Source organism: Micromonospora sp. NPDC005197, assembly GCF_040608295.1.
Classification (GTDB): Bacteria; Actinomycetota; Actinomycetes; order Mycobacteriales; family Micromonosporaceae; genus Micromonospora.
This window is the reverse complement of record NZ_JBEXHY010000050.1, coordinates 1-40473: the sequence shown is the minus strand read 5'-3', so window position 1 is coordinate 40473 and position 40473 is coordinate 1. Positions and strand designations below refer to the sequence as shown.

The following is a 40473-nucleotide window of genomic DNA, read 5'->3' as shown; positions in this document are numbered from 1 at the left end:
CCGCCGATCGCCTGGCCCTCTCCCTGCATCCCACCTACCCGTCAACCGTGAGCCCGCACCGGGGATCCGTCATTCGCCGGATCCGCACGGTGCATCGGGATCAGCCGCGCTGTCAACGCCATGCCTGGCACCATAGCCTGCGTCCCCGGTGCTGGCTAAGGTCTGACCGGCGGGTGATCGGACAGTTGCGACGGAGGCTCCATGGCACCGACGGCGGACCTCGCGGTGATCGGCGGCTCCGGCCTCTACGCCCTCCTCGACGGCACCCCTCATGAGCTGGCCACCCCTTACGGTCCACCCTCGGACGCGGTGACCATCGCGGAGGTGGCCGGGCGGCGGGTCGCGTTCCTGCCCCGGCACGGTTCCGACCACCGGTACCCGCCGCACCGGATCCCGTACCGGGCCAACATGTGGGCGCTGCGGTCCCTCGGCGTACGCCAGGTTTTGGCGCCGTGCGCGGTCGGTGGGCTGCGTCCGGAGCTGGGGCCGGGCACGTTCGTGGTGCCGGACCAGCTCATCGACCGCACCAGCGGGCGGGTGCAGACCTACTACGACGAGGGCGCGGTGCACGTGCCGTTCGCCGACCCGTACTGCCCGCGGGGCCGCCACGCCCTGCTCGCCGCGGCGGCCGGCCGGGACGTCACGGCTGTGGACGGCGGGACGGTGGTGGTGGTCGAGGGCCCGCGGTTTTCCACCCGTGCCGAGTCCCGCTGGTTCGCGTCGATCGGCGGCACTGTCGTGAACATGACTGGCCACCCGGAGGCGGTGCTCGCCCGGGAGATGGCGCTCTGCTACTCCTCCATCGCGTTGATCACCGACCTGGACGCCGGGGTGCAGGCGGGCGAGTCGGTGACCCAGGACGAGGTGTTCCGGGTCTTCGCGGCCAACACCGAGCGCCTGCGGGACGTGCTGCTGGACGCGGTGGCCGCGCTGCCCGCCGAGCAGGACTGCGCGTGCGGCCGGGCGCTGGACGGCATCAAACTGCCCTTCGCGCTGCCCTGACCTGCGCCGCACGCGGCCCGGTGGGCGAGCCGGACCCCCGACGGCCGGGAAACGCCCGAAAGATCCGTCACATCCCGATAGATTCGGCTGATCGGGAGGGCGGCCACGGTCGGCCCCTGCGCGCGACACGGAGGCAGGTGACGATGGCAACGGTCCGGGACGCGACGTACGACGTGCTCCGCACCCTCGGCATGACCACCGTCTTCGGCAACCCCGGCTCCACCGAGGAACCGTTCCTGCGGGACTTTCCGGCCGACTTCCGCTACGTCCACGCGCTGCAGGAGGCCACTGCGGTGGCGATGGCCGACGGGTACGCCCAGGCGGCCGGCAGGCCCGCGCACGTCAACCTGCACACCGCCCCGGGAATGGGCAACGGCATGGGCAACCTGGTCACCGCCTGGCACAACAAGACGCCCCTGATCGTCACCGCCGGCCAGCAGACCCGGGAGATGCTGCTGCTGGAGCCCCGGCTGACCAGCCGACGGGCGGTCGAGCTGCCCGAGCCGTACGTCAAGTGGAGCTACGAGCCGGTCCGCGCGCAGGACATTCCGGCGGCGCTGCTGCGGGCGTACGCGACAGCCGTGCAACCGCCCGTCGGGCCGGTCTTCCTCTCCCTGCCCATGGACGACTGGGCCCGGCCCGCCGAGGCGCCTCCCGCGTCGCGCACGGTGGCGACCCGCTTCGGGCCGGATCCGCAGCGGTTGGAGACGTTCGCGCGGGTGTTGGCCGACAGCCGCGACCCGGTGCTGGTGTTCGGGCCCGGCGTGGACCGCTCCGGCAGTTGGCCGGCGGCCGTCGCCCTGGCCGAGCGGCTGGCCGCACCGGTCTGGTCGGCCCCCGCACCGGAACGGGCCGTGTTCCCGGAAGATCACCCGCAGTTCCGCGGGGTCCTGCCGTTCGCCATCGGGCCGCTGGCCGAAGCGTTGCGGGGGCACGACACCGTGCTCGTCGTCGGCGCCCCGGTGTTCCGCTACTACCCGCACGTCCCGGGCGACCACCTGCCCGAGGGCGCCCGCCTGCTGCACGTGACGGACGACCCGGACGAGGCCGCCCGAGCCCCGGTCGGGGACAGCCTGCTCGGCGACCCCGGACTGACTCTCGCCGCGCTGCTCGACCTGGTTCCGGCCGCCAACCGACAGCCGCCGACGCCGCGGGCCGCTCCGGCGCCGCCGGAGGTCACCGTGCCGCTGAGCGCCGACGCGATGTTCGCCGCGCTGGCCGCGCACTGGCCGGCCGACGGCGTGCTGGTCCAGGAGTCACCGTCCAACCTGTCCGCACTGCGCCGCCACCTGCGCATCACCCGGCCGGCGTCGTACTTCACGATGGCCAGCGGTGGGCTCGGCTACGGCCTGCCGGCCGCGGTCGGGGTGGCGCTGGCCGAGCGGGACACCGGGCGTCGCCGGCCGGTGGTGGCGGTGATCGGCGACGGCTCGTTCCACTACTCGGTGCAGGCGCTGTGGACCGCCGCGCGCCTGGCACTGCCCGTGGTGGTCCTCGTCCCGGTCAATCAGCAGTACGCGATCCTCAAGGCGTTCGCCGAGTTCAAGGACACTCCCGGGGTGCCCGGCCTGGACCTGCCGGGGCTGGACATCACCGCCATCGCGGCCGGCTACGGCTGCGCCACCGAGGTGGTGCAGACCCCTGACCAGCTCGGTGCCGCCCTCGCCACCGGGCTGCGCGCCGAGGGACCCACGGTGCTGCCGGTGCCGATCAGCACCGACGTTCCCACGATCCTCTGACCGAGCCCGCGCGGGCGGTCAGCGGCAGAGGCCCGGCGGCCGTCACCGGGCGGCGATCGTCAGCGGTGCGCCGGTGAAGACGTCCAGCACCGGCCGCGCCCCCAGCGGGGCGGCCAGGGTGACGGTGACCGGCTCCAGCTTGAGCACGTCGGTGCAGACTCCGGTGGACCGGGTGACCGCGCCGCCGACCACGACCACGTCCGGCCGTTCCGACACCACCGGGGTGATGTCGGTGTCGCAGGCACCGACGCCGAGCCGGACGGTCAACCGTGCGCCGTCCACCGCCACCATGTCCTGGGCGGCCACCAGACCCTCCGGCAGTGGCTGGGTCGGCGTGGGCGCCGGGGGGACGGGCGTGACGGCCGTCGGCGCGACGGCGAGCTGGGCCACCGGGGTGGCCAGCTCCTCCACCGTGAACAGCCAGGCCGGGACCTGCGCCTCACCTCGACTCGTGCGGACCGGCACGGCACCGAGGGTCACCCCGGTGACGGTCAGCGGAAGGCAGGCTGTCTCCGTCGTGCTGGTCGCCCAGCCGTCCGGCCCGGGCTCGACGGTGGGACCGCCGGGAGTCGGCAGCCCGGGCCGCTTAGGCCGCCCCGGGCAGGGCAGCGGGTCACCCCGGTCGAGCTGCCGGTACGCCTCGGCCGCGCTGACCAGCGGCAGGGTCAACCGCCCGTCCGGGAACCGGATCTCGGCACCGACGCGGGTGGGCGGGATGGCGACCTGGGCGCGGTACCAGCCGGACCGGAAGGCCGTCTCGGTGTCCGGCGTGAAGCGCGGGTCGCCGGTGAGCACCGTCGGCCCCTGCAGGGGGACGTAGCCGTCACGCCAGCCGGGACCGGGCCGCCACGCCGCGGCGACCGCGCTGGCCCGCTGGTCGAATGCGCGATGCGCCGTCGTGGTGGGCGCGGCGGCGGGCTCCGCGCCGGTCGCGGCGCAGCCCACCATGGACAACAGCGGCAGTACGAGCAGCAGAACCGGTCGACGCATGCCAGGTTCGACGGGACCGCCGCCGGGCGGGTTCCCGCCCCGGCTCAGGTCTCGCCGCCCAGATCCGTCTGGTACGCCTGCCAGAGCAGATTGGCACCACGCCGCCGATGCCGGGCCAGCGTCCGCAGCAGGTGCCCCGCCCGGCGGCGCAGCTCGTCGGGGCCGGCCTCGGACCGCTCGGCGACCCGCTGCACGGCCAGGATCGCGGCGACGATCGCGGTGTGCTCCCGGGTCAGCAGCCGGATCCCGTGGTCGAGGCGCGGTGAGTGGATGAGCAGCTCCCGATAGAGGCCGGCCGGCCCTTCGGTGACCCGTACGTGCTCGGCGAAGCCCTGCCCGACCGGACGCAGGCGGAGCAGCACGATCTCGCGCCAGCGCGGCTCGGTCGTGGCGACCGCGACGGCACGGGCCAGGGCGTGCAGGTCGCCGGCGAGCCCGGCGGGCCCCGGTTCACCGGGGAGCCCGGCCGGATGCGTGCGGGCGGCGGACGGCGGGGCGGTGACTGACGGCTGCTGGACTCCACCGGTGACCATGGCACCTCCCGCGCGGGGCTGCTATCCCATACCGTGATGGTGAACCCGCCCGTTCGCCCTGTCCAGAGGCGTTTCCTGCTCATCCGTCCCACTGGTAACACCGGCCCCACCGGGACGTCGGACACCGCCGTCAGCGGGCCGCTCAGGCGTCCGCCAGACGCCGCAGATCGGCGGCGACGGCGCGGGCCTCGTCACTGGGCTCCGCACCGGGTCGACCTGCCGCGAACGCGTCGGCGAGCGCGCGCAGCTCGGACGGCGGCAGGACGGGCAGACCCATCCCCCGCAGCGGGATGGTGACCCGATGCCCACTGGCCCGATCGGTGACGACGATTCCCGGCGACCGACCCGCACGAGCCGACGGGTCGGCCCCCACCTCCCCACGGGAACGGGAGTCGACGCGGGCGATGGCGAGATCGACGGTACGACTGCGGATGGCGCCCCGCACCCGCACCCGGCTGCCGTCCAGCCAGGCGGCCGTACGCAGCACCCGCAGCACCAGGTAGACGCCGAGCAGGACGAACGGCAGCCCGCACAGCCCGAGGAACGGTCCGGGCCCTCCCGAGCCGCTCGCGGACTCCCGCAGCGCGGGCGGCAGCATTCCCGGCGGCAGATCGCGGGCCTCCTCGTAGGAAGCGAACCCGTCTCCCGGGCCGGTGAGGCGGCGCACCAGCCCGCCGGCGAGCAGGGGCACCAGCACGAACGCCGCACCGATCGCCGCGACGAGGACCCCCGTCACCACCGCGACCGTGCGCTGGCCGGCTGACGCGCCGACAGACAGGCGCAGCTGCTGGTTCGTCACAGCGGCAGCGTAGGCGGCGCCGACCCGCCCGCAGTGCCCGGCGTCGGTGTCGCGGGGCGGCGGGCAGCCCAGCGCGGCAGGCAGCCCAGCGCGGCAGGCAGCCCAGCGCGGCGGCCCAGCGCGCGGTGATCCACTCCAGGTCGCCGATGTGGCGGTGTCCCGGACGTCTGGACACCCGCAGGTCGGCGATGTGGAGTGGATCAACCGCCTCGGCTTCCGAGGTCGCCCGGCGGATACGACGATGCGCCCCGGCCGGTGGGCCGGGGCGCATCCTTTCGAGGTGGTGGAGGTGCCGGGAATCGAACCCGGGTCCTTCGCCGGTTTGTCAGGGCTTCTCCGAGCGCAGCTCGCTGTGCCTCTACTCGGCCCCACCGCTCACGCGAGCAAGTTGGTGTGACGGGCCCAGTCGCTGATTGATCTCGCCGCACGGACCCCGCGACCGGGTCCGATTGGCCAGCCTTCTAGCTGATGCCGGCTACTGGGACGAAGGCGTTCCCAGGCCGACAGACTTAGCTACTCGCCTCAGGCGGCGAGAGCGAAGTCAGCGCGATTGTTCTTGGCGCTTATAAGTTTCCGACGACCGATTCTCGAGACGACGTCGGCTTCCTCGGCTCGCTTCCCCTGTCGCTGCGTACGAAGTCGAAACCAGTCACCCCCTCGACAGGCCGCCTTTGCGGCGGCACTGACAAGACTAACGCCTGCCGCAACGGGTTTCATCCCGAGCCCCGGGTCGGCGCGCCGACCCGGACAAAAGGGATGAATCAGTCGCCCATTCCCTTGCCACGTCGACCGGACACCCGGGCGATCTCCCGGTCCGCGTCGCGCTTGGCGAGGTCCTGGCGCTTGTCGTACGACTTCTTGCCCTTGGCCAGGGCGATCTCGACCTTGGCCCAGCCGTCGGAGAAGTAGACCTGCAACGGGACGATGGTCAGACCACCCTCGCGGGTCTTGCCGACGAGCTTGTCGATCTCGCCCCGGTTGAGCAGCAGCTTGCGCGTACGCCGGGGCTCGTGGTTGGTCCAGGTGCCCTGGGTGTACTCCGGGATGTGCATCGCGTGCAGGTACAACTCGCCGTCGCGCTCCTGGGCGAACGCGTCGACCAGCGACGCCCGCCCGGCCCGCAGCGACTTGACCTCGGTGCCGGTCAGCGCCATGCCCGCCTCGTACGTGTCGAGGATCGCGTAGTCGTGGCGGGCCTTCTTGTTGGAGGCGACCACCTTGCGCCCCTTTTCCCGTGGCATCGGCGCCACCCCCTCTCCCGGAAACGTCCGTCGCCGGGCTCACCCCGGCCGGACAACCGATCATGCTACCCGAATGACAAGGACCCTCCCGCGCCGTTTATTCCGGCCGCGGGAGGGTCCCCGAGTGACGACGGGACGACCCGTACGCTGCCTAGACCCGCAGGTAGAAGCGCAGGGTGATCCAGGCGGTGGCGGCGCTGACGAGGCCACCGACGCCGGCCATCAGCGGGAAGATGAACAGGATGTCACCCCAGCTGATCGGCGACAGCAGGCCCTGCAACGCCTTGAGCGACCCGTCGAAGAGCAGATACTTCGCCGCGACCAGGGCCACCAGGCCGAGCAGTGAGCCGATCAGGCCGGCCACCACGGCCTCCAGCACGAACGGCGCCTGGATGAACCAGTTGGACGCGCCGACCAGCTTCATGACCGCCACCTCACGCCGCTTGCTGTACGCGGCGACCTGGATGGTGTTGGCCACCAGGAGCAGTGCGGCGATGGCCATCACGATCGCGGCGGCCAGGGCGATGTTCTGGATCGCGGTGAGGACGTCGAAGATCTTGTCCAGCAGTCGACTCTGGTCGACGATCTCGTCGACACCCTCGGTGTCCTTGTACTGGTCGTAGATGTTCTTGTACTGCTCCGGGTTGTTCAGCTTGAGCCGGAACGACTCCGGCAGCTGGTCCGGCTTGACCGCGTTCACCAGGTCCGGCGCGTCCTGGTACATCTCCTGGAACTTCTTGTACGCCTCGTCCTTGTTGACGTAGATGACGTCCTTGACCAGGGGGTCGGCCTTCAGCTTGGCGTCCAGGTCGGTGCGCTGCTGCTCGCTCACCTCCTGACTCAGGAAGATCGAGACCTCGATGTTCTTGTAGTAGAGGTCCTTCATGTCGTCAACCTGGCGGTACATGAGACCGCTGGCGCCGAGCATGGTCAGCGAGACCGCCATCGTGATGATCATCGCGATGGTCATGGTCACGTTGCGCCACAGTCCGACCAGTACCTCGGACAGGACGTATTTCACGCGCATCGGGATTTCCTCCGGGTCTCCGGCATGAGGTGTTCGTCGTCAGGCTGCGCAGGGGCGGAGCGCCGGCTCACCCGTAGACGCCGCGGGCCTGGTCACGCACGATGCGACCGCTCTCGATCTCGATGACGCGGCGGCGCATCTGGTTCACGATGTTGGAGTCGTGGGTGACCATCACGACGGTCGTGCCGGTGCGGTTGATCCGGTCCAGCAGGCGCATGATCTCGATCGAGGTGTCCGGGTCCAGGTTTCCGGTGGGCTCGTCCGCCAGCAGGATCAGCGGACGGTTCACGAACGCCCGGGCGACGGCGACCCGCTGCTGCTCACCACCGGAGAGCTCGTGCGGATAGCGGTGCTCCTTGCCACCGAGCCCGACCAACTCCAGCACCTCCGGCACGACCCGGCGGGCAACCGCCTTGGTCTTGCCGATCACCTCAAGGGCGAACGCCACGTTCTCGTACGCGGTGCGGTTCGGCAGCAGCCGGAAGTCCTGGAAGACGCAGCCGATCGAACGCCGGAAGTGGGGTCGCTTCCAGGAGCGCATCGACGTGACGTCCTTGCTGTTGACGAGGACCCGCCCCTTGTTGGGGGTGACCTCGTGCAGCAGCATCTTGATGATTGTGGACTTGCCGGAGCCGGATGGACCGATGAAGAAGACGAACTCGCCCTTCTCGATCGAGACGGACACGTTGTCGAGCGAAGGCCGGGACGCCTTCGGGTACGTCTTCGTCACTTGCTCAAGCTGAATCACGGGTGGTGAGTCTACGCGGTGTAACAACTGAGCCAAGCCCCACGCCCCGCAGAAGCGGCGCGCGTCGTCGAATCAGGCCCTCACCTGGAGATCGACGAAGCGCTCCGCCCGCGAGTCGTCACGCACCGTCGCCGGCGAGCTGCCGCTGCTTACGCCAACGGATGCCGGCCTCGATGAAACCGTCCAACTCGCCGTCGAAGACCGCGCTCGGATTGCCGGTCTCCTGCTCGGTTCGGAGATCCTTCACCATCTGATACGGGTGCAGGACGTAGGAGCGCATCTGGTCGCCCCACGAACCGGCCGCGTTCTCCTTCAGGCCCTCCAGCTTGGCCTGCTCCTCCTGGCGCTTGCGCTCCAGCAGCCGGGCCTGGAGCACCCGCAGCGCGGAGGCCTTGTTCTGCAGCTGGGACTTCTCGTTCTGGCAGGTCACCACGATGCCGGTCGGGATGTGCGTGAGCCGGACCGCCGAGTCGGTGGTGTTGACGCTCTGCCCACCCGGCCCCGAGGAACGGTAGACGTCGACGCGTACCTCGTTCTCCGGGATGTCGATGTGGTCGGTCTGCTCGGTCACCGGCAGCACCTCCACGCCCGCGAAGCTGGTCTGCCGGCGACCCTGGTTGTCGAACGGGCTGATCCGGACCAGCCGGTGGGTGCCCGATTCGACGCTGAGCGTGCCGTACGCGTAGGGCACCTTGACCGCGAAGGTGGCCGACTTCAGGCCCGCCTCCTCGGCGTACGAGGTCTCGTAGACCTCGGTCGGGTAGCCGTGCCGCTCGGCCCAGCGCAGGTACATCCGCAGCAGCATCTCGGCGAAGTCCGCCGCGTCCACGCCGCCGGCGCCGGCCCGGATGGCGACCAGCGCCTCCCGGGAGTCGTACTCGCCGGAGAGCAGGGTGCGGACCTCCATCTCCTGGATGGATTTGGTCAGGCCGGTGATCTCCGTCTCGACCTCGGTCAGCACACCCGGGTCGGACTCGGCCTCGGCCAACTCCAGCAGCACCCGGGCGTCGTCGAGCTGGGAGCGCAGACTGCCCAGCTTGCTGATCTCGCCGTTGACGTACGACAGCTGCGAGGTCACCTGCTGCGCCTTGGCCTGGTCGTCCCACAGATCGGGGGCGGACGCCTCCTGCTCCAGGCGGGCCTTGTCCTCGTGCAGCCGGTCCAGATTGAGGACGGCCTCGATGTTGCGCAGGGTCGCGTCGAGTTCCTTGAGCTGTTCGGCGTAATCGGCAGCGGTCACGACAGACAAGCGTACTGTGCCGGGAGCAGCACAGCTCGTTCCGTGTCGGCGAACCCGCCGGAGATCACCCGACGGGGGCGGACTTCAGCCACGACAGGGCCGCCCGGTGGTAGGCGACGGCGAACTCCAGCGCGCTGGCGTCGTACGTCTCGCCGTCCCGTTTGGCGTTCTTGACCTGTTCGCGTACCTGAGCGAGGGCCTCGGTGTGGTATTCGTTGGCCGAGGCGTACAGGCTCTTGAGCTGGCTGGACGAGTGCAGGTTGCCGAAGGCCATCCGGAGCGCGATCGGGTTGCGGATGGTGTCCCGCCCCGGGTTCTCCGCCAGCCAGCGGGAAAATGTCCGTTTCCCGCTTGCGGTGAGCGCGTACGGCTGGCTCATTCGTGGGCCCGGCTTGCCGAGCCGCACGTACCCCCGCTCGGCCAGCACCGGCAACTCGCGGTAGACCTGACTGCGGGTCATCGACCAGTAGGGCGCCAGTCGGCGCTCTGCGGCAGCCATCAACTGGCCGCCTGTCATGGGACCCTCGTGGAGCAGCCCGAGCAGGGCCGCCGCCGTGGGGTTGACTCCGGATTCCGCCATGGCCGTTACGCTGCCACTTTGCGCTGCCGGCGTCCAGGATTTGGCAGTTTGCCACCCGACAGGACTTCCTATGTGCACTGTCGGCGGCAGACTGTCCGTTGAGGACTATCGATGGATTGCGGCCCCTCGGCCGACCGCTGGCGGCGCTGCGCACGCCGCCAGCGGGTCGCCGCAGGTCAGCCCATGTGGGGGTACGTGTGGTCGGTCGGCGGCACGAAGGTCTCCTTGATCGTCCGCGGCGAAACCCAGCGAACCAGGTTGAGCCAGGAGCCCGCCTTGTCGTTGGTGCCGCTGGCCCGCGCGCCGCCGAACGGCTGCTGCCCGACCACCGCGCCGGTCGGCTTGTCGTTGATGTAGAAGTTGCCGGCCGCGTAGCGCATGCGCTCGCCGACCGAATCGATCACCCGGCGGTCGGTGGCGAACACCGACCCCGTCAGCGCGTACGGGGCGATCGACTCGGCCTGCGTGACCACCTCGTCGAAGCGCGCGTCGTCGAACACGTGCACGCCCAGGATCGGCCCGAAGTACTCGGTGGTGAACGTCTCGTGGGCGGCGTCGGAGCACTCGAAGAGCGTCGGCCGGACGAAGTATCCGACCGAGTCGTCGGCCGTGCCGCCGGCGAGCACCCGGCAGGTGTCGTCACCGGCGATCAACTCCAGCGCCGCGGTGTGCCGGGCGAACGCCTTGTCGTCGATCACCGCGCCGCCGAAGTTGCTGAAGTCGGTGACGTCGCCGTAGGTCAGCGAGTCGGCGGTGGCGGCCAGGCGGTCCCGCAGGCCACCCTCCCAGAGCGAACGCGGCACGTACGCCCGCGAGGCCGCCGAGCACTTCTGGCCCTGGTACTCGTACGCGCCGCGGATCAGCGCGGTGTGCAGGGCGTCCACGTCGGCGCTGGTGTGCGCGACCACGAAGTCCTTGCCACCGGTCTCGCCCACCAGCCGCGGGTAGCCCCGGTAGCGGGAGATGTTGTCGCCGACGGTCCGCCACAACTGCTGGAAGACCTTGGTCGAGCCGGTGAAGTGGATGCCGGCCAGATCCGGGTCGGCGAGCACCACGTCGGAGACCTCCTCGCCCCGACCGGTGACCATGTTGATCACGCCGGGCGGCAGGCCGGCGGCCTCGAACAGCCGCATGGTGAAGTGCGCGGCGAACTGCTGGGTGGGGCCCGGCTTCCAGATCACCGTGTTGCCCAGCAGCGCCGGCGCCGACGGCAGGTTGCCGGCGATGGCCGTGAAGTTGAACGGGGTGACCGCGTAGACGAAGCCCTCCAGCGGGCGGTGGTCGAAGCGGTTCCAGACGCCCGGCGAGGACGCGGGCTGCTCCTCGAGCAGGCGGCGGGCGAAGTGCACGTTGAACCGGAGGAAGTCGATGAACTCGCAGGCGGCGTCGATCTCCGCCTGGATCGCGGTCTTCGACTGGCCGAGCATGGTGGCGGCGTTGAGGGTGTCCCGCCAGGGGCCGGCGAGCAGCTCGGCGGCGCGCAGGAAGATCGCGGCGCGCTCCTCGAACGGCAGCGCCCGCCACATCGGGGCGGCATCCTTGGCTGCCTTGATCGCGGCGCGGGCATCGTCGTGGGTGGCGTGTGCGGTCACGCCGAGCACGTGGGCGTGCTTGTGCGGCTGCACCACGTTGATCGGGTCGCCGGCCGCCATCCGCTGCTCGCCGCCGATGGTCATCGGCAGGTCGATGCGCTCGGCGGCCAGCTCGGTCAGCCGCCGCTGGAGCCGGTCCCGGTCTCCGCTGCCCGGCTCGTAGTTGCGAACCGGCTCGTTGCGCGGCTCGGGTACGGAGAACACGGCATCCATCAAGGCTCCTGGCGATCTCGACAGCGGTGGCGAAACCGGACCCGCGGGCACCGACCGGACGGCCGGACACCGGACGCCGCGCGGGAGGGCCGAGCAGCGGCGGGACCTCCCGCGATTGTTTCACGCGAAGGTGCTGGCACTGCTGCCGCCGTCACCCGATCGCGAAGGACCGACTGGGCCTGCTCCCCTTACCGCTCGCGGTGGCGGGGCTGGGGCGACCGTCCCCGGCTCCGGGCGGTCAGGCTTGATCCCTCCGCCGGGGACGCTCGCCCCAGCCCCGACGTTGGTCGCGGTCCGCGCCTCCGTCGCGGTTCCTTCGGGGGTACGCCTCGACGCGCCGACCGTCTTGCGGAGCTGCAGCCGTCCCCGGGGCAGTTTGATGCCACTCGACTTCTCCGTGATGGCTCGGCTGTGTTGGCTGGGCGTAGCCGTGGGGTGTGGCTCGTTCGGTGGGGGTCGCGGCGGTCCGCGTACCCTGAATGGTCGGTGACCTGGCGCCTCGAAGGGGAGACGATGACCAAGCAGCCCGGCCGCGTCCCAGCCGCGGAGTCGGACCAGCCGGCGGTCGACGCGGCCTCCCCCGGCGGCCGACCGGTGTTCGCGCCCGGCGCGGCCGTGCTCGCGCTGCTGGCGCTCGGCTGGCTGGCCGCCATGCTCTGGTCGACCCGGGAGGCCATCACCTCGGCGGCGGCCGGCATCACCGCGATCAGCCTCTCCGCGTTCGCCCTGCCCGGTGTGATCTCGGCCGCGCTGGTGGCCGGGGCCGCCACCGCCCTGGCCGGCGGCAACCTGCTGACCCGGCGGTACGGCGACGGGGCGACCCTGCGCTTCGTCGGTGCGATCGGCGCGGGCATGGTGGTCGGGCTGATCGCCGCGCTGGCGATCAACCTCACCTACTTCGACACCTCGACCACCAACGTGATCGCCGGGACGACGGCGGCCGCCGCGATCATCGGCGGGGCGATCGCCGGCGCGCGAACGGCCCCGGCGGTCGGTGCGGTGGTGACCGCCGCGCTGGGCGCGCTGGTCTTCGTGGTGGCGTTCAGTCGTGCCCGGGACCCGCTGTTCGACCTGTTCGGCGCGGGCGACAGCCAGCAGTCGCTTGTCGACGCGGCCAAGTGGGTGTCGCGCACCGAGTCGCTCATCGCCGGTCTGCTGGCCGGGCTGCTCGCCTTCGGCTACCTCACCTGGGCGCGGCGGCGAGCCCTGCGGCGCGATCCGCAGACGCCCGCGCTGCGCTGGCCGGCCTACCTGCTCGCCGGCGCCGGGCCGGGCCTGCTCCTGCTGCTCGCCGAGGTGATCATCCGGATCGGCGGCCGGTCGCTGCTGGACCTGGCCAGCGCGCTCAGCGAGGCGGACGCGGTGGCGCAGACGTCGCTGGGCACCTCGCGGGTGGACAACGGCATCTGGATGCTCTTCGTGGGGGCGCTGACCGCGCTCATCGCGTTCGGCCGCACGCTCGGCCCGGCGCACACCGACGACGACCCGGCCGTGGCCGACGGTCCCGGCACCACGCCGCCGACAGCCAGGAACGAGACCGACACCGACGAGGACGAGGACGAGGACGAGGCGGACACGACCGCTCACGACGCCGTCGACGCCGACCCGGCCCGGTGACCGCTACCGGCTCGCCTGTTCGCTGCCGGCCTGCTGAGCGCTGGCCGGTCGCCTGAGCGCGGGCGGCCCGCTGTTTGCTGCTGGCTCAGTCGGTGGCGCGGAGCAGCAGGTCCAGCTCGGTCACGTCGTACCATTCCAGCTCGTGATCCTCGGCCCCGTCGACGGTGAACTGGGCGTCCGGGTCGCCGGCAGCGGCCTCGGCCACCACGTCGGCCGCGGCGGCGACCTCCTCGACGGCGTCCGCGCCGTCCACGTGGATCGCCGCGACGGCCCCCACCGGCACGGTGTCGGCCAACGTCACCAAGCTGGACCCCAGCTCACCATCGCCACGGCCGAGCGCGGCGGACGGCAGGTCGACCGAGACGACCACGCGGCGGCGGGGCGCGGCCGGATCGGCCCTGAGCAGGTGCAGCGCGTCCTGGGCAGCCCGGGTGAACGCGACGTACTCCAACTCCTCCTCGTCACCCTCGGCGTACCACTCGCGCAGCGCGGGCGTCACCGCGTGCGCCCGGTCGGCGGTCAGCCCCTGCTCGCGCAGGCGGGTCAGCATGGGTACGGTCGCCGGCACGTACACCCGGACAAGCTCGTCGGTCACCGGTCGTCTCCCCGCTCGGTCCTGTGCCGGCGGCAGCCGGCACGGGCGCAGATCATGCCGCACGCCGTGACCGTCATACACCCCGCCTCCGGCCGGTGGAAGTTTCCCGCCGGTGTGTCCGGCGCCGGTTGGCCCGCCGCCGGGCCGGGGATGCTGGGCGGTGAGCCCTACCGATGGCAAACTGATGCAAACGACGTCAACCCCGGGAGTTTTCGTGGAGCCGAGGTTCCTGCTGCTCTCCGACGTGGCCGCCGAGCTGAACGTGTCGGACTCGCAGGTCTACCACATGGTCCGCAGCGGGGAACTGCCGGCGATCAAGATCGGCGGACGCGGTCAGTGGCGGGTCGAGCGTGCCCGGCTGGAGGAGTACATCGCGCAGAAGTACGCCGAAACCGCCGACTGGGTACGCGGTAACCCCCTCATCGACCGCGACCCGGAGTAGGTCCGGGCAGCACCGCCCGACACGCGTGCCACCTGCGGGCCCCGACCCGCGTGATCCACTCCGTATCGCCGAAATGGGGCTGTCCGGCCCGCCGGGATACCGCGATGTCGGCGAACCCGAGTGGATCATGCCCGTGGGCGACGCGTCCGTCGCCGCAGGCATTGACCGAGGCCGTTCTGTCGCGCAGAATCGAGTCAGTCGGAGGCAAACGAAGGCAAACGCAAGATCAAAGGGAGCAGCGATGAGCGAGCGGCGACCCGGTCCCTCCCGGCCACCTGTGCGCCTGCGCCCCGTCCCGCCCATCGATCCGCCGTACCCGGACGAGACGTACTGGCCGGGGCCGACCCACGGCCAGCTCGCCCTCGACCTGTTCGCCTCGACACGACCGGATCCGGTCCGGCCGGCGGAGCGTCGCGCGACCCCACGCCGTACGCCTTCGCGGCCGGCCAGCCACCCGGGTGCGCCACTCCCACCGGCGACCGCGCCCGAGGCGACCCGGGCCGCACACCGCTTCGTCGGCACCTGCCTGGAGGTGGTCAACGGCTACCGCTCGCCGGCCCAGGTACGCCCGCTGCTCGACCCGGGCCGGGCCGTCGAACTGCTCACCGAACTCGCCCGGGCGACCGGGCGGGCCGGGCCGGCTCGCCGTCGGGCAACCCGGCCGGCTCTGCGGCTGCTCCGGATGCGGGTGTGCGAGCCTCGGGAAGCCGCTGTGGAAGCGGCTGCCGTGGTGAGCGGCGCCGGTGGCCGGGCCTGGGCCATGGCGCTACGCCTGGAACACCGGCGAGGCCGCTGGCTGTGCACAGCCCTGCACGTCCTCTGACAACCCGCCGCTTGCTCTGCGTTGATCGACTCAACTTCCAGGAAGTCGCGGTATCAACCTGGCGCTGACACCCCGACTTCCAGGAAGCCGAGATGATCTCCCGCCACCCCGCCACCCCGCCACCCCGCCGCAGGCCACGAGCCGCGCGGCCACGGGCGACCCGGCCCCTCAGCCACGGCCACCCGGCCACGGGCGTCGGTGGCGGGATGCGGGGGTGGAGACGCCGATGGGCCCCGGCCTCGTCGGCCAGGGCCCATCGGGACGTGCGGTCGGTCAGTTGCCGCCGTTGGGGGCGCCGTGGCAGCGCTTGTACTTGCGGCCCGAGCCACACGGGCACGGCGCGTTGCGGGACGGGCCGTTGCCGGCGTCGGCCTGGTTGGGGACCGGACGTCGGGACCCGGCGGTCGGAAGCGTCGGGCCACGCAGCCCGGAGGCCGGCCGCTGCGGGGCCGACGGCGCGCTCCGCCCGGGGGCTGCCGGCGCACTCTGGACCGGCCGGCCCACACCGAGCGCCGGTGCCTGCTGCTGCTCCTGTTCGACGTTGACGGCGCCGGGGCTGGCTTCACCGTCGATGGTCGGAGCCGAATACTGCAGACCCTGCCGCTGCGGCGAGCGGTTGAGACCCTTGGCCCGGATCTCCACCGGCTTGTCGAGCAGCGTGACCTCTTCCGAGTCGGCGGCCGGCTCCGGCTCGTTGACCTGGACGTCCACGTTGTAGAGGAAGCCGACGGTCTCCTCCTTGATGCCCTCCATCATGGTGGCGAACATGTCGAAGCCCTCGCGCTGGTACTCCACCACCGGGTCGCGCTGGGCGTACGCCCGGAGGTTGATGCCCTCCTGGAGGTAGTCCATCTCGTAGAGGTGCTCGCGCCACTTGCGGTCGATCACCTGGAGCAGCACCATCCGCTCGAGCTGGCGCACTCCCTCGGTGCCGAGCTGCTCCTCGCGGCGGTCGTACGCGGCGTTCGCGTCCTCCTTGAGGCGGGCGACCAGGAAGTCGGCGTCCATGCCGGCCCGTGAACCGCCGGCCTCCTCCTCCAGCTCCTCGATCGTCACGCCGACCGGGTAGAGCTGCTTGAGGCTGGACCAGAGCTGCTCGAGGTCCCAGTCCTCGCCGTAGCCCTCGGAGGTGGCGCCCCGCACGTACGCCTCGACGGTGTCGTCGATCATGTTGCGGACCTGGTCGGAGAGGTCCTCACCGTTGAGCACCCGCAGCCGCTCGGCGTAGACGACCTGGCGCTGCTTGTTGAGCACCTCGTCGTACTTCAGAACGTTCTTGCGGATCTCGGCGTTCTGACCCTCGATCTGGGCCTGGGCGCTCTTGATCTGACGGGTGACCATCTTCGACTCGATGGGCACGTCCTCGGGGATGTTGAAGCGCTCCATCACCGCCTCGACCGCGCCGGCCCGGAAGCGTCGCATCAGCTCGTCCTGCAGGGACAGGTAGAAGCGGGACTCGCCCGGGTCGCCCTGCCGGCCGGCGCGACCGCGCAGCTGGTTGTCGATCCGCCGGGACTCGTGCCGCTCGGTGCCCAGCACGTACAGGCCACCGGCGGCGGCGACCTCGTCCGCCTCGGCGTCGCAGGCCTGCTTCCAGGTGGGCAGGACCTCCTCCATCGCCTTGGCGTAGTCCTCCTCGTTCTCCAGCGGGTCGAGACCGCGCTGGCGCAGCTCGTTCGCCGCGAGGAACTCGGGGTTGCCGCCGAGCAGGATGTCGGTGCCGCGGCCGGCCATGTTGGTGGCCACGGTGACCGCGCCCTTACGCCCGGCCTGGGCGACGATCTCGGCCTCCCGGGCGTGGAACTTGGCGTTCAGCACGTTGTGCGGGATGCCCCGGCGGCGCAGCAGCTGGGAGAGGATCTCCGAGTTTTCCACCGAGACGGTGCCGACCAGCACCGGCTGGCCCATCTGGTGCCGCTCGGCGATGTCCTCGATGACGGCGTTGAACTTGGCCTTCTCCGTCTTGTAGATGACGTCCGGCCGGTCCTCGCGAACCATCGGGCGGTGGGTCGGAATGCTCACGACGCCGACCTTGTAGACCTTGTTGAACTCGCTCGCCTCGGTCTGCGCCGTACCGGTCATCCCGGACAGCTTGTTGTAGAGGCGGAAGTAGTTCTGGAGGGTGATGGTGGCCAGGGTCTGGTTCTCCTGCTTGATCTCCACCCCCTCCTTGGCCTCGATCGCCTGGTGCATGCCCTCGTTGTAGCGACGGCCGTGCAGGATGCGCCCGGTGAACTCGTCGACGATCAGGACCTCACCGTCGCTGATGATGTAGTCCTTGTCGCGCTTGTAGAGCTCCTTGGCCTTGATGGCGTTGTTGAGGTAGCCGACCAGCGGGGTGTTCACCGACTCGTACAGGTTGTCGATGCCGAGCCGGTCCTCGACCTTGGCGACGCCGCGCTCGGTGACCGCGATGGTGCGCTTGGAGTGGTCGACCTCGTAGTCGCCCTCGCCGTCCGTGCCGGGCTGGAGCCGGGCCACGACGCCGGCGAACTCGCCGTACCAGCGGGCGGAGTGCTCGGCCGGGCCGGAGATGATCAGCGGGGTGCGCGCCTCGTCGATGAGGATGGAGTCGACCTCGTCGACCACCGCGAAGTTGTGCCCGCGCTGCACCAGCTCGTCCTTCGACCAGGCCATGTTGTCGCGCAGGTAGTCGAAGCCGAACTCGTTGTTGGTGCCGTACGTGATGTCGCACTCGTAGGCGGCCTTGTGCTCGCTGGCCGGCCGGTTGGGCAGCACCACGCCGACGGTCAGCCCGAGGAACTCGTGCACGCGACCCATCCAGGCCGCGTCGCGCTGGGCGAGGTAGTCGTTGACGGTGACCACGTGCACGCCGTCGCCGGAGAGCGCGTTGAGGTAGACGGCCATGACCGAGGTCAGCGTCTTGCCCTCACCGGTCTTCATCTCGGCGATGTTGCCGAAGTGCAGCGCGGCGCCGCCCATCACCTGGACGTCGTACGGCCGCTGGCCGAGCACCCGGGCGGCCGCCTCGCGGGCCACCGCGAACGCCTCCGGCAGCAGGTCGTCGAGGGTCTCACCGTCGGCGAGCCGCTCCCGGAACTGCTCGGTCATACCGCGCAGTTCCTCGTCGGTGAGGTTGACGTAGTCGTCCTCGATCGAGCTGACGGCGGCGGCGATGGCCTTGAGCCGGCGCACCATGCGGCCCTCGCCCGCATTAAGGACCTTTTCCAGAATCGACACGGATCAACGCTCCCCTAGACAGTCTCGAACCATCGTAGGCGCTCCATCGGCGCGATGGTCACTGGTGGCGGCGGTCCACCCCGCCGAACCCGACATAATTCGCGCACGGGGTCCGCCCGGGACGTAATCCGGTTACGCCTTCGGCGAACGTTCCGGCACGATGCACGGGTGGAGCCTGTGGAGATCGTCGAGGACGGCGTGCTGCTGCGACCCTGGCGGGAGGCGGACGCCGACGGCGTACACCGCGCCTGCCAGGATCGGGACATTCAGCGTTGGACCACCGTACCGCGCCCATACCTTCGCGAACACGCCCGCGGTTTCGTCACGGAGCTGAGCGCGCAAGCCTGGGCGGACGGCACCGGGGCGCCGTTCGCGGTCTGCGACGCGGCCACCGGCGACCTGCTCGGCTCGTGCGGGCTGATCTCCATCGACCGTGCCGGCACCGGTGAGATCGGCTACTGGACGGCCCCGTGGGCGCGCGGCCGGGGCGTGACCGTCCGGGCCACCCGGGCGGTCGCCCGCTGGTCCTTCGAGAAGCTGGGGCTGCGCCGGCTGCTCTGGCAGGCCGAGGTGGGTAACCACGCCTCCCGGCTGGTCGCGCTCCGGGCCGGGTTCCGGATCGACGGCCGGCTGCGGCAGGCGAACCCGGCGCCGGACGGCGGCTCGGACGGCTGGATCGGCTCGCTGCTGCCCGGCGAGGTGCCCGAACCCGGATCGACCGGGCCGGCCGGCCCCGGCACCCTGGTCGCCCGCCGGGCCGCCGTCTTCGGCCGCCCACAGCCGACCCTGTTCGCCACCTCGGCGGCCGCTGAGCTGCGGCTGCGACCGATGGAGGAACACGATCTGGACGCCGTGGTGCAGACCTGCCGGGACCCGGAGACGATCCGGTGGACCACCGTCCCGGACCCGTACGACCGCTCCGACGCGCAGGGGTACCGGGACTACGCCCAGGACGCCTGGGCCCGGGGGGACTCCGCCTGCTTCGTGATCGCCGACCCGGACGACCGGTACGTCGGCACTCTGGACCTGCGGCTCTCCCCCGCCGACCCGCTGCTCGCGGACGTGGGCTTCATGACCGCCCCGGCCGCCCGCGGGCGGGGTCACCTGCCGGCCGCCCTGATCGCGCTGAGCGCCTGGGGTTTCACCACGCTGGGACTGGCCCGGATCGAGTGGAAGGCGAACGTGGGCAACACCGCCTCCCGGCGGGCCGCCGAGAAGGCGGGCTTCACATTCGAGGGGACCGCCCGGGGCGGGGTCCAGCACCGGGGTGAGCGGGTCGACACCTGGGTGGCCGCGCTGCTCGCCGGGGATCTGGCATGACCGGGGCACCGCCAGTCGTCGAGGCGCACGGGGTGCGGCTTCGGCCGTTTCGGGCCAGAGACATCGCGGACCTGGTCGAGGGCTGCGCGGACCCGCTCAGCCAGCGGTTCGTGTCCAGCATGCCGGCCCCGTACACCGAGGTCGACGCCCACTGGTGGGTCGAGGCCGGCGCACCGGCGGTCTGGGCCGGCGGCGGCGCCGCGTACGCCATCGCGGACCCGGCCACCGACCGGCTGCTCGGCGGGGCCGGGTTGAGCAACCCGGTGCCCGGCCGGAGTCAGGCGGAGATCGGCTACTGGCTGCGGCCGGCGGCGCGGGGGCGCGGGGTGGCCACGGCCGCGACCCGCGCGTTGAGCGAGCACGCCTTCGGCGCCGGGACGCTCCGGCTGGAGCTGCTCACCGAGCTGGAGAACGCGGCGAGCCAGCGGGTCGCGCTGGCCGCCGGCTTCCGGTACGAGGGCCTGCGTCGGTCGGCCGGGCAGCGCCGGGACGGCGGCCGGCACGATCTGCTGACCTGGGTACGCCTCGCCGACGATCCCCCCGGCCCGACCCCCCGGCTGCTGCCCGACCTGCCCGACGGGGTGCTCACCGATCAGGTGGTGGCGCTGCGTCGCCTCGCGCCGGACGACGCGGAGATGATGTACGGGCTGCACAGCCGGCCGGAGGTGGTCGCCAACCAGGCCCCGCCGGTGCCACCGACGCCCGAGGCGATCGAGCGGCGCTGCCGGCTCGCGGAGAGCGCATGGCTGACCGGAGACATCGCCCGGCTGCTGATCGTCGACGTGGCCACCGGCGAGCCGGCGGGCAGCTGCGGCCTGTCGTACACCGAGGTGACCAGTGGTGAGGCGTCGATCGGCTACGCGCTGCTCCCGCGCTGGCGGGGGCACGGCCATGCCACCCGGGCGGTCCGGCTGCTCGCCGACTGGGCGTTTGGCCTGGCCGGTATCGCCCGGCTGACCGCCGGCACCGTGCCGGAGAACACCGCCTCGCATCGCGTGCTGGAGCGGGTCGGCTTCCAGCGCGAGGCCCTGCTACGCGGTCGCCTGCCCGGCCTGGCGGGTGCTCGCCTCGACGACCTGACGTTCGCCCTGCTGCCGGCCGACCTGCGCTGACGAGACACGGGGTTGTGGCGGTCGCCCACCACAACCCGGTGCTCGGCGCGGGTCAGGCCCGGCTCAGGTGTCGAGCGAGATGATGCCGTAGTCGTAGGCGTGGCGTCGGTAGACGACGCTGGGGCGGCCGGTCTCCTTGTCCTGGAACAGGTAGAAGTCGTGGCCGACCAGCTCCATCTGGAACAGGGCGTCGTCGATCGTCATCGGCTCCGCCGGGTGCACCTTCTCCCGGGCGATGTGCCACGGCTGGTCGTGCTCCTCCTCGACCCGCTCCGCCACGGCGGTGCCGGCGCGGGCGCCAGCGCCCGGCGCGGACAGCGGGGCGGCCACCAGATCCGTGACCGGCAGGTCGGCGGTGGCGGCGGCGACGGAGATCGGCGCGTGCCGACCACGGTGTACGCGGCGGCGGTCCGCCGCACGGCGTAGCCGGGTGTCGAGCTTCGCGATGGCGGCGTCGAGCGCGCTGTAGAAATCGTTCGTGCAGGCCTCGGCCCGAATCACGGGGCCCCGGGAAATGCAGGTGATCTCCACCCGCTGGCAGTGGTCGGCCTGGCGCGGATTGCGCTCGTGAAACAGCTCGACATCGACGCGGATAATCTTATGGTCGTAGCGTTCGACCTTTGCGAGTTTCTCGGCTACGTGTACCCGGTAATGGTCCGGCACTTCGACGTTGCGGCCCTTGACCACGATGTCCACGTGACCTCCCTTGTTCGGACGTCTTCGATCCGGTGGCCCGGCCGCGCGCCGTGGGGAGACCCGCTGGCGTCGACCGGTCAGTACGGCTACGCCTCCTCTCACCGCCGGGGGCGGGATGGAACGACCTCCTACCCCTGACAGCGAAACGCTAACTCCTGTTCGCCTGGCAGTCACCCCATGTTGCCAAGACCGCCCGGGATTTTTCGCACCTCATACACCAACGGGTGAAACGGAAACACGGTCGGTTACAACTGGTGCCTTTTCTCGGTCGCGGCGAGCACCGCAGCGACGCCCGGTGGCCGCCCGCTCGCCGTCAGCACCCGGGCCGCCGCGGCCAGGGTCACGCCGGTGGTGACGATGTCGTCCAGCAGCACCACGACGGGGGCGCCGCCCGCCCGGCGACGCCCAGCCGACGCGCCGGACCGGGGTCGGAACGCCGCCTCGGCCGCTGCGGCGCGGCCCGCGCTGTCCAGCGTCACCGAGTCCGGCCGGGGCAGCGCGCGCAGCGGACGGTGCACCCGCGCCGGCCAGCCGCCCCGGCGCAGCCGGCTCGCGCAGTGCCGGGCCAACCGGTCCAGGTGGTCGCCGTAGCGGGCGCGGGCCGCCGCGGCGGTGTCGGGCACGGGCACCAACTCCAGCGGGCGGACTCCGCCGACCGCCGCGACGACCACCTCGGCCAGCAGCGCGCCCAGCGGGCGGGCCAGACCGTGCCGGCCGTGCTCCTTGTACGCCAGCAGGGCCTCACGCAGCGGGCCGGCGTACGGGCCGAGGGCGACGCAGGGCGGCAGCCCCGCCGGGGCGGGAGTGGGGCGGACCGTCCGGGGACGCAGCAGGCCCAGCGCCGTCACGCAGGCGGGGCAGAAGCCGTGCCGCAGGACCGCGTGCCGCTCCCGGCAGCCGGCACAGTCCGCGGGCAGGACCAGGTCGGCGAGGTCCGCCCAGAGCCCTCGCACGGCGTCAGTAGAGGAAGAACGGGGCAGACGGGTTGCTCGGCCGGACCCCGGCCGGCGGCGCGGGGACGTCGCGCACACTCTCCGGCTCGATCCGTTCGAACGGGCTGCTGCGGTACGCCACCTTGTTCGCCTCGTACATGTACGCCCCGGTGGGCACGCGCACGCTGCGGTTGGTGGGGTACGCCGTCAGGTGGTTGACCTTGGCGCCCACGTCGGTGCGCAGCGGGGTCTCCAGCGCCCCGTCGACGCTGATCTCGTAGATCGCCGGCTGGCCGGCCGACCCGGCCACCACCAGCCGATCCTCGCCGATCCAGTCCACCGCGGTCAGACCGGTCAGCGAGGTGACCAGGGCCCGGGGCGGGCCGACGGACATCCCGCTCCCGGCGCCGTCCAGGTTGATCGCCGCGACGTAGAGCCGGCCGCCGGCGACCAACGCGACCCGCTGACCGTCCAGCGCGGCGGCGACCGCGGTGACCTGCGGCGAGGGCAGGTTCAGCGGCACCTCCGACATGCGGGCGGCCTCGTCGAAGCGGTAGAGGCGACCGTCGGCCACCACCAGCCCCTGCGCCGGGCGCGAGTCGACGGTACGCAGCCACACCGGGCGGCTGATCGAGGCGTACTCCGTGTCGCCGCGGTTGAGCGCGGCCACCGTGTCCGCGCCGGCGCCCACCGCGAGTCGCTGCCGGTCCTTGCCGCTGGTCACCACCATCGCGGCGAGGACCCGGTTGGCGCCCCGCGCGAGGCCGGCGGACACGATGTTGCGGTTGACCTCGGCCGCCAGGGGCACGACACCGCCGGGCTCGCCGACGAAGTCGAGCGGGCGGATCGCGCCCTCGTAGACGCCGAACCGCTGCGGGCCCTCCCGCACCGGGTAGAGCGGCTGGGCCAGCCGGCGCTCGTTGAGGTCCTGTACGGGCTGTGAGTTGTTGCGGATCTTCAGCTCCAGCTCGCCCGGCAGGTCACCCAGCGACCAGGCGAGCTGGGTGATCACCTGGTCGACCCGGTTCTGGTCGTCGCCGGACATGTCCAGGTTGACCTCCCAGCGGTTGTTCGCGCCGGTGGCGTTGTTGATCAGCTCGGTGCCGTCGGGCAGGCCGACGACGCCCGGCCGCAGCCAGTCGGACGGGCCGCCGACCAGCCAACGCACGACCTCGTTGACCCGGCGCTCGTCCGGCACAGCGAACGGCAGATACCGCTGGTCGGGCACCAGCCGGGTGCGGTCGGAGCTCCAGAAGTAGATCGACTCGTCCTGGTAGTACTGCTGCAGGGCGACGTCACTGAGCAGCAGCACGTTCGGCGGGTCGAGGACGTACTGGCCGGCGCGCTCGTCGTTGTCGGCGCCGCCGAGCGAGGCGCTGCGCAGCCGGAACTCGTACTCGGTCTCGGTCGCCACCGGCGGCGCCAGAGTGCCGTTGGTCCGCAGCACACCGATCTGCTGCACCGAGATCTTGACCGTGGTGGTCGAGTCGCTGTTGAAGGTGAAGACCGACTCCCGCAGCCGGACCACGGTCAGCGCGACCTCGCTGCCCTTCTTGTCCTGCAGGCGGAGCCTGTGCTCCGGGGCGATGAACGCCTTCACCCGCTCGTACGCCCGGTCCGGCTCGCCTGCGGCGGCGGACAGGAAGTTACGCACGAACGCCTCGTTGTCGCTGCCGCTGGCCGTACGCGACGGGGGTTCGCTGCTTCGGCCGTTGCTCGACCCGGCCTCGGTCGCCGTGCCGGCCTTGCCGTCCACCCGCACGTCGGACGACGCCGGGATGCCGCAGCCCGCGCTGAGCAGCAGCGCCGCGCCGAGGGCGCCCAGCAGTGGTCGAGCCCTCACGAGCGCACCTCCGCCCGCTGGCCGTCCCCCGCTGGCGCGGAGCCGATCGCCAGCGCTCCACCGGTGCCCGGCCCGATGGCCAGCGGGCCGCCGTCGCGGGGGCCGCCGAACGGCAGCGCCGCGTCGGCGGGCACCAGCCGCAGCGGCGACGTGGTGAGCCGGTCACCGGCGCGGGCCGGCAGGGTGAGCCGGAACTGGGCGCCCTGCCCGGGCGCTCCCCAGGCTTCCAGCCAACCACCGTGCAGGCGGGCGTCCTCCAGGCTGATCGACAGACCCAGCCCGGTGCCGCCGGTCTGCCGGGCCCGGGACGGGTCCGCCCGCCAGAACCGGTTGAACACCAGCTTCTCCTCACCCACCTTCAGCCCCACCCCGTGGTCGCGGACCGTGATCGCCACCGCGGTGTCGTCGATGCCGAGGGTGATCAGCACCGGCCGGGCCTCGCCGTGCTCGACGGCGTTGCCGACCAGGTTGCGCAGCACCCGCTCGACCCGGCGGGGGTCGACCTCGGCGATCGCCGGCGTGCTCGGCAGGTCCAGCTCGATCTCCACGCCCACCCGCTCGGCCAGGCCGGCCAACCGGTCGACCACCCGGTGCACCACCGGCACCAGGTCGGTCGGCTCGGCGTCCAGCATGGCGAAGCCCGCGTCGAACCGGCTGATCTCCAACAGGTCGGTGAGCAGCTCCTCGAAACGGTCCAGCTCGGCCTGGAGCAGTTCGGCGCTGCGGGCCACCGCCGGGTCGAACTCGTCGCGCTCGGCGAAGATCAGGTCGGCGGCCATCCGGACCGTGGTCAACGGGGTCCGCAGCTCGTGCGACACGTCGGAGGTGAACCGGCGCTGCAACCGGGACATCTCCTCCAGGCGCAGGATCTGCCGTTGCAGGTTGGTCGCCATCTGGTTGAACGAGGCGGCCAGCAGCGCGAGGTCGTCCTCGCCGTTGACCACCATCCGCTGGTCGAGAAGGCCGGCGGAGAGCCGCTGGGCGGTACGCGCGGCGACCCGGACCGGGTTGACCACCAGCCGGGTGACCAGGGCGGCGAGCAGACCCAGCAGGACCACCAGGGCGATGCCGGTGGCGACGACTGTGGCTCGGGCGTCCGCGGCGGTGGCGTCCTGGCGGGTCAGCGGCACCAGGTAGTAGAGCTCGATCTGCCCGAAGCGGGTCGGCACCGGCGAGCCGTAGACCAGGTACTTCGTCGGCTCGCCGGTGAGCCGACCGGTCTGGATCTGGCTGGCCACCTTACCGCTGGCGACCGCGGCTCGCAGCTCCTTGCTGAGCAGGGGCTGGACGTTGACCGCCGGCGCGGTGCGGGTCTGGATCACGGTCGGGTAGTCGGCGGCGGTGATGGCCACCACCACGCCACTGGTCTGCTGCGGGTCGCCGCCGGCCAGGTAGTTGACCGTGCCCTCGATGGTCTCCTGAAGCTGCGCCTCCTGCGGCTGACCGTAGAGGGAGACCTGCTTGGCCGCGTAGCCCGCGCCGCCCTTGACCCGCAACTGGACGTCGGTGCGGGCGTTGTCGAGCAGGATCGTCGTGATCTTGTCAGCGATCAGGTACGCGAAACCGCCCACCAGCAGGCTGGAGGCGACCAGCGTGATGGTCACCACCCGGACCTGGAGCGAGCGGCGCCAGGTCTGGTGCGCCCGGGCGACCAGCCGCGCGCCCCGGCCACTCAGCGCGCGCCACAGGTCCCGGCCGGCGTTGAGCCGGCGGGCTGCCGTGGTCTGGGGGTGCGGGGGCGGCGAGGTCGACACAGTGTGACCAGGCTATCCGGTGCCCGCCTTGTAGCCCACGCCCCGCACGGTGAGGATGATTTCCGGCCGCTCCGGATCTGGCTCGATCTTGGCGCGCAGCCGCTGCACGTGCACGTTGACCAGTCGGGTGTCGGCCGCGTGCCGATAGCCCCAGACCTGCTCCAGCAGCACCTCGCGGGTGAAGACCTGACGCGGCTTGCGAGCGAGCGCGACCAGCAGGTCGAACTCCAACGGCGTCAGCTTCACCTCCTCGTCGTTGCGGCTCACGGTGTGGGCCGGCACGTCGATGGTGATCTGGTTGCCGGGCGGGCCGATGGTCAGCATCTCCGGCGCCACGTCCTCGCCACGGCGCAACCGGGCCCGCATCCGGGCCACCAGCTCCTTGGGCTTGAACGGCTTGACCACGTAGTCGTCGGCACCGGACTCCAGGCCGAGGACGACGTCCACGGTGTCGCTCTTGGCAGTCAGCATGACGATCGGCACGCCGGATTCGGCACGGATCGACCGCGCCACGTCGATACCACTCATTCCGGGCAACATGAGGTCGAGCAGGACGATATCCGGCCGACTGTCACGAAAGGCGGCCAACGCCCGCTCGCCATCGGCCACGAACGAGGGCAGGAAACCCTCACTGCGCAGCACGATGCCGAGCATCTCGGCGAGTGCGGGGTCGTCGTCGACCACCAGTACCCGGGCTCTCATGGGATTAATATTGCATCCCCGTTCAGTTCGGTGGGACCGGCGTCAGCCGGCACGGATAGTGCCGCCGGCAAACCAGTCACCGCGACCCGCGGCGGCGGCGCCACGTGGTGCGAGGTCCAGCGCAGGGATCGGTTCCCGGGCCGGCTGCCACCATGATCCCCCCTCGGCGCCGTCCGGCGCCACCGTAGCCCCCGGCCGGCCGCGCTGTCGCCATCCGGACGACGGGTCGCCGCCGCGATCCGGTTAGGGCCTGTTTCATAAGGGCGGTCGAGCCGAGGCGGAGTCCGGGCGGCCGCCGCAGGCCGGCCAGTTCTTATGAAACAGGCCCTAGCGCTCAGCCGAAGAGCGCGCGGCCCCAGTGGTCCCCACCGTCGCGCACTCCGGGCGGGCAGGCGAACAGGCCGCTGGAGACGTGCCGCAGATATTCGTTCATCACGTCATGGCGGGCCAACTGGGTCTGGATCGGCACGAACTGCCGGCGCGGGTCCCGCTGGTAGGCGATGAAGAAGAGGCCGGCGTCGAGCCGGCCGAGACCGTCCGAGCCGTCGACGAAGTTGTAGCCCCGCCGCAGCAGGTGCGCGCCGTTGTTCCGGCTCGGGTGGGCCAGGGCGACGTGGGCGTGCTCGGCGATCAGCGGCTTGCCGTCGTCCCCGCGTGCCGCGAAGTCCGGCTCGTCGAATTCCTTGCTGCGCCCGAGCGGGGCGCCGCTGCCCTTGGTCCGACCGACGATCTCCTCCTGCTCGGCCAGGGAGGTCCGGTCCCAGGTCTCCACGAGCATCCGGATCTTGCGGGTGACCAGGTACGACCCGCCGGTCATCCAGTCCGGCCCGTCGCCCGGCTGCACCCACAGCTGGTCGCGGAGCAGGTTGGTCTCCTCGGCCTTGAGGTTGGCCGTGCCGTCCTTGAAGCCGAACAGGTTGCGGGCGGTCGCCTGGTCCCGGGACGTCGACGACGTACGGCCGAAGCCGAGCTGCGACCAGCGGACGCTGACCACCCCCATGCCGATCCGCGCCAGGTTGCGGATCGCGTGCACCGCCACCTGGGGGTCGTTGGCGCACGCCTGCACGCACAGGTCGCCACCGGAGATCGGGGCCTGCAACGCGTCACCGGGGAACCTGGGCAGCTCGGCCAGGGCGGCCGGGCGGCGGTCGGCGATGCTGAAGCGGTCCCGTCCGTCGGCGTCGCGGAACAGCGTCGGGCCGAAGCCGATGGTCAGGGTGAGCTGCGACGGCGGGAGGCCGAGCGCCTCACCGGTGTCGTCCGGCGGGGCCTCCGGCATGCCACCGACCGCGCCGAGCACCCCGGCGTCGCGGCCGGCCGTCATGCGCACGGCGGCGGCCGTCCACTCCTGGAGCATCTCGACCAGGCGGGCCCGGTCCTTGGCGATCACGTCGAAGGCGACGAAGTGCAGCCGATCCTGCGCCGGGGTGACGATGCCGGCCTGGTGCTCCCCGTGGAACGGGACCGCGCCCGCCGGGTGGTCGCTGGCCGCCGCCGGGCCACGGGAGTCGCCCACCAGCGCGCCCGCGCCGGCGGCCACCCCGGCGACTCCGGCCACCCCCGCGCCGGCGAGCGTGATGGCCCGTCGGCGCGTCAACCTGCTTGCGCTCATCGACTCGACTCTCCCTGCGTCCCGGTCACCGGGCGACGACTGCGGCGACCTTGCTGATCGGCTCGGCGAGCGCGTTGATGCCGTCGGAGAGCTCCTTGAGCTCAGCCTTGCTCAACGCGGTGTGCAGCTTCCACCCGTCGCCGTCGCGGTGCTTGCCGAGCTGCGCCTCGACGTTCGCGAACTCGGTGTCGAGCTGCTTGACCAGCTCCGGCGAGCGCTGCTCCAACGCGGGCCGGAGGGCGGACAGCGCCGCCTTGGAACCGTCCAGGTTGGCGGCGAAGTCCCACAGGTCGGTGTGCGAGTAGCGCTCCTCCTCGCCGGTGATCTTGCCGCTGGCGACCTCGTCGAGCAGCTCCTTCGCGCCGTTGGCGAGCTGGAGCGGGGAGAGCTTCTCGGCGTTGGCCTTCGCCACGACCTCCTTGACGTCGACCAGCAGCCGGTCCGCGATCGGGCCGTCCTTGCTGATGTCGCCGGACTGCCAGAGGTCCTTCTCGATCCGGTGGAAGCCGGTGAACTCCATGCCCTCCTCGATGACCTCCTCGCGGCCGTCGATCTTGGGGTCCAGGTCGCCGAAGATCTCGGCCACCGGCTCGATCCGCTCCCAGTAGGTGCGCGCGACCGGGTAGAGCGCCTTGGCCTTCGCCACGTCGCCAGCCTTCACCGCGGCGACGAACTCCTCGGTCTTCTCCAGCAACGCGCCGGTCTGGCTCTTGACGTAGCGCTGGTAGTTGTCGGTGGCCCCGGCCAGGGCGGCGTCGGCGGTCAGCGGCTGCGCCGACCCGCTGACCTTGAGCGCGCCCCGGATGCCCTTGCCGCTCATCCCCGGCTTGCAGGCCGTCTCGTACGTGCCCGCCGGCAGCTCGACGTGCAGCTCGCGGCTCAGCCCGGGGGCGATGTTCTCCACCTCGCCCATCACCCGGTCGCCGGAGGCGTACACGTAGAACTCGGTGACCTTCGCGCCCGAGTTGGTGATCTTGAAGGTGGCGGTTCCGGCGCCGAGGTCGGTCGTGCCGACCTCGCAGGCGGTGTCGGTGGCCTTGACCACGATCGCGCCGCCGGCCGCGCCCGCCTCATCCTTCTTGGAGTCGGAGCACGCGGCGACGCCGGCCGTCGCCAGCACGCCGGCAGCGGCCAGCGCGAAGAATCGGGTGGTACGCATCTGGGCTGTCTCTCCTCGTGGGGTCAGGCACGCTGCGGCGTTGATGCCGCGTCGGCCTCGGCCTCGGTGCCGGTGTCGGCCCCGCGCTCGGTGACGGTGGTGGTGCTCGTGGCGTCCGGAGACGTCGACTCGGCCGCCGACGCGGCGACGGCGGGCGCCGAGGCCGCGGGGGGTGCCGCCGCGGAGGGCGCGGCCGGCACCGCGGTGGCCGCGGCCGGTGCGGGGGTACGCCGGGTCGGGCGCAGGAAGAGCGCCAGGACCGGCACGGCGTACGCGATCCAGGCGATCGTCTCGAGCACGGTGGGCGCCGGGGTCACGTTGAACATCCCGGCCAGCAGCGCCGCGTACCAGGTGGTCGGGTCGAGCGTGCTGGTGATGTCGAAGGCCAGGTCGTTGAGGCCGGGCAGGACACCGGACTCCTGGAAGTCGTGCACGCCGTACTTGAGGATGCCGGCGGCGACCAGGATCAGCAGGGCACCGGTCCAGGTGAAGAACTTGCTGAGGTTGATCCGCAGGGCGCTGGCGTACAGCAGCACGCCGAGCACCACGGCGGTGAGGATGCCGCCGATCAGCGCGAGCAGCGGCCCGCTGTCGCCGGCCGCGCCCTGGGCGGCGGAGTAGAAGATCAGGGCGGTTTCGAGGCCCTCCCGGATCACCGCGAGGAAGGCCATCCCGGCGACGGCGAGCGACCCGACGGCCAGTGCCTCGGTGAGCTTGCCGCGCAGCTCGCCCGCGATGGTGCGGGCCGCCTTGCGCATCCAGAAAATCATCCAGGTGACGAACACCACGGCCGCGACGGAGGTGATGGCCTCGAACAGCTCGCGGTCCTCGGAGCGGGACAGCAGCGAGGTCGAGGTGTACTCGATGAGCCAGCCGAAGAGCACCGAGAGCGCCACGGCAAGGCCGACGCCCGCCCACACCTGCGGCAACCGGTCCCGGCGCTGCGACTTCACCAGGAAGGCGACCAGGATGCTGACCACCAGGGTCGCTTCCAGGCCCTCCCGCAGGCCGATCAGGTAGGTGGCGAACATTCTGGCTCCGTGTTCATTAGGCACGCCTCAGCTAACTTAGGGCAGCCATACCTTCCTCCAGTTCCGGGACCTCGTCAAGTCGTTCATGACAAGCTCACTCTCGCTGTGACCTGGTCTTCGGCGGCCGCCACGAACCGGTCACCGTCCGAGCGTGGGAGGATCCCTGCCGTGAAGGCTTTCCTGCCGTGGCTGGCGGTGCTCGCCGTGGTGCTGCTGCTCAGCGCGCTGCGCCTCCGGGCACTGGCCACCGTCGTGTCCCTGGGCTGGCTGGCCTGGTGCGCGTGGACGTGGTTCCGCCCCAGCCGCCGCGACTCCCGCTCCGGCTGACGTCCCGTCCCGCCCTGGCGGGAACGACGAACCGGGCCGGCTGCGAACAGCCGACCCGGTTCGAAGAGATGTCGATCAGTAGCGGTAGTGGTCCGGCTTGAACGGCCCCTCCTGCGAGACGCCCAGGTACGCGGCCTGCTCCTTGGTGAGCTTGCTCAGCTTGGCGCCGAGCGCGCCCAGGTGCAGGCGGGCCACCTTCTCGTCCAGGTGCTTGGGCAGCACGTAGACGCCGACCGGGTACTCCTCGGTCTTGGTGAACAGCTCGATCTGGGCGATCGTCTGGTTGGCGAACGAGTTCGACATCACGAAGCTCGGGTGCCCGGTCGCGTTGCCCAGGTTCAGCAGACGCCCCTCGGACAGCACGATGATGGCGTGCCCGTCGGCGAAGCGCCACAGGTCGACCTGCGGCTTGATGTTGATCCGCTCGACGTCCGAGCGCTTGGCCAGGCCGGCCATGTCGATCTCGTTGTCGAAGTGGCCGATGTTGCCGACGATGGCCTGGTGCTTCATCCGGGCCATGTGCTCGTTGGTGATGACGTCGAAGCAGCCGGTGGCGGTGATGAAGATGTCCGCCTGCTCGACCACGTCGTCCAGGGTCGCGACCTGGTAACCGTCCATCGCGGCCTGCAGGGCGCAGATCGGGTCGACCTCGGTCACCACGACCCGGGCGCCCTGGCCGCGCAGCGACTCGGCGCAGCCCTTGCCCACGTCGCCGTAGCCCATCACGACGGCCATCTTGCCGCCGATCAGCACGTCGGTGGCCCGGTTGAGGCCGTCGATCAGGGAGTGGCGGCAGCCGTACTTGTTGTCGAACTTGCTCTTGGTCACCGAGTCGTTGACGTTGATGGCCGGGAAGAGCAGCGTGCCCGCGCGGTGCATCTCGTAGAGGCGGTGCACGCCGGTGGTGGTCTCCTCGGTGACGCCCTTGATGCCGGCGGCGATCCGGGTCCAGCGCTGGCCGTCCTCGGCGAGCGAGCGGTGCAGCAGTTCGAGGATGACCCCGTACTCCTCGGAGTCGGCGGACTCGACCGGCGGCACGACGCCGGCCTTCTCGAACTCCGCGCCCTTGTGGACCAGCAGGGTGGCGTCGCCGCCGTCGTCGAGGATCATGTTCGGGCCCTGCCCGTCCGGCCAGACGAGCACCTGCTCGGTGCACCACCAGTACTCCGGAAGGGTCTCGCCCTTCCAGGCGTACACCGGGACGCCGGCGGGGGCCTCGGGGGTGCCGTTCGGGCCGACGACGATCGCGGCGGCGGCGTGGTCCTGGGTGGAGAAGATGTTGCAGGACGCCCAGCGGACCTGCGCGCCGAGGGCGACCAGCGTCTCGATCAGGACGGCGGTCTGGATGGTCATGTGCAGCGAACCGGTGATCCGGGCGCCAGTGAGCGGCTGCGCCTCGGCGAACTCCCGCCGGATCGCCATCAGGCCGGGCATCTCGTGCTCGGCGAGCTGGATCTCCTTGCGCCCGAACTCGGCGAGCGACAGATCCGCCACCTTGAAGTCGCCCTCGGCGAGCGTGCTCGGCCGGGCCTCGGACGGCGTACCGCTGGCGGCCGCCGGGAGGGTGCTGGTCATGAAAGCTCCTGTCGAACGATGTCTGCGCCGATCCTCCACCTTACGCGCGCTGGCGACGGGCGCCGGGGGACGGGCTGTGGACAGCGCACGGGGCGGTCGGTGGTGGACAGACCCGCTGCCCACTTCCGCCCGCCCCGTGCATCCCCCCGGTTTGGTTCCCCGCACGTTGTCGGACCGTCGTCGCGATAACGCTGCGTACTCATAGAGTCACATTCAGCCAGGGGCACGTCAAGCTATTCCGGGAAAGTCGGACTTGTGTCGGGCTCAGCGCAGCCCCGACGTCGCCACGTACGCCTCACCGTCGCCGCCGACCAGCAGCGGCTCACCGGACGCCGTGCCGATCGCCGCCTGGCCGGACGCCAGCGTCAGCGCGCCCGCCCCGTCGTCGACCGTGACCGAGCCCGCAGCGCAGAGCACCACCCGGGGGCCGGGCAGCGCCACGGTGACCTCCGGCACGGCCGCGCCGACCCGCACCCGGTGCAGCGCGAAGTCGTCCACCGGCACCGGCCAGCAGTCCACGCCCGGGGCGATCGGCTGCGCGGCACGTACCGGATCGTCGAGCACCTCGAAACGCAGCACCCGCAGCAACTCGTCGACGTCCACCCGCTTCGGGGTCAGACCCCCGCGCAGCACGTTGTCGCTCGCCGCCATGATCTCCACGCCGCAGCCGCTCAGGTACGCGTGCAGGTTGCCCGCCGGCATCCAGATCGCCTCTCCCGGCACCAGCCGCAGGTGGTGCAGCAGCAGCGCCACCAGCACGCCCGGGTCGCCCGGATAGGCGGTCGCCAACCGGCGGGCCAACTCCGCGTCCGGGCCGTCGGCCGCCGACGCCAGGGCGGCACGCAGCAGCCCGTCGCGCTCGGCGACCGGCCAGCCGAGCAGTGTCCGCACGGCCGTGCGCAGCCCCGCCGGCCCGGCCCGCAGCGCGTCGACCACCGGCCCCAACGCCGGTACGCCGAACGCGGCGAGCGCCTCGGCCGACTCGGCCGGATCCCGGAAGCCGCACAGCGCCTCGAACGGGGTGAGCGCGACCAGCAACTCCGGCTTGTGGTGCGGGTCGGAGTAGTTGCGCTCCCCCGCCGGCCGGCCCGCCTCCGCCGCGAAACCCACCCGGGCCTGCTCGGCGTCCGGGTGAGCCTGCAGGCTCAGCGGCGCGTCGGCGGCGAGGACCTTGAGCAGGAACGGCAGCCGGGTGCCGAACCGGTCGGTCACCCGCTGGCCCAGCCACTGCCCCGGCTCGTCGCGCACCAGGTCACAGAGGCTCACCCGCAGGCCGGCGCGCTCCACCCTGGCCGGGGCGCCGGGGTGGGCGCCCAGCCACAGCTCCGCCTCCGGGCCGGTGCTGGGCACCGGTCGACCCTGCAACATGGCGATGGCTGAGCGGGACCCCCAGGCGTAATCCCGGATCGGTCCGTACAGCGGTTCCACCGTCTCAGCCCCCGGGCCGCCCGACCGCCTCGCCCGACGCGTCCTCGGGCTGCGGTACGGCGGTGTCGGCGGCGGTGCCGGTGCCGGCCGCCGCGGCGGCGGCGCTGTAGATGTCCGGCTCCAGGTAGATCACCCGGGCGATCGGCACCGCGGTGCGGATTCGCGCCTCCACGGCGTTGATGCCACGGGCCACGTCGTGGGCGCTCTCGCAGGCCGGCACGCCGATCTTCGCGGCCACCATCAGCTCTTCCGGGCCCAGGTAGAGCGTCTTCATGTGGATGATCCGCTCCACCTCGGGGCCCTCGGTGATGGCCCGCTCGATGGCGGCCAGGTCCTGCTGCTCGGCGCCCTCACCGAGCAGCAGGCTCTTGGTCTCGATGGCCAGCACGATGGCGATGACCACCAGCAGGATGCCGATCATCGCGGTGCCGGCGGCGTCCCACCGGCCGTTGCCGGTGATCAGCGTCATGCCGACGCCGAAGAGCGCGAAGACCAGACCGACAAGCGCGCCGAAGTCCTCCAGGAGCACCACCGGCAGCTCCGGCGCCTTGGCCCGCCGGATGAAGCGCACCCAGGACTGGTTGCCCCGGATGTGGTTGGACTCCTTGATCGCCGTCCGGAAGGAGAACGACTCCATGGCGATCGCCGCCAGCAGCACCGCCACCGGAAGCCACTGCCACTCGGTGATGCCCTCCGCGTGCGACCACTTGTGGTACGCCTCGTAGAGGGCGAACAGGCCGCCGATGCTGAACAGCACGATCGACACGATGAACGCGTAGATGTAGCGCTCCCGGCCGTACCCGAACGGGTGTTCCGGGGTGGCCGCGCGCTTCGCCCGCTTCCCGCCGAGCAGCAGCAGACCCTGGTTACCGGAGTCGGCGACCGAGTGGACCGCCTCGGCCAGCATCGACGAGGACCCGGAGAGCAGGAACGCGATGAACTTGGTGACAGCGATGCCGACGTTGGCCAGCAGGGCGGCGACGATCGCCTTCGTCCCGCCGTTCGCGCTCACGCCGCCACTCCGCTTCGCGTCGTGGTGACGTACGTGACGCGCCGCCCCCTGCGTACGTTCACTGGTTCGACAGCTCCTTCATCTCGGTGATGGCCGGGACGGCCATCGGGTCCAATCCGTGTGCCAGAGCAAGGTAGATCGAGGCGAAGTCCGGTACGGCGATCAGGGAGGCAAGCCGCTCCAGAGCCGACCCACCCTCGGCGGTCACCACGTCGCAGCGCACACCACGGCGCTCCGCGAGGGTCTGCACCGCGTCCGCGCGGCGCTCCTCGACCGCGAGCGGCTCGTCCGTGTCGTCCTCGGCGTTGAGGCCGCCGTCGCGCAGCAGGACCAGCCGCAGCCGGGTGCCCTCGCCGTCGTCCTCCGCCGGGTCGGCGAAGATGTCCCGCTCCCCCTCGGCCAGGCCGCCGAAGACCCCGTCCAGCAGCCCGACCCGGCCCCGCCCGGCCTCGCCCAGCGCCCCGGTGACCACCGGGTAGCGGGCGTTGGCGGACAGGGTGTCACCGAAGCGGCGGGCCGCCACGGTGGCCAGCGGGGACGAGCCCCACACGATCGGGATCGAGCCGGCCAGGCCCAGCGCCAGCGACTTGGCCGGGTTGACGAACGACTCGGCGGCGGAGCGGCAGCGGTCGGCGTCCGCGTCCAGCCGGGCCGCCGTCTCCGCCAGGTCCGCCTCGTTGACCTTCACCAACCCGAGCGAACGCGCGGCGAGCAGCACCGGCACGGTGAGCGCCCAGAGACTGGCCCGGGCCGGCGCGCGGCGCGGCACCGGGATGAACGGCGCGCGGGCCCGCTCGGCCACCGACTGCAACTGCGAGTCCGGGGCGCCCACCGCGACCAGCCGGGCACCGCGACGGTGCGCGGCCTCGGCGGCGCCCAACGCCTCCGGGCTCCGACCGGACGCGCTCACCGCGATCACCACGTCGGCGGCGCCCACCCAACCGGGTACGCCCGCGCTGCGGTGCCCGATGATCGGAACCGGGCAGCGCGGCCCGGCGACCGTGGCCAGCACGTCACCGGTACGCCCGGCGGTGCCGATGCCGGCGATCACCACGGCCCGGGGACGCCCGTCGTCGGCGAGCACCGCCAGGTTCGCCTCGGCGGCCAACGCCGCGCTCTCGCGCACCTGGGCGCCGGCCGACGCGGTGTGCCGCAGCATGCCGCCCGGGTCGTGCTCGGCCAGCGCGTCCGGGTTGTCGAGCAGGGCCTCGTCGGCGTCACGACGCCCGCTGACCCCGGCCGTACCGTCGATCATGACTGCAGTCCGGGGCCGCCACGCGCCTCGTCGAGCAGCAGCACCGGCACGTCGTCGCGGACCTCGAAGATCCGGCCGCACTCCGTGCAGGTCAACGTCTGCGCCTCCGCGTCGTAGGTGAGCGGGGCGTGGTGCGTGTCCGGGCAGGCAAGGATCTCGAGCAACTGCGGATCCAGGGCCATGGCGCGGCTCCTTCCACGAGTGCGGGGTCACCGGCGGCGGTGCCGACCGGCGCAGGCGATCTTATCGGCGAACGCGGCCGAGCACCTCGTCCCGCAGCGAGACCATCCGCTCGCGGGTGGGCGCCTCGACGTTGAGCCGCAGCAGCGGCTCCGTGTTGGAGGCACGCAGATTGAACCAGGCGCCGTCGGGGAAACGCAGCGTCAGCCCGTCCATCTCGTCGGCCGTCGCGTCCGGGTACGCGGCACGCACCTCGGCCACCGCCGCGGCCTGGTCGGCGACCGTCGAGTTGATCTCGCCGGAGGCGATGTAGCGCTCGTACTCGCCGGCCAGCACGGACAGCGGCTGCGACTGCTCGCCCAGGGCGGCCAGGGTGTGCATCGCGGCGAGCATTCCGGTGTCGGCGAACCAGAAGTCCCGGAAGTAGTAGTGCGCGGAGTGCTCGCCGCCGAAGACCGCGTTGGTGCGGGCCATCTCCGCCTTGATGAAGGAGTGCCCGACCCGGGCGACCACCGGCTCCCCACCGTGCTCGCGGATGATCTCCGCGACCGCACTGGAGGTGATCAGACCGTGGATCACCGTGGAGCCCGGGTGCTTGGCCAGCTCACGCGCCGCGACCAGCGCGGTGATCGCCGACGGCGACACCGGCTCGCCGCGCTCGTCCACCACGAAGCACCGGTCGGCGTCCCCGTCGAAGGCCAGGCCGATGTCGGCCCCGTGCTCGACCACGGCACGCTGGAGGTCGACCAGGTTCGCCGGGTCCAGCGGGTTCGCCTCGTGGTTGGGGAAGCTGCCGTCCAGCTCGAAGTAGAGCGGCACGATCTCCAACGGCAGGGGCGACAGGGCGGCGTCGCCGAGCACGGTGGGGACGGTGAAGCCACCCATCCCGTTGCCGGCGTCGACCACCACCTTCAGCGGCCGGATGCCGGAGAGGTCGACCAGCTTGCGCAGGTACGCGGCGTAGTCGGGAAGCAGGTCCCGCCGCTCGGCCGGGCGGGTCGGCTCACCCGCCGGGCGCGACGCCCCGGAGTCCAGCAGGGCCTGCGCCCGCTCCCGGATCTCCGCCAGCCCGCTGTCCTGGCCGATCGGCCGGGCGCCGGAGCGGCACATCTTGATGCCGTTGTACTGCGCCGGGTTGTGACTGGCGGTGAACATCGCGCCGGGCAGGTCGAGCGAGCCGGAGGCGAAGTAGAGCAGGTCGGTGGAGGCGAGCCCGATCTCGATCACCGAGCGGCCCTCGGCCCGCACCCCGGCGGCGAACGCGGCGGCCAGGCCGGGCGAACTGGCCCGCATGTCGTACCCGACGACAACCGTGTCGCCAGGCTCGTCACTGGCGTTGAGCAGCTGGGTGAAGGCGGCCCCGAGCGCCTCGGCGACCCGTTCGTCCCACTGGTCCGGCACCGTCCCTCGGACGTCGTACGCCTTCACGATCTGGGACAGATCAGACACTAGTTCCGCTCCTTGGCCGCAGGTTTCCAACGAACCTGAGCGTATCGGAGCGTCCGGGCCCGGCCCCGGTCAGCCGGGGAGCCGAGGCATGAACACGGTGTGATCGCCGCCGTCGGGCGGCGTGGGCGGGTCACCGGGCAGCGGCCGGGCACCCGGACCAGCCGGAGCACCCGGCATCGGTTGCGTGGCGTCCGGAGTCGGCGGCACGGGTCGCGCCCCGTAGACCCCTCCGCCGGCGGGGCGGGGCGAAGGAACCTGGCCGGCGGTCGACGGCTGCTGGCCGTACACCGGGCCGGGTTGACCGGGCACGGCGGGTGACCCACCGCCGGAGCGGTAGGTGGTGCCACCGGGGTTGCCCGGCAGCGGGCCGGGCTCGTCGGACGGCGTGCGGTCCTGCCGGGAGCGGCGCACCAGCAGCACGATGAGCAGCAGGCCGACCGCCACCATCGCGATGCCGAAGAACATGATGGGCGAACCACCGCCGGACTCGGCGGCCACCGCGGTCACGCTGGGCGCGGCGGACGTCGGGCCCAGCGCGGCCGGGTTCACCACCTCGCCGGCCGCCGCGACCTCGGTGGGACTGGGGGTCGGGGTCGGCTTCTTCGACGGCGTCGGGGTGAGCGACGGGGAGAGCCGCCCGGTGACCTTCGCCGTGTCGGCGCCCTGCCCCAACTGCTGGCCGGCAGCGGTCAGAGCCACACCGGTCACGTAGAGCTGGCCGCCCGGCGCGTCGGCGGCGAACGCCACCCGGTACCGCACGGTGATGCCCTTGCCCTTGCACAGGGTCGGCTTCGCCGGTGCGGTCTGCCCGGTCTCCACGTTGCCGTCACCGCCGCCGACGGCCACCGGAACCCAGTGCCCGCCCGCGTTCACCTGGACCGCCACCTGGCTCGGCTGGAGACCCTCAAGGCGCAGACCCAGGGCGGTACGCAGCAGGACGCAGCCGCCGGAGCGCTTGCGCACCGCGACGTTCACCCCCTGGGCCGAACCCCCGGCGGCGAAGCTGCTGGCCGACCCCACACGGACCGAGTCCTCGTCGGCCAGCGCGGGTGACGCACCGAGCATCACCAGGCCGACCAGCAGACCGCAGACCGTCGCGAGCCGTGCCGCGCGTCGACGCACCGTCATGATCACCTCACCGTTCTCCCCGGGTGGGGTCCGCGGCCAGGCTACTACCGGCCTACCCCCGCCACCGGTCATAGAGCGGCCCGCATGTGTCCGGCGTTACGGTTTACGGCCGGCCCGGCGGCCACCGAGCCTTGATCCACTCGGTATCGGCGATGTCGGGGTGTCGCACGGCCTCGGACACCCCGATATCGGCGATGTCGAGTCGATCACGCTCGGCGATCTCCGTCGGCAGGGCCGAGGGCTCCACCGCCCGATTCGTCCAGGTTGGAGCGTGTGATCCCGGCGAGGGCGTCGCGGCAGAGCCGGTCGGCGGTACGGGTCGTCTCGGGGAGGCGGTAGCGCGGAGTCAACGCGAGCACCTGCGCGGTCGCGTTGTCCAGGCTCATCCGGTGCCCGACGCTCACGAAGACCGGCTTCACCCCGTCCCGGGTCCGTAGCACCCGGCCCACGACCTCACCTCCGTCGCGCAGCGCCGACCAGGCACCCCGCTCGGCGGCCGGTGGACCCCACTCGCCGACCAGCGGCGTCTTGCCCACGCCGATCGCGGGCAGGCCGGTGACCACCCCGAGGTGACAGGCGAGCCCGAACCGGCGCGGATGGGCCACGCCGTGCCCGTCACAGACCAGCAGGTCCGGGCTGGTCGTCAGCGTGTCCAGCGCGGCGAGCAGAGCCGGCAGCTCGCGGAAGGCGAACAGCCCCGGCACGTAACCGAACGAAGGCCGGCCCACACTGACCGCCGAATCCACCACCGCCAACGTCCGGGCGTCCAGCACGGTCACGGCCGCCGCGAGGAGGTCGCCGCTCTCGGCGTACGCGACGTCCAGGCCGGCCACCGTCGCGGGCGCGGCCGGACCCGGCCCGACCAGGTCGACGAGCGGCCGCAACTCCTCCTGTACGGCCACCGCCTCCGCCTCGCTGCGCGGCACGTACCCCAGGTCCGGCGTTGATCCACCAGACATCAGCGCCCACCCTTGATCCACACCGGCCCCCGGCCTTGATCCACTCGGTTTCGGCGATATCGCGGTATCCCACGTCCTCGGACACCCCCATATCGGCGATGTCGAGTCGATCACGCTCGGCGAAGCCCGTCGGCGAGGGCGTCGGTCACCTCGTCGGCTACTTGTCCTACTCGTGATCAGGCGAGTTTCAGCTCGTCGCGGGCCTCCTGCACCCACCGGGCAACACCGTGCGCACCGCTGCCGGCCGCGAGCTCGGCCGCCTCGTCGAGCAGCTCGCGGGCGGCATCCCGGTCACCGTCGGTCGCCGCCAGGTCCGCCAGACCGATCAGGTTCGCCGCGACCCCCGGCGTGAAGGACAGCTCCCGGCGCAGCCGGGTCGACTCCGCCAGCAACTCCCGCGCCGCGTCGACCCGACCGGCGGCCTGCTCACCGAAGCAGAGGTGCCGCAGCACGTACGACAGGGTCAGCTCGTCGCCCGCCTCGGTCGCCAGCTCACGCGCCCGCGCGAAGGCCGGGTCGGCGGTCGCCTGGTCCTGGCGGATCACCTGGTGGACCGTGCCCACCCAGAACAGCGACTCCCCCTCGCCATGAGCGTCACCCAGCTCGCGGTAGAGCTG

At 71.9% G+C, this 40473-nt stretch carries 36 protein-coding genes and 1 other RNA gene; 8 read left to right on the top strand and 29 right to left on the bottom strand.

What is annotated here, in order from left to right; translation table 11 throughout:
- Positions 1–201 precede the first annotated feature (201 nt).
- Both ABZU46_RS18030 and mdlC read left to right on the top strand, forming a co-directional pair.
- Positions 202–1002, top strand: coding sequence for an S-methyl-5'-thioadenosine phosphorylase (locus ABZU46_RS18030; RefSeq protein ID WP_354859089.1), 801 nt, complete (start codon positions 202–204; stop codon positions 1000–1002).
- A 143-nt stretch (positions 1003–1145) separates the two neighbouring features.
- A complete protein-coding gene (mdlC, locus tag ABZU46_RS18025; protein ID WP_354859087.1) occupies positions 1146–2741 on the top strand; it encodes a benzoylformate decarboxylase in 1596 nt (531 codons plus the stop codon).
- A gap of 42 nt (positions 2742–2783) precedes the next feature.
- Here the strand turns inward: mdlC and ABZU46_RS18020 are convergent, their stop codons facing one another.
- The 10 genes from ABZU46_RS18020 to pruA all read right to left on the bottom strand — a co-directional run bounded on the left by ABZU46_RS18020 (position 2784) and on the right by pruA (position 11704).
- Positions 2784–3731, bottom strand: coding sequence for a hypothetical protein (locus ABZU46_RS18020; protein WP_354859084.1), 948 nt, complete (start codon positions 3729–3731; stop codon positions 2784–2786).
- A 44-nt stretch (positions 3732–3775) separates the two neighbouring features.
- Positions 3776–4264 (bottom strand): hypothetical protein, encoded by a 489-nt coding sequence (locus ABZU46_RS18015; protein ID WP_354859081.1) that lies wholly within the window; start codon positions 4262–4264, stop codon positions 3776–3778.
- Between the two features lie 142 nt (positions 4265–4406).
- A complete protein-coding gene (locus ABZU46_RS18010; RefSeq protein WP_354859078.1) occupies positions 4407–5063 on the bottom strand; it encodes a hypothetical protein in 657 nt (218 codons plus the stop codon).
- 281 nt (positions 5064–5344) lie between these two features.
- Positions 5345–5720: a transfer-messenger RNA gene (ssrA, locus tag ABZU46_RS18005) on the bottom strand.
- Between the two features lie 104 nt (positions 5721–5824).
- Complete coding sequence (gene smpB, locus ABZU46_RS18000) at positions 5825–6304, bottom strand: SsrA-binding protein SmpB (protein WP_354859076.1); 480 nt, start codon at positions 6302–6304, stop codon at positions 5825–5827.
- 151 nt (positions 6305–6455) lie between these two features.
- The gene (ftsX, locus tag ABZU46_RS17995; protein ID WP_354859074.1) at positions 6456–7331 is read right to left on the bottom strand and encodes a permease-like cell division protein FtsX; all 876 of its coding nucleotides are present in this window, start codon (positions 7329–7331) and stop codon (positions 6456–6458) included.
- Positions 7332–7398: 67 nt separating this feature from the next.
- A complete protein-coding gene (gene ftsE / locus ABZU46_RS17990) occupies positions 7399–8079 on the bottom strand; it encodes a cell division ATP-binding protein FtsE (RefSeq protein WP_354859071.1) in 681 nt (226 codons plus the stop codon).
- Positions 8080–8197: 118 nt separating this feature from the next.
- Complete coding sequence (prfB, locus tag ABZU46_RS17985) at positions 8198–9319, bottom strand: peptide chain release factor 2 (protein ID WP_354859069.1); 1122 nt, start codon at positions 9317–9319, stop codon at positions 8198–8200.
- A 64-nt stretch (positions 9320–9383) separates the two neighbouring features.
- Positions 9384–9899: a PadR family transcriptional regulator gene (locus tag ABZU46_RS17980; RefSeq protein WP_007455856.1), complete on the bottom strand. Its 516-nt coding sequence runs from the start codon at positions 9897–9899 to the stop codon at positions 9384–9386.
- 176 nt (positions 9900–10075) lie between these two features.
- Entirely contained in the window at positions 10076–11704 is a 1629-nt protein-coding gene (gene pruA, locus ABZU46_RS17975; protein ID WP_354859066.1) for an L-glutamate gamma-semialdehyde dehydrogenase, read from the bottom strand.
- Positions 11705–12217: 513 nt separating this feature from the next.
- On the opposite strand from pruA, the gene ABZU46_RS17970 reads away from it, so the two are divergent.
- Positions 12218–13321 (top strand): hypothetical protein, encoded by a 1104-nt coding sequence (locus ABZU46_RS17970; RefSeq protein WP_354859064.1) that lies wholly within the window; start codon positions 12218–12220, stop codon positions 13319–13321.
- An 85-nt stretch (positions 13322–13406) separates the two neighbouring features.
- Here ABZU46_RS17970 and ABZU46_RS17965 read toward each other — a convergent pair whose 3' ends face one another.
- Complete coding sequence (locus ABZU46_RS17965) at positions 13407–13916, bottom strand: hypothetical protein (protein WP_354859062.1); 510 nt, start codon at positions 13914–13916, stop codon at positions 13407–13409.
- 214 nt (positions 13917–14130) lie between these two features.
- Here ABZU46_RS17965 and ABZU46_RS17960 point away from each other — a divergent pair, with 214 nt between their 5' ends.
- Positions 14131–14358: a helix-turn-helix domain-containing protein gene (locus tag ABZU46_RS17960; RefSeq protein WP_354859060.1), complete on the top strand. Its 228-nt coding sequence runs from the start codon at positions 14131–14133 to the stop codon at positions 14356–14358.
- Between the two features lie 241 nt (positions 14359–14599).
- Entirely contained in the window at positions 14600–15181 is a 582-nt protein-coding gene (locus ABZU46_RS17955) for an Rv3235 family protein (protein WP_354859057.1), read from the top strand.
- 273 nt (positions 15182–15454) lie between these two features.
- On the opposite strand, the gene secA is transcribed toward ABZU46_RS17955, so the two are convergent.
- Positions 15455–18382 (bottom strand): preprotein translocase subunit SecA, encoded by a 2928-nt coding sequence (gene secA / locus ABZU46_RS17950; protein WP_354859054.1) that lies wholly within the window; start codon positions 18380–18382, stop codon positions 15455–15457.
- A gap of 168 nt (positions 18383–18550) precedes the next feature.
- Between secA and ABZU46_RS17945 the strand changes: the two genes are divergently transcribed.
- Together ABZU46_RS17945 and ABZU46_RS17940 are read left to right on the top strand one after the other, a co-directional pair.
- A complete protein-coding gene (locus tag ABZU46_RS17945; protein ID WP_354859052.1) occupies positions 18551–19702 on the top strand; it encodes a GNAT family N-acetyltransferase in 1152 nt (383 codons plus the stop codon).
- Complete coding sequence (locus ABZU46_RS17940; protein WP_354859050.1) at positions 19699–20814, top strand: GNAT family N-acetyltransferase; 1116 nt, start codon at positions 19699–19701, stop codon at positions 20812–20814. Before ABZU46_RS17945 ends, ABZU46_RS17940 begins: the two co-directional genes overlap by 4 nt.
- Before the next feature lie 63 nt (positions 20815–20877).
- Here ABZU46_RS17940 and raiA read toward each other — a convergent pair whose 3' ends face one another.
- The 8 genes from raiA to efeU all read right to left on the bottom strand — a co-directional run bounded on the left by raiA (position 20878) and on the right by efeU (position 30543).
- Complete coding sequence (gene raiA, locus ABZU46_RS17935) at positions 20878–21510, bottom strand: ribosome-associated translation inhibitor RaiA (protein ID WP_354859047.1); 633 nt, start codon at positions 21508–21510, stop codon at positions 20878–20880.
- A gap of 245 nt (positions 21511–21755) precedes the next feature.
- Positions 21756–22463 carry a ComF family protein gene (locus ABZU46_RS17930; protein WP_354859045.1) on the bottom strand — a complete coding sequence of 236 codons (708 nt, stop codon included), beginning with the start codon at positions 22461–22463 and terminating at the stop codon, positions 21756–21758.
- Positions 22464–22467: 4 nt separating this feature from the next.
- Complete coding sequence (locus ABZU46_RS17925) at positions 22468–24285, bottom strand: LpqB family beta-propeller domain-containing protein (RefSeq protein ID WP_354859043.1); 1818 nt, start codon at positions 24283–24285, stop codon at positions 22468–22470.
- On the bottom strand, positions 24282–26039 hold the full coding sequence (gene mtrB / locus ABZU46_RS17920) for an MtrAB system histidine kinase MtrB (protein ID WP_354859040.1): 1758 nt from the start codon (positions 26037–26039) through the stop codon (positions 24282–24284). The genes ABZU46_RS17925 and mtrB overlap by 4 nt, the downstream gene beginning before the upstream one ends.
- Positions 26040–26051: 12 nt before the next feature.
- Positions 26052–26741: an MtrAB system response regulator MtrA gene (gene mtrA, locus ABZU46_RS17915; RefSeq protein WP_007455837.1), complete on the bottom strand. Its 690-nt coding sequence runs from the start codon at positions 26739–26741 to the stop codon at positions 26052–26054.
- Between the two features lie 334 nt (positions 26742–27075).
- Positions 27076–28353, bottom strand: coding sequence for an iron uptake transporter deferrochelatase/peroxidase subunit (gene efeB / locus ABZU46_RS17910; protein WP_354859037.1), 1278 nt, complete (start codon positions 28351–28353; stop codon positions 27076–27078).
- 25 nt (positions 28354–28378) lie between these two features.
- A complete protein-coding gene (efeO, locus tag ABZU46_RS17905) occupies positions 28379–29512 on the bottom strand; it encodes an iron uptake system protein EfeO (RefSeq protein WP_354859035.1) in 1134 nt (377 codons plus the stop codon).
- Between the two features lie 23 nt (positions 29513–29535).
- On the bottom strand, positions 29536–30543 hold the full coding sequence (gene efeU, locus ABZU46_RS17900; RefSeq protein ID WP_354859033.1) for an iron uptake transporter permease EfeU: 1008 nt from the start codon (positions 30541–30543) through the stop codon (positions 29536–29538).
- A 168-nt stretch (positions 30544–30711) separates the two neighbouring features.
- Between efeU and ABZU46_RS17895 the strand changes: the two genes are divergently transcribed.
- Positions 30712–30870, top strand: a complete 159-nt coding sequence (locus ABZU46_RS17895) for a hypothetical protein (RefSeq protein WP_354859030.1) — start codon at positions 30712–30714, stop codon at positions 30868–30870.
- A 75-nt stretch (positions 30871–30945) separates the two neighbouring features.
- Here ABZU46_RS17895 and ahcY read toward each other — a convergent pair whose 3' ends face one another.
- The 9 genes from ahcY to ABZU46_RS17850 form a co-directional block, all read right to left on the bottom strand.
- Entirely contained in the window at positions 30946–32445 is a 1500-nt protein-coding gene (gene ahcY / locus ABZU46_RS17890; RefSeq protein ID WP_354859028.1) for an adenosylhomocysteinase, read from the bottom strand.
- A 264-nt stretch (positions 32446–32709) separates the two neighbouring features.
- Positions 32710–33873: a mannose-6-phosphate isomerase, class I gene (gene manA, locus ABZU46_RS17885; RefSeq protein ID WP_354859026.1), complete on the bottom strand. Its 1164-nt coding sequence runs from the start codon at positions 33871–33873 to the stop codon at positions 32710–32712.
- A 4-nt stretch (positions 33874–33877) separates the two neighbouring features.
- On the bottom strand, positions 33878–34885 hold the full coding sequence (locus ABZU46_RS17880) for a cation diffusion facilitator family transporter (protein WP_354859023.1): 1008 nt from the start codon (positions 34883–34885) through the stop codon (positions 33878–33880).
- A gap of 58 nt (positions 34886–34943) precedes the next feature.
- Positions 34944–36140 (bottom strand): SIS domain-containing protein, encoded by a 1197-nt coding sequence (locus ABZU46_RS17875; RefSeq protein WP_234587712.1) that lies wholly within the window; start codon positions 36138–36140, stop codon positions 34944–34946.
- Positions 36137–36322 (bottom strand): Trm112 family protein, encoded by a 186-nt coding sequence (locus tag ABZU46_RS17870; RefSeq protein ID WP_354859020.1) that lies wholly within the window; start codon positions 36320–36322, stop codon positions 36137–36139. The genes ABZU46_RS17875 and ABZU46_RS17870 overlap by 4 nt, the downstream gene beginning before the upstream one ends.
- A 61-nt stretch (positions 36323–36383) precedes the next feature.
- Entirely contained in the window at positions 36384–37769 is a 1386-nt protein-coding gene (locus ABZU46_RS17865) for a phosphomannomutase/phosphoglucomutase (RefSeq protein WP_354859018.1), read from the bottom strand.
- A gap of 69 nt (positions 37770–37838) precedes the next feature.
- The gene (locus ABZU46_RS17860) at positions 37839–38897 is read right to left on the bottom strand and encodes a hypothetical protein (RefSeq protein ID WP_354859016.1); all 1059 of its coding nucleotides are present in this window, start codon (positions 38895–38897) and stop codon (positions 37839–37841) included.
- A gap of 206 nt (positions 38898–39103) precedes the next feature.
- Entirely contained in the window at positions 39104–39856 is a 753-nt protein-coding gene (gene nfi / locus ABZU46_RS17855; protein ID WP_354859014.1) for a deoxyribonuclease V, read from the bottom strand.
- Between the two features lie 176 nt (positions 39857–40032).
- A partial coding sequence (locus ABZU46_RS17850; protein WP_354859012.1) for a tetratricopeptide repeat protein occupies positions 40033–40473 on the bottom strand: 441 nt, incomplete at its 5' end.

What these genes read in the sequence shown, in the direction of transcription:
- ABZU46_RS18030 (WP_354859089.1), top strand. Translation starts at nt 202, where the DNA reads ATGGCACCGACGGCGGACCTCGCGGTGATCGGCGGCTCCGGCCTCTAC.
- mdlC (WP_354859087.1), top strand. Translation starts at nt 1,146, where the DNA reads ATGGCAACGGTCCGGGACGCGACGTACGACGTGCTCCGCACCCTCGGC.
- ABZU46_RS18020 (WP_354859084.1), bottom strand. Translation starts at nt 3,731, where the DNA reads ATGCGTCGACCGGTTCTGCTGCTCGTACTGCCGCTGTTGTCCATGGTG.
- ABZU46_RS18015 (WP_354859081.1), bottom strand. Translation starts at nt 4,264, where the DNA reads ATGGTCACCGGTGGAGTCCAGCAGCCGTCAGTCACCGCCCCGCCGTCC.
- smpB (WP_354859076.1), bottom strand. Translation starts at nt 6,304, where the DNA reads ATGCCACGGGAAAAGGGGCGCAAGGTGGTCGCCTCCAACAAGAAGGCC.
- ftsX (WP_354859074.1), bottom strand. Translation starts at nt 7,331, where the DNA reads ATGCGCGTGAAATACGTCCTGTCCGAGGTACTGGTCGGACTGTGGCGC.
- ABZU46_RS17980 (WP_007455856.1), bottom strand. Translation starts at nt 9,899, where the DNA reads ATGGCGGAATCCGGAGTCAACCCCACGGCGGCGGCCCTGCTCGGGCTG.
- pruA (WP_354859066.1), bottom strand. Translation starts at nt 11,704, where the DNA reads ATGGATGCCGTGTTCTCCGTACCCGAGCCGCGCAACGAGCCGGTTCGC.
- ABZU46_RS17970 (WP_354859064.1), top strand. Translation starts at nt 12,218, where the DNA reads ATGACCAAGCAGCCCGGCCGCGTCCCAGCCGCGGAGTCGGACCAGCCG.
- ABZU46_RS17955 (WP_354859057.1), top strand. Translation starts at nt 14,600, where the DNA reads ATGAGCGAGCGGCGACCCGGTCCCTCCCGGCCACCTGTGCGCCTGCGC.
- ABZU46_RS17940 (WP_354859050.1), top strand. Translation starts at nt 19,699, where the DNA reads ATGACCGGGGCACCGCCAGTCGTCGAGGCGCACGGGGTGCGGCTTCGG.
- mtrA (WP_007455837.1), bottom strand. Translation starts at nt 26,741, where the DNA reads ATGAGAGCCCGGGTACTGGTGGTCGACGACGACCCCGCACTCGCCGAG.
- efeB (WP_354859037.1), bottom strand. Translation starts at nt 28,353, where the DNA reads ATGAGCGCAAGCAGGTTGACGCGCCGACGGGCCATCACGCTCGCCGGC.
- efeO (WP_354859035.1), bottom strand. Translation starts at nt 29,512, where the DNA reads ATGCGTACCACCCGATTCTTCGCGCTGGCCGCTGCCGGCGTGCTGGCG.
- efeU (WP_354859033.1), bottom strand. Translation starts at nt 30,543, where the DNA reads ATGTTCGCCACCTACCTGATCGGCCTGCGGGAGGGCCTGGAAGCGACC.
- ahcY (WP_354859028.1), bottom strand. Translation starts at nt 32,445, where the DNA reads ATGACCAGCACCCTCCCGGCGGCCGCCAGCGGTACGCCGTCCGAGGCC.
- ABZU46_RS17875 (WP_234587712.1), bottom strand. Translation starts at nt 36,140, where the DNA reads ATGATCGACGGTACGGCCGGGGTCAGCGGGCGTCGTGACGCCGACGAG.
- ABZU46_RS17870 (WP_354859020.1), bottom strand. Translation starts at nt 36,322, where the DNA reads ATGGCCCTGGATCCGCAGTTGCTCGAGATCCTTGCCTGCCCGGACACG.
- ABZU46_RS17860 (WP_354859016.1), bottom strand. Translation starts at nt 38,897, where the DNA reads ATGACGGTGCGTCGACGCGCGGCACGGCTCGCGACGGTCTGCGGTCTG.
- nfi (WP_354859014.1), bottom strand. Translation starts at nt 39,856, where the DNA reads ATGTCTGGTGGATCAACGCCGGACCTGGGGTACGTGCCGCGCAGCGAG.